This window comes from Pseudonocardia sp. N23, from assembly GCF_002583555.1.
Lineage (GTDB): Bacteria > Actinomycetota > Actinomycetes > Mycobacteriales > Pseudonocardiaceae > Pseudonocardia.
The window spans coordinates 1-56,378 of record NZ_BEGX01000052.1; the positions used below are offsets into that span (position 1 = coordinate 1).

At 73.6% G+C, this 56,378-nt stretch carries 56 protein-coding genes, 1 tRNA gene and 2 pseudogenes (1 of these 59 running past the window's edge); 15 read left to right on the forward strand and 44 right to left on the reverse strand.

What is annotated here, in order from left to right; translation table 11 throughout:
* Positions 1-192 precede the first annotated feature (192 nt).
* Together TOK_RS13385 and TOK_RS13390 are read right to left on the reverse strand one after the other, a co-directional pair.
* The gene (locus TOK_RS13385) at positions 193-2,376 is read right to left on the reverse strand and encodes a cytochrome c oxidase assembly protein (RefSeq protein ID WP_098958188.1); all 2,184 of its coding nucleotides are present in this window, start codon (positions 2,374-2,376) and stop codon (positions 193-195) included.
* A gap of 34 nt (positions 2,377-2,410) precedes the next feature.
* Complete coding sequence (locus tag TOK_RS13390) at positions 2,411-3,220, reverse strand: PP2C family serine/threonine-protein phosphatase (protein WP_098958189.1); 810 nt, start codon at positions 3,218-3,220, stop codon at positions 2,411-2,413.
* Between the two features lie 66 nt (positions 3,221-3,286).
* Between TOK_RS13390 and TOK_RS13395 the strand changes: the two genes are divergently transcribed.
* The 3 genes from TOK_RS13395 (at position 3,287) to TOK_RS35355 (ending at position 6,450) form a co-directional block, all read left to right on the forward strand.
* Entirely contained in the window at positions 3,287-5,029 is a 1,743-nt protein-coding gene (locus tag TOK_RS13395; protein WP_098958190.1) for an N-6 DNA methylase, read from the forward strand.
* Positions 5,020-5,093: transfer RNA gene (locus TOK_RS13400), tRNA-Arg, on the forward strand. The genes TOK_RS13395 and TOK_RS13400 overlap by 10 nt, the downstream gene beginning before the upstream one ends.
* A gap of 409 nt (positions 5,094-5,502) precedes the next feature.
* Positions 5,503-6,450 carry a cold-shock protein gene (locus TOK_RS35355; RefSeq protein ID WP_098958191.1) on the forward strand — a complete coding sequence of 316 codons (948 nt, stop codon included), beginning with the start codon at positions 5,503-5,505 and terminating at the stop codon, positions 6,448-6,450.
* Positions 6,451-6,790: 340 nt separating this feature from the next.
* Here the strand turns inward: TOK_RS35355 and TOK_RS13410 are convergent, their stop codons facing one another.
* Together TOK_RS13410 and TOK_RS13415 are read right to left on the reverse strand one after the other, a co-directional pair.
* Complete coding sequence (locus TOK_RS13410; protein WP_098958192.1) at positions 6,791-7,231, reverse strand: response regulator; 441 nt, start codon at positions 7,229-7,231, stop codon at positions 6,791-6,793.
* 288 nt (positions 7,232-7,519) lie between these two features.
* Entirely contained in the window at positions 7,520-7,780 is a 261-nt protein-coding gene (locus TOK_RS13415) for a hypothetical protein (RefSeq protein ID WP_098958193.1), read from the reverse strand.
* 1,026 nt (positions 7,781-8,806) lie between these two features.
* Here TOK_RS13415 and TOK_RS13425 point away from each other — a divergent pair.
* Positions 8,807-10,015 carry a PLP-dependent aspartate aminotransferase family protein gene (locus TOK_RS13425; RefSeq protein ID WP_098958673.1) on the forward strand — a complete coding sequence of 403 codons (1,209 nt, stop codon included), beginning with the start codon at positions 8,807-8,809 and terminating at the stop codon, positions 10,013-10,015.
* A 228-nt stretch (positions 10,016-10,243) separates the two neighbouring features.
* A complete protein-coding gene (locus tag TOK_RS13430; protein WP_098958195.1) occupies positions 10,244-11,005 on the forward strand; it encodes an SDR family NAD(P)-dependent oxidoreductase in 762 nt (253 codons plus the stop codon).
* Between the two features lie 61 nt (positions 11,006-11,066).
* Here TOK_RS13430 and TOK_RS32600 read toward each other — a convergent pair whose 3' ends face one another.
* The 13 genes and pseudogenes from TOK_RS32600 to TOK_RS13490 form a co-directional block, all read right to left on the reverse strand.
* Complete coding sequence (locus TOK_RS32600) at positions 11,067-11,321, reverse strand: hypothetical protein (protein WP_172457560.1); 255 nt, start codon at positions 11,319-11,321, stop codon at positions 11,067-11,069.
* A gap of 129 nt (positions 11,322-11,450) precedes the next feature.
* Positions 11,451-14,258 carry an FAD-binding and (Fe-S)-binding domain-containing protein gene (locus tag TOK_RS13440; RefSeq protein ID WP_253258368.1) on the reverse strand — a complete coding sequence of 936 codons (2,808 nt, stop codon included), beginning with the start codon at positions 14,256-14,258 and terminating at the stop codon, positions 11,451-11,453.
* Positions 14,259-14,421: 163 nt separating this feature from the next.
* Positions 14,422-15,453, reverse strand: coding sequence for an iron-containing redox enzyme family protein (locus tag TOK_RS13445; protein ID WP_098958196.1), 1,032 nt, complete (start codon positions 15,451-15,453; stop codon positions 14,422-14,424).
* A complete protein-coding gene (locus TOK_RS13450) occupies positions 15,450-15,653 on the reverse strand; it encodes a CDGSH iron-sulfur domain-containing protein (RefSeq protein ID WP_098958197.1) in 204 nt (67 codons plus the stop codon). The genes TOK_RS13445 and TOK_RS13450 overlap by 4 nt, the downstream gene beginning before the upstream one ends.
* Positions 15,646-16,293, reverse strand: a complete 648-nt coding sequence (locus TOK_RS13455) for a HemK2/MTQ2 family protein methyltransferase (RefSeq protein WP_098958198.1) — start codon at positions 16,291-16,293, stop codon at positions 15,646-15,648. Before TOK_RS13455 ends, TOK_RS13450 begins: the two co-directional genes overlap by 8 nt.
* 31 nt (positions 16,294-16,324) lie before the next feature.
* Positions 16,325-16,456: a hypothetical protein gene (locus tag TOK_RS34700; RefSeq protein WP_256387973.1), complete on the reverse strand. Its 132-nt coding sequence runs from the start codon at positions 16,454-16,456 to the stop codon at positions 16,325-16,327.
* 349 nt (positions 16,457-16,805) lie between these two features.
* Positions 16,806-17,735: pseudogene (locus tag TOK_RS13460) on the reverse strand (2-hydroxy-3-oxopropionate reductase); the annotation flags it as partial.
* Between the two features lie 515 nt (positions 17,736-18,250).
* Positions 18,251-20,209: an AarF/ABC1/UbiB kinase family protein gene (locus TOK_RS13465; RefSeq protein WP_098958675.1), complete on the reverse strand. Its 1,959-nt coding sequence runs from the start codon at positions 20,207-20,209 to the stop codon at positions 18,251-18,253.
* A 255-nt stretch (positions 20,210-20,464) separates the two neighbouring features.
* Positions 20,465-21,652, reverse strand: a complete 1,188-nt coding sequence (locus TOK_RS13470; protein WP_253258369.1) for an alpha/beta fold hydrolase — start codon at positions 21,650-21,652, stop codon at positions 20,465-20,467.
* Between the two features lie 56 nt (positions 21,653-21,708).
* Positions 21,709-21,909, reverse strand: a complete 201-nt coding sequence (locus TOK_RS34065) for a hypothetical protein (protein ID WP_141566385.1) — start codon at positions 21,907-21,909, stop codon at positions 21,709-21,711.
* Entirely contained in the window at positions 21,872-22,003 is a 132-nt protein-coding gene (locus tag TOK_RS34070) for a hypothetical protein (protein WP_253258370.1), read from the reverse strand. The genes TOK_RS34065 and TOK_RS34070 overlap by 38 nt, the downstream gene beginning before the upstream one ends.
* A 177-nt stretch (positions 22,004-22,180) precedes the next feature.
* A complete protein-coding gene (locus TOK_RS13485) occupies positions 22,181-23,005 on the reverse strand; it encodes a class I SAM-dependent methyltransferase (protein WP_098958202.1) in 825 nt (274 codons plus the stop codon).
* Between the two features lie 89 nt (positions 23,006-23,094).
* Positions 23,095-23,361: a hypothetical protein gene (locus TOK_RS13490; protein WP_098958203.1), complete on the reverse strand. Its 267-nt coding sequence runs from the start codon at positions 23,359-23,361 to the stop codon at positions 23,095-23,097.
* Positions 23,362-23,574: 213 nt separating this feature from the next.
* On the opposite strand from TOK_RS13490, the gene TOK_RS32605 reads away from it, so the two are divergent.
* Positions 23,575-23,751 (forward strand): hypothetical protein, encoded by a 177-nt coding sequence (locus tag TOK_RS32605; RefSeq protein WP_172457561.1) that lies wholly within the window; start codon positions 23,575-23,577, stop codon positions 23,749-23,751.
* A gap of 37 nt (positions 23,752-23,788) precedes the next feature.
* Here TOK_RS32605 and TOK_RS13495 read toward each other — a convergent pair whose 3' ends face one another.
* From TOK_RS13495 to TOK_RS13515, 5 genes are all read right to left on the reverse strand, one after another.
* Entirely contained in the window at positions 23,789-24,322 is a 534-nt protein-coding gene (locus TOK_RS13495; RefSeq protein WP_098958204.1) for a VOC family protein, read from the reverse strand.
* A gap of 10 nt (positions 24,323-24,332) precedes the next feature.
* The gene (locus TOK_RS13500; protein WP_098958205.1) at positions 24,333-24,578 is read right to left on the reverse strand and encodes a lipoyl domain-containing protein; all 246 of its coding nucleotides are present in this window, start codon (positions 24,576-24,578) and stop codon (positions 24,333-24,335) included.
* Positions 24,575-25,555, reverse strand: coding sequence for an alpha-ketoacid dehydrogenase subunit beta (locus TOK_RS13505; protein WP_098958206.1), 981 nt, complete (start codon positions 25,553-25,555; stop codon positions 24,575-24,577). Before TOK_RS13505 ends, TOK_RS13500 begins: the two co-directional genes overlap by 4 nt.
* A gap of 9 nt (positions 25,556-25,564) precedes the next feature.
* Positions 25,565-26,572, reverse strand: coding sequence for a thiamine pyrophosphate-dependent dehydrogenase E1 component subunit alpha (locus tag TOK_RS13510; protein WP_098958207.1), 1,008 nt, complete (start codon positions 26,570-26,572; stop codon positions 25,565-25,567).
* Positions 26,573-26,749: 177 nt separating this feature from the next.
* The gene (locus TOK_RS13515) at positions 26,750-27,229 is read right to left on the reverse strand and encodes an Rrf2 family transcriptional regulator (protein WP_098958208.1); all 480 of its coding nucleotides are present in this window, start codon (positions 27,227-27,229) and stop codon (positions 26,750-26,752) included.
* Between the two features lie 73 nt (positions 27,230-27,302).
* Here TOK_RS13515 and TOK_RS13520 point away from each other — a divergent pair, with 73 nt between their 5' ends.
* Positions 27,303-28,052 (forward strand): SDR family oxidoreductase, encoded by a 750-nt coding sequence (locus tag TOK_RS13520; protein ID WP_253258371.1) that lies wholly within the window; start codon positions 27,303-27,305, stop codon positions 28,050-28,052.
* Between the two features lie 79 nt (positions 28,053-28,131).
* Here TOK_RS13520 and TOK_RS13525 read toward each other — a convergent pair whose 3' ends face one another.
* Positions 28,132-28,650: a DoxX family protein gene (locus TOK_RS13525; protein WP_098958210.1), complete on the reverse strand. Its 519-nt coding sequence runs from the start codon at positions 28,648-28,650 to the stop codon at positions 28,132-28,134.
* A 198-nt stretch (positions 28,651-28,848) separates the two neighbouring features.
* Complete coding sequence (locus TOK_RS13530) at positions 28,849-29,616, reverse strand: enoyl-CoA hydratase/isomerase family protein (RefSeq protein WP_098958211.1); 768 nt, start codon at positions 29,614-29,616, stop codon at positions 28,849-28,851.
* A 63-nt stretch (positions 29,617-29,679) separates the two neighbouring features.
* Here TOK_RS13530 and TOK_RS13535 point away from each other — a divergent pair, with 63 nt between their 5' ends.
* Positions 29,680-30,075, forward strand: a complete 396-nt coding sequence (locus tag TOK_RS13535) for a molybdopterin-binding protein (protein WP_098958212.1) — start codon at positions 29,680-29,682, stop codon at positions 30,073-30,075.
* Here the strand turns inward: TOK_RS13535 and TOK_RS13540 are convergent.
* The 3 genes from TOK_RS13540 to TOK_RS13550 form a co-directional block, all read right to left on the reverse strand.
* Positions 30,053-31,063 (reverse strand): amidohydrolase family protein, encoded by a 1,011-nt coding sequence (locus tag TOK_RS13540; protein WP_098958213.1) that lies wholly within the window; start codon positions 31,061-31,063, stop codon positions 30,053-30,055. The genes TOK_RS13535 and TOK_RS13540 overlap by 23 nt on opposite strands.
* Positions 31,064-31,232: 169 nt before the next feature.
* Positions 31,233-32,276 (reverse strand): L-glyceraldehyde 3-phosphate reductase, encoded by a 1,044-nt coding sequence (gene mgrA, locus TOK_RS13545; protein ID WP_098958214.1) that lies wholly within the window; start codon positions 32,274-32,276, stop codon positions 31,233-31,235.
* A gap of 56 nt (positions 32,277-32,332) precedes the next feature.
* Positions 32,333-32,629 (reverse strand): hypothetical protein, encoded by a 297-nt coding sequence (locus TOK_RS13550; RefSeq protein ID WP_098958215.1) that lies wholly within the window; start codon positions 32,627-32,629, stop codon positions 32,333-32,335.
* A gap of 186 nt (positions 32,630-32,815) precedes the next feature.
* On the opposite strand from TOK_RS13550, the gene TOK_RS13555 reads away from it, so the two are divergent.
* On the forward strand, positions 32,816-33,259 hold the full coding sequence (locus TOK_RS13555; protein ID WP_098958216.1) for a nuclear transport factor 2 family protein: 444 nt from the start codon (positions 32,816-32,818) through the stop codon (positions 33,257-33,259).
* On the opposite strand, the gene ligD is transcribed toward TOK_RS13555, so the two are convergent.
* The 4 genes from ligD to TOK_RS13575 all read right to left on the reverse strand — a co-directional run bounded on the left by ligD (position 33,256) and on the right by TOK_RS13575 (position 37,957).
* The gene (gene ligD, locus TOK_RS13560) at positions 33,256-35,313 is read right to left on the reverse strand and encodes a DNA ligase D (RefSeq protein ID WP_098958217.1); all 2,058 of its coding nucleotides are present in this window, start codon (positions 35,311-35,313) and stop codon (positions 33,256-33,258) included. The two genes, TOK_RS13555 and ligD, sit on opposite strands and share 4 nt — an antisense overlap.
* 81 nt (positions 35,314-35,394) lie before the next feature.
* A complete protein-coding gene (locus TOK_RS13565; protein ID WP_098958218.1) occupies positions 35,395-35,778 on the reverse strand; it encodes an ATP-binding protein in 384 nt (127 codons plus the stop codon).
* Positions 35,779-35,939: 161 nt separating this feature from the next.
* Positions 35,940-37,052, reverse strand: coding sequence for an AI-2E family transporter (locus TOK_RS13570; protein WP_098958219.1), 1,113 nt, complete (start codon positions 37,050-37,052; stop codon positions 35,940-35,942).
* Positions 37,049-37,957 (reverse strand): YhjD/YihY/BrkB family envelope integrity protein, encoded by a 909-nt coding sequence (locus TOK_RS13575; RefSeq protein ID WP_141566386.1) that lies wholly within the window; start codon positions 37,955-37,957, stop codon positions 37,049-37,051. Before TOK_RS13575 ends, TOK_RS13570 begins: the two co-directional genes overlap by 4 nt.
* A 224-nt stretch (positions 37,958-38,181) precedes the next feature.
* On the opposite strand from TOK_RS13575, the gene TOK_RS13580 reads away from it, so the two are divergent.
* Positions 38,182-38,583, forward strand: a complete 402-nt coding sequence (locus tag TOK_RS13580) for a hypothetical protein (RefSeq protein WP_098958221.1) — start codon at positions 38,182-38,184, stop codon at positions 38,581-38,583.
* A 66-nt stretch (positions 38,584-38,649) separates the two neighbouring features.
* Here TOK_RS13580 and TOK_RS13585 read toward each other — a convergent pair whose 3' ends face one another.
* From TOK_RS13585 to TOK_RS31710, 3 genes are all read right to left on the reverse strand, one after another.
* Positions 38,650-38,835 carry a hypothetical protein gene (locus TOK_RS13585; protein ID WP_098958222.1) on the reverse strand — a complete coding sequence of 62 codons (186 nt, stop codon included), beginning with the start codon at positions 38,833-38,835 and terminating at the stop codon, positions 38,650-38,652.
* A gap of 46 nt (positions 38,836-38,881) precedes the next feature.
* The gene (locus tag TOK_RS33380) at positions 38,882-39,472 is read right to left on the reverse strand and encodes a LuxR C-terminal-related transcriptional regulator (protein WP_253258372.1); all 591 of its coding nucleotides are present in this window, start codon (positions 39,470-39,472) and stop codon (positions 38,882-38,884) included.
* 177 nt (positions 39,473-39,649) lie between these two features.
* On the reverse strand, positions 39,650-39,955 hold the full coding sequence (locus TOK_RS31710; protein ID WP_141566387.1) for a hypothetical protein: 306 nt from the start codon (positions 39,953-39,955) through the stop codon (positions 39,650-39,652).
* A 323-nt stretch (positions 39,956-40,278) separates the two neighbouring features.
* On the opposite strand from TOK_RS31710, the gene TOK_RS13600 reads away from it, so the two are divergent.
* Positions 40,279-40,674 carry a hypothetical protein gene (locus TOK_RS13600; RefSeq protein ID WP_141566388.1) on the forward strand — a complete coding sequence of 132 codons (396 nt, stop codon included), beginning with the start codon at positions 40,279-40,281 and terminating at the stop codon, positions 40,672-40,674.
* A 159-nt stretch (positions 40,675-40,833) separates the two neighbouring features.
* On the forward strand, positions 40,834-43,617 hold the full coding sequence (locus TOK_RS13605; protein ID WP_098958226.1) for an AAA family ATPase: 2,784 nt from the start codon (positions 40,834-40,836) through the stop codon (positions 43,615-43,617).
* 29 nt (positions 43,618-43,646) lie between these two features.
* Here the strand turns inward: TOK_RS13605 and TOK_RS13610 are convergent, their stop codons facing one another.
* The 4 genes from TOK_RS13610 to TOK_RS13625 form a co-directional block, all read right to left on the reverse strand.
* Positions 43,647-44,270, reverse strand: a complete 624-nt coding sequence (locus TOK_RS13610) for an RNA polymerase sigma factor (protein WP_098958227.1) — start codon at positions 44,268-44,270, stop codon at positions 43,647-43,649.
* 35 nt (positions 44,271-44,305) lie between these two features.
* Entirely contained in the window at positions 44,306-46,336 is a 2,031-nt protein-coding gene (locus TOK_RS13615) for a patatin-like phospholipase family protein (protein ID WP_098958228.1), read from the reverse strand.
* Positions 46,336-48,003, reverse strand: a complete 1,668-nt coding sequence (locus tag TOK_RS13620) for an FAD-dependent oxidoreductase (RefSeq protein WP_098958229.1) — start codon at positions 48,001-48,003, stop codon at positions 46,336-46,338. Before TOK_RS13620 ends, TOK_RS13615 begins: the two co-directional genes overlap by 1 nt.
* Before the next feature lie 153 nt (positions 48,004-48,156).
* Positions 48,157-49,899, reverse strand: a complete 1,743-nt coding sequence (locus TOK_RS13625) for a SulP family inorganic anion transporter (protein ID WP_172457562.1) — start codon at positions 49,897-49,899, stop codon at positions 48,157-48,159.
* A gap of 113 nt (positions 49,900-50,012) precedes the next feature.
* Between TOK_RS13625 and TOK_RS13630 the strand changes: the two genes are divergently transcribed.
* Positions 50,013-50,459 carry an aldehyde dehydrogenase family protein gene (locus tag TOK_RS13630; protein WP_098958231.1) on the forward strand — a complete coding sequence of 149 codons (447 nt, stop codon included), beginning with the start codon at positions 50,013-50,015 and terminating at the stop codon, positions 50,457-50,459.
* On the opposite strand, the gene TOK_RS13635 is transcribed toward TOK_RS13630, so the two are convergent.
* Positions 50,396-51,220, reverse strand: coding sequence for an SDR family oxidoreductase (locus TOK_RS13635; protein WP_098958232.1), 825 nt, complete (start codon positions 51,218-51,220; stop codon positions 50,396-50,398). The genes TOK_RS13630 and TOK_RS13635 overlap by 64 nt on opposite strands.
* Positions 51,221-51,298: 78 nt before the next feature.
* Here TOK_RS13635 and TOK_RS13640 point away from each other — a divergent pair, with 78 nt between their 5' ends.
* Complete coding sequence (locus TOK_RS13640; RefSeq protein WP_098958233.1) at positions 51,299-51,610, forward strand: TfoX/Sxy family protein; 312 nt, start codon at positions 51,299-51,301, stop codon at positions 51,608-51,610.
* Here the strand turns inward: TOK_RS13640 and TOK_RS13645 are convergent.
* The 5 genes from TOK_RS13645 to TOK_RS13665 form a co-directional block, all read right to left on the reverse strand.
* The gene (locus TOK_RS13645; protein WP_098958234.1) at positions 51,607-52,536 is read right to left on the reverse strand and encodes a LysR family transcriptional regulator; all 930 of its coding nucleotides are present in this window, start codon (positions 52,534-52,536) and stop codon (positions 51,607-51,609) included. The genes TOK_RS13640 and TOK_RS13645 overlap by 4 nt on opposite strands.
* Before the next feature lie 109 nt (positions 52,537-52,645).
* Positions 52,646-52,966 carry a putative quinol monooxygenase gene (locus TOK_RS13650; RefSeq protein ID WP_098958235.1) on the reverse strand — a complete coding sequence of 107 codons (321 nt, stop codon included), beginning with the start codon at positions 52,964-52,966 and terminating at the stop codon, positions 52,646-52,648.
* Between the two features lie 154 nt (positions 52,967-53,120).
* Positions 53,121-53,816 (reverse strand): hypothetical protein, encoded by a 696-nt coding sequence (locus TOK_RS13655; RefSeq protein WP_098958236.1) that lies wholly within the window; start codon positions 53,814-53,816, stop codon positions 53,121-53,123.
* Between the two features lie 66 nt (positions 53,817-53,882).
* Positions 53,883-55,022, reverse strand: a complete 1,140-nt coding sequence (locus tag TOK_RS13660; protein ID WP_098958237.1) for an alpha/beta hydrolase — start codon at positions 55,020-55,022, stop codon at positions 53,883-53,885.
* A gap of 34 nt (positions 55,023-55,056) precedes the next feature.
* Positions 55,057-56,070, reverse strand: coding sequence for a GTP-binding protein (locus tag TOK_RS13665; RefSeq protein WP_098958238.1), 1,014 nt, complete (start codon positions 56,068-56,070; stop codon positions 55,057-55,059).
* A gap of 161 nt (positions 56,071-56,231) precedes the next feature.
* Between TOK_RS13665 and TOK_RS13670 the strand changes: the two are divergent.
* Positions 56,232-56,378, forward strand: a pseudogene (locus TOK_RS13670) (SRPBCC family protein) (its annotated part continues 288 nt past the right edge of the window); the annotation flags it as partial.

Genomic DNA, 56,378 nt, shown 5'->3' on the forward strand with positions numbered 1-56,378 from the left:
CGGGCCTGGTGACCGTTCCCCGTGGGGCCCGTTCTGTCCGGCGTCTCGCTGACAGGAAGAAAGTTACGCCCCCCTCCCGAGGGGCGTCAAATCGCCCCCCTCTTACAGGGGCTGACCTGCGGAAACAAGCATTTTTGGGTTACCAGCACGTGACGTGCCCGCGACGAACGGTCGATCGCCCCGGGCCGGCCGTCAGCGTGGACCCGTCGCACCTTGGTCGTCCTGACCTGCAATGACATCCGTCCGCGAGGTCCCGGTGCGTGCGTCGGACGGCTCGGAGCGCTGACGTTCGTCGCTCACAGTGACGGCCGCCACCTTGGCGAAATCATCGTCCTCCGCGGTGGGCGTAGGGGTTCCCGTCGCCAGGCGGTTCAGCATCGCGTTGTACGCCTTCAGGTCCGCGTCGTCGTCCGCATCCGCACGGCGATCATCGCGCCGGGCCGACCGTTCGTCGTGGCGTGACCACTGGACGAGCAGCACGATGATGACCAGTAGCAGGGGGATTTCGCCGGAAGCCCAGGTCAGGCCACCGCCGAGCTGCTGGTCGCGCATCAGGTCGGGCACCCACGGCAGGCCCAGGCCCCGGTAGAACGTCCCGCCGATGATCTCGTTCGAGCTCATCAGCGCGACGCCGAAGAACGCGTGGAACGGCACCGACGCGAAGACCACCCCCAGCCGGGCGACCGGTGGCAACCGGCGTGGTGCCGGGTCCACCCCGATGAGAGGCCAGAAGAACAGCCAGCCCACCAGCAGGAAGTGGGCGTTCATGGCCAGGTGCGCCCAGTGCTGGTTGAGCGATGCCTCGAACAGGTTCGAGAAGTACAGGGCGTAGTAGCTCCCGACGAACAGCGGCAGCGTGATCAGCGGATGCGTCAGCCAGCGCGCCACCGGGGAGTGGACGGCGGCGAGGATCCACTCGCGGGGCCCGTCGGGACGGTCACGACCTGCAGGAGGCAAGGCGCGCAACGCGAGCGTGACGGGCGCCCCGAGCACCAGCAGGATCGGCGCGAGCATCGACAGCATCATGTGCTGACCCATGTGCACGCTGAACATCGACGGCGCGTAGCGGCCCACGCCCGAGCTGGTGGCCAGCAGCAGCACCGCACACCCGCAGAACCAGGCGATGGAGCGGCCGACCGGCCACGCGTCGCCCCGCCGTCGCAACTTCCTGATCCCGACCACGTACAGGGCCACCATCAGCAGCGCCAGCGAGCCGTAGATCAGGCTGAAGCGCCAGTCGAGGAGCAGGCGTACGAGGGTCGGCGGACCGTCGAGGTCGTACCCGATGACGGCCTCGGTGATGCTCGGCGGCGCGGCCCCGGTGTCGGGCGGGGCGCTGCGCCCCAACGCGACCGCGAGGCCGATCGTCCCCAGCATCAACAGGATCTCGACGCCGCCCAGCGCGACGAGGGCCTTCGTGCGGCCGACGGCGGCAGCGGCGACGGTTCGCCTGCGGTGCAACGCACCCAGGACGCCGAGCAGGATCAGTGCCACCGTCTTCGCGACGACGAGCGCGCCGTACTCCGACGTGAACAGAGCCGACAACGGCACCCGCACGAGGGCGTTGACCACTCCTGTGACGGCCAGGACCACCCAGCAGACGAGCGCCAGCGCCGAGAAGCGGGGCACGGCCGTCGACAAGGCGGTGGCGCGGTCGCGGTTGGCCCGGCTGCTCGCGAGGACCAGTACTGCGGCGAGCCCACCGACCCACAACGACGCGCCCAGGATGTGCAGGACCAGGCTGTCGGTGGCGACGTCGTGCGATCCGCCCGCCGCCGAGTGCCCGGTGAGCGACACCGGCAGCGGGCCGGCCATTGCGAGGCCGAACGCCACGACCGTCCAGCCCCAGCTCAGCACCAGCCGCGTCGCGACGAGCACCACCAGCGCGAACACGGCCGTCAGCGACCAGGCGGACGCCGCGGAGATCTTGGGGACCAGGTCGACGAGCAGCCCGGGACTCAGGACGTCGGACACCGGCCGGCCCATGGTGTCGGCGACGTTGAGCGGCACCAGGAGCACCGCGCAGACGAACCACGCTGACGCCGTCCACGAGGCGACCCGGACGGCGCGGTAGCCGGACACGTCGAGATAGCCGCCCTTCTGGGGCGGCACGAAGAACGCGGCGAGCAGCAGGAAGCCGATCGTCAGCACCATCGCGACCTCGGAGAGCGACCGAACGGCCGGCAACGCGACCGTCGTCAGCTCCCCGGGGTCGGGCAGACCCAGCAGGATCGCGGGGCGGGCGCCCGTGAGCACGGTCAGTCCTGCGGCGACGAGCATCGCGATGCCCGCCCCGAGCCCGATGAGACCGGCGGCCCCGGACGATGACGTCCCGGCCTTCCGTGTCGCGGGGGGCCCGGCGGTCGTCTGCGCCATGACCTCCAGGCTAGGCCTCGTGGAGGAGGCGCTGTCAGACGGCTTCCGAGGCCTCCGCCGCGGCACCCACGAGGACGGTCTCGACGGCAGCGTCGTCGGCCGCTCCGTCCTCGGTCTCGACGGCGTCGGCGACGATGCAGGTGATGTTGTCCGGGCCGCCGCCCTCGTTGGCCAGCGCGATCACGGCACCCACGACGTCGGCGGGCGTCCGGTCGCCGGTCAGCAGCTCGTGCAGGGCCGCGTCGTCGAGGACCGCGGTGGCCCCGTCGGAGCACAGCAGGTAGCGGTCGCCGGGCACCGCGGCGTCCTCCCAGACCTCGGGGTCCGGGTCGTTGCCGGCCTGCAGCGCGCGGAGCAGGACCGACCGCCGCGGGTGCATCGCCGCCTCCTCGGGCGTGATGCGACCTTCGTCGACGAGCGCCTGCACCACCGTGTGGTCGTGGGTGATGCGGGTGAGCTCACCGTCGCGCAGCCGGTAGATGCGGGAGTCGCCGATGTGCAGGACGCCGAACCGGGCGTCGTCGAACAACAGCGCCACGACCGTCGTCCCCATGCCGCGAGAACCCGGGTCGCGGCGGGCGCCGGCGTCGAGCCGGTTCGCCGCGTCCTCGACGCCCTCGACGAGCGCGCCCGTCAGGTCCGCCCCGCTCAGGTCGTCGGGCAGCGCCTCGTCCATCGACGCGAACGCCGCCACGGTCAGGGAGCTCGCGAGCTCGCCGTGCGCGTGCCCACCCATGCCGTCGGCGACGACGAGCAGCCGTCTGCCCGCGAGTGCGGAGTCCTGGTTACCGGACCTCCGGCGGCCCACGTCGGAGCCGATCGCGAACCGCAGCGCCACTGGCATGGCGCGAAGTATGGGGGCTGTGTAACCGCTTCACAACTCACGGCGTGGCGAATTATCGTTGCGCGCGTGAGCGAGGCCGCCACCGTGAGCGCGGGAGACATCGCCCGGTTGGGTGGCGTCAGCAGGGCCGCGGTCTCCAACTGGCGACGACGTCACGCCGACTTCCCGCGCCCCGTCGACGGAACCCCCGCCAGCCCCCGCTACGACCTCGCTGACGTCGAAGAATGGTTGCGGCGCAACGGTAAGGCCACCGAGACGCCGGCGCTGGAGCGAATGTGGCAACGCATGCGCGCCGAGGGTGGCGAGCTCGGGCTGGGCCACGTCGTCGCCCGCGCGGGCGCCCTGCTCGTGTGGTTGCGCGACGGTGACGACGAGCCCCTGCTTCCCGGCGTCGCCGAGCGCGCGGATGCCTCGTTCGTGGAGCTCACCGAGCACGTCGCCCACTCGTACGGGTACGCCGAGGCGTTCGAGCTGCTGCACGCCCGCTACATCGCGACCGACTCCCGACGTCTGCGGCCCACCCCACCCGACGTCGCCACCCGGATGCTCGACCTCGCCGGTCCCGCCGAGCTCCTCCTCGATCCCGCCTGCGGAACCGGCGGGCTCCTCGTCGCCTCCGGCGCGCCACGCGTCGCCGGGATGGACCGCGCCCCCGACCGCGCGCTCGTCGCCGCGGCCCGGCTCCGGCTCCACCGCCGCGACGCGACGCTGACCGGCGGGGACGCCTTCGACGACGAGTTCGTCGTCGCCGACGCCGTCGTCTGCGACCCGCCGTTCGGCGAACGTCTCGACGCCGACGGCCCCTGGCCCCACGGCACTCCCCCGCGCGGCGAACCCGAGCTCGCCTGGGTCCAGCGCTGCCTGCGGGCGGTACGGCCGGGTGGCCGCGTCGTCGTCCGGATGCCGGCGGCGGCCGCGTCGCGACGCGGGGGCCGACACGTCCGCGCCTCCCTGCTCCGGGGAGGCGAGCTGTGCGGCGTCGTCGGCACCGGGCCCGACACCGACCTGTGGATCCTGCGACGCCACGCCCCCGGCGACGCCCACCCGTCGACACTGTTCCTCTCCGCGGGCGACGTCGCCGGGCATCGCGTGCTCGTCGAGGACCTGCTGGACGACGCCGTCGACGTCGGGCCCCGCCACCCCGGACGGCTCGACCCCGACGGCTACCCCGCCCGGGCCCGCGTCCTCGGCGAGCTGCGGCTCCGGCCACCCGACCTGCACACCGCCACCCGCTCACTGCCGTCGGTCTCCCTGTCGGCGCTCGACCGCGACGGCGCCGTCCGGTACCTCCGGGCGACCTCGGGGCCGCGCCCGCTCACCACCCTCACCGCCGACGACGTCCACCGTCGCCGCCCCGCCTCCGGCCCCGTGGGCAGGCCCCGGTGCGTGCGCGTCGAGCCGGGAGACGTCGTCGTCACCGATGGTGGGGCATGGGCCGTCGACTCCCCCGCCGCGCTGGAGGCAGGACTCGTCGCCTACCGGCCCGACCCCGAGCGTGTCGACGCCGACCTCCTCGCCGGAGTCCTCGCGACCGTCGCCGGCGGCCGCGCTGCACACCGCCGGGCCGTGCTCCCCGACGTCCCGATCGACGAGCAACGACCCCTCGGCGACGCCCTGCGCCGCCTCGCCGAGACCCGCTCCGACCTGCTCGGTGCCACCGACGACGCCGCCGCACTGACGGCCCGGGCCGTCGAGGGGCTGGTGTCGGGCCGGCTCACCCCGACGGGGGTACCGGTCGAGGCGCCGGGCTCGGCGGACCCAGCTACCCTTGCCCCGCGACCCGGACGTTCAGGTCGTACGCCCTCGTAGCTCAGCTGGACAGAGCAAGAGCCTTCTAATCTCTGGGTCGCAGGTTCGAATCCTGCCGGGGGCACGAACACCGTCTGACCAGGGAATATCAGCCGGGGTTGCACAGACCCCGGCCGGATACCCCGATGGAGCAGGGGAATCGCGACCCACACACGGCGGAGCCTCCCCGTCCCTCGGGTCCGGCCACCCGCGTTCCTGCGGGCCGTTGGTCCCGGGCCGGTGTGAAGCGGGACGCCCGTCTCCGGTGTGGGAGCTGTTCGGACGTCACGCTCCGAGCCCTGTGGGGGGGTGTGGGACCTACGGGGTTCAGCCGCACCTCCCGAGACCTGGTCTCAAGACTCGGCGTGTCGCCAGGTGGACCAGTGGCCCGCCCCTGGCTCCGCACCGCCACCCTGTGGGCCCGGCCCGACGGACCGCGAGGTCTGTCAGAGAGACTGAGGGCCAGTGCCCGCCCTCTCGACCTGGAGTCTTTGATGCCGCAGGGGACCGTCCGTTGGTTCGACGCCGACCGGGGTTTCGGCTTCCTCGCGCCCGAGGACGGCTCGCCGGATGTTTTCGTGCACGCCTCCGAGATCGTCGGGGACGGCGGCGCGAAAGTGCTCCGCGAGGGTCAGGCCGTCGTGTTCGAGGTCGGTGAGAACGACCGCGGGCCCCAGGCACTGCGCGTTCGCGTCACCGCCGATGCGGCCACCGGCAGCGCCGTGGGCCTGCTCGGCACCGTCAACTGGTACGAGCCGGGCAAGGGGTACGGCTTCGCCTCGCCGGACGGCGGCGGCGCCGACGTCTTCGTGCACAGCTCCGCCATCGTGACCGGCGGCGTGGTCACCGAGGGGCAGCGAGTGGCCTTCCTGATCGTCGAAGGCGAGCGCGGCCCGCAGGCCGGGCACGTGATCCCGCTGGGAGCGGGGGCGGACCAACCCGCTGCGGCCGGCACCGCTGACGGTGCCGACGGCACGGTGGCCTGGTACGACGAGGACAAGGGCTTCGGCTTCATCAACCCCGACTCCGGCGACGGCGACGTCTTCGTTCACGCCCGGGCCCTGGCGGAGGGGCTGACGTGGCTCACGGAGGGCGACCGCGTCGCCTACGAGGTGGCTGGCGGAGACAAGGGCCCACAGGCCCGCGACGTGCACCTGGTCCGGGGCGCCGAGCCCCAGGCGGCGCCGCAGCGTCCGGCACCTGCCGCGGCCGCAGGGCCGGCGGCGCGGGACGTGCCCGTACGAGGCGGCGAGGGCGTCGTCGCGCGCTACGACGAGGACCGCGGCTTCGGCTTCATCACCCCGGACGCAGGCGGCGACGATCTCTTCGCCCACGTGTCCGTGATCAAGGGGTCGGAGCCGCTGCAGAAGGGTGACCGGGTCCGGTACGCGGTGCGTCAGAGCGACCGGGGCCCACAGGCAGACCGCATCGAGCGCCTCTGACGAGGCGGCCCCACCGATGGCTGATCACGTCCCGACGAGAGTGCTCGTTCATCCCCGTCGATGGTGCCGTCAGCAACGCGGCTGCAGCCTCCTCCAGGAGATCGATCTCCCTCGTGGTGACGGGACCCGTGCCGACCCGGCGGTCTGCTCCGTGCTCAGGCACTCACCAGTCACCCCACCCGACGACACAGAGCCACCGATGTATCCCGAACGAGTGAATGAATGCGTTGGACCTGGTCAGGGCTCGATCCTCATGAGCCGGCGGACGTTGATCACGGTGTAGGCCGGCATGAGTAGCGCAAACAGTTCGGCGCCGGCGACGAGGGGGATCGGTTCCGGGTCAGCTCGGACAGGGTGCGCCGGCTGCGAAGACGCAGACGAAGAGCCGGTCGATCTGCCGGACGGCGTCGGCGACCTGGGCGAAGTCGACCGGCTTGGTGATGTAGGCCTGTGCGCGGAGGCGGATGCTCCGGACGATGTCGGCCTCGACGCGCGACGAGGTCAGGATGACGACGGGGATGTCGCGCAGCTCGGGGTCGGACCTCATGTCGTCGAGCACGTCCCGGCCGTCCCGGCCCGGGAGGTTCAGGTCGAGCAGGACCAGGTCCGGTCGTGGTGCGTCCTGGTAGGGCGGCATCCGGCGGAGCCGGGCCAAGGCCTCGGTGCCGGTCGTCGCGACGTCGAGCCGGTTGCGGAGGTCCTCGGCGAACGCCTCACGGGTGATCATGACGTCGCCGGGGTCGTCCTCGACGAGAAGGACGTTGACCGGACGAAGTCTCATCGCGACCAACCTCCGTGTCCCGGCCGTCTCCGACGCGCACCGGCGCACAGTGTGGCACGCGCCGAGCCGGCCGGTGAGTGCCGAACCACTCGGTGGTCTGCGGGCCGCCGGGCGGGGCCGCGGTGGCGTCGGCCCCGCCCGCGCCCGGCACGCACGCAGCGGGTACAGCCGACCTCCGCCAGGCGGCCTGCCGCCACGTCGACCAGGGCGGCCGCCGCCCTGATCGCCCCGTGGCTCGACGAGCGGTTGCGACGGTGCAGGACCGGGCATCGGGAACGCCCGGCACCGTCACCGGGGATCCTGACGGGACCGGGCGGGAACGACGGTCAGCGACGGGGTGCGCTGCAGCGCCGCACGGGCCAGCTCCAGCTCGTGGGCGACCTCGGCGGCGATCAGCTCTGCGTGCAGGGCGCTGATGTCGGGCTCGACGAGCAGGGCACGGTGGCGGGTCAGCAACGCCTCGAGGCCGTCGAGGAGCCGGGCGGCGATGTCGGCGCGGCAGCGGACGCGCCCCGAGGGGACGGACTGGGTCGGGACTGCAGAGGTCATGGCAGGGCTCCGTGGGCGGGAGGGTCGGTGACGGTCGTCTGCGCGACCCGCACGCACCGCACCCCGGCGGCAGCCGGGCGACGGTGTCAGCGGCGGGACGCGCGCGGCGTCATCGACAGAGCGCGGCCCCGGTCCTGCCGTAGTCGACGTGACGGCGGCGCGACCAGGCCTGCGGCGCCGGGCCCGGCGACGACGTGCTGTGCACCCGGCGTCCCTCGCCGACCCGTTCCGGGCTCATCGCATCCTCCATCGCACCCGGCGGGAGCACCCGCACCCGCGCGAGGCGGGGGGTTGCTGCGGCGTCGTCGAACCGGGTCTCTCAGCCGCTCTGGATGGTGCCGGCGAGGTGGTCCCCGTCGTGGAACGACTGTAGGTTCCGGCACCCGCATCCTGTCAACACGGACAATCCGTCCCGCGATGTGGGATGTGCGGATGTGGGGCGTCCCGACGAGCAGGACCGCCAGCGAAGCCCGCGGGTCGGGGCCGTCGCCCGCCCGCGCGACGACCGCCATCAGGTCGGGCCCGGTGCCGTCCCATCCGGTGGCGTGCGAGACCCGCTGCTTGTGTCCGTCGACGATCCAGTGCCCGTCGCGGTGCCGGGCCGTCGTCCGCAGGCCGACGTCGTCGCCGGGTTCGCCGAAGTTGGCCGCCGCAGTGAGACGGCGCACCGGCGACGCGGGTACCGCGGGGTGCGCGGCCATCCCGACCTCCTCGTTCGGCGGCCCCGGTCGGGCCCGGCACGAGGACTGCAAGCGGCAGGACGCGCCCGTCGCCGCCGTTGCGCGCACCGGCGCCCGCCAGATCGCGTACAGCGCGGGACGCCGCGGGACGCTGGTGGGCCGCGCCGGCGGGGTGAGGGCCACACCTGCTGCCGTCGTGCACCAACCCACCGTCACCGGGCCGGTACCGCCAGCCTCACAGTCAGATCAGGAAGGCGGCGGCCCGCAACGAGGTCCAGGCGGTTGCGGTCGTCTGCCCGACATGGACGGACGCACCCTCGCACCTCGGATGGAGGAGGAGCTCGGGATGCCGGTCGTCGACAATGGCCGGGTGCACGACGAGACCCTGAGCGTCCACGCCGGCAACGCCGTCGACCCCGGCACCGGCGCGATCCGGCGCCCCCTGGTGATGGCCAACTCCTACGCGCTGCCCGACGACCCGTCGACGCTCGACTGGTCCGACTTCTCCACGCCGCTCTACACCCGCAACGGTGGTGCCAACCAGCGCTGGCTGGAGGACAAGCTCGTCGCGCTGGAGACGGCGGGCCACCCCGGCGACGTCGACGCCGTCGCGCTGGCCAGCGGGGTCGCGGCCATCCACGCCGTGCTCTTCACGTTCCTGCGCAGCGGCGACCACGTGGTGTGCTCCGACGTCACCTACGTTGCGACGCACCGGCTGCTCACCGAGCTGCTGCCCGACAAGTACGGCATCACCGCGACGCTGGTCGACTCCACCGATCCGGAGGCCGTCCGCGCCGCGATCCGGCCGACGACCCGGCTCCTGCACGTCGAGACCCCCGCCAACCCCACGACCCGGATCACCGACGTCGAGGCCGTCGCCGAGACCGCCCACGCCGCGGGGGCGCTGCTCAGCGTCGACGCCACCTTCGCGACGCCGATCCTGCAACGACCACTCGCCCTCGGCGCGGACCTCGTCGTCCACTCGCTGACGAAGTACGTCAACGGCCACGGCGACGCCATGGGCGGCGTCGTCATCGGCGACCGTGCGCTGACCGACCGCATCCGCGCCGACGCCCAGGTCGACGTCGGTGGGGTGATCAGCCCGTTCCACGCCTGGCTGATCATGCGCGGGGCGGTGACGCTGCCGCTGCGGATGCGGCAGCACTGCGCCTCGGCGCAGGTGGTCGCGGAGTGGCTGGCCGCCGACCCACGGGTCGCCTACGTCGCGTACCCGGGCCTGGCGGCGCACCCGCAGCACGCCCTCGCGGCGCGGACGATGACCGGCTTCGGCGGCATGCTCGCCTTCGCGGTCCGCGGCGACTCCGACACCCAGAACCGGTTCGTCGCGGCGTTGCGGGTGGTCACCTCGGCGGTCTCGCTGGGCCACGACGAGTCGCTGATCGTGCACGTCGCGGGCGACAGCGAGCGGGCCCGCGCCTGGCCGGAGGAGTTCCGGCGGTGGGGGCACCTGCGCTTCTCGGTCGGCCTGGAGCACCCCGACGACCTGGTCGCCGACCTCGACCAGGCCCTCACCGAGGTCATGGGCCCGCGCTGACCTGCGCGCCTGCCCGCCGGACGCCCATGTCCGTCGGACGTTCGCCGAGTTCGACCCCCAGGCTGCTTCCGGCCACGATCGATCGGGGCCCGATCATGATCGAAACAGTCCCAGGTCGAACTCGGTGGGGTCGAGGCCGGGTGGCCGCCGCCGCATTCGATGGCGGCCGTCGGTCCGGCTGTGACATGTTGCGACTCGACGCATCGGTGCGGCGACACGAGGAGAGCGATGACGGTACTCGGACGGTTCTCACTCGAGGGCAGGGTCGCGATCGTGACGGGCGCGTCGTCGGGGCTCGGGGTCGCATTCGCGAAGGCGCTCGCGGAGGCCGGGGCCGACGTCGTACTCGGGGCGCGGCGCGCCGACCGGCTCGACGACACCCGCAAGCTGGTGGAGAACCTCGGCCGCCGCGCGGTCGCGGTGGCCACCGACGTCGCGCTCCAGCCGGACTGCCAGAACCTCGTCGACACGGCGATGGCCGAGCTCGGCCGGGTCGACGTCCTGGTCAACAACGCCGGCATCGGCACCGCGGTCCCCGCGACCCGGGAGACCGTGGAGGAGTTCACCCGGGTCATCGACGTCAATCTCAACGGCTGCTACTGGATGGCTCAGGCCTGCGGGCGCGTCATGGAGGCGGGCAGCAGCATCGTCAACATCTCGAGTGTCCTCGGGCTGACGACGGCGAGCCTGCCCCAGGCCGCGTATGCGGCGAGCAAGGCCGGCCTGATCGGGCTGACCCGCGACCTCGCCCAGCAGTGGGGCGGGCGCAAGGGCATCCGCGTCAACGCCCTGGCGCCCGGCTTCTTCACCTCCGAGATGACCGCCCAGTACCGGCCCGGCTACCTGGACTCGATGATGGCGCGGGTGCCCTTGGGCCGCAAGGGAGATCCGGAGGAGCTGGCCGCCGCGCTGGTGTTCCTCGCGAGCGACGCCGGCGGCTACGTCACCGGCCAGACCCTGGCCGTCGACGGCGGTATGACCGTCACCTGAGCCCCGCACACGGGAACGCCCCGGGACCGTGGTCCCGGGGCGTTCCCGTCTGCGGGCCGGCTCAGTGGTGGCCGTAGCCGCCGCCCGAGTGGCTGTAGTCGTCGTTGCAGTGCTTGTAGTCCTGGTCGTGGCAGCTCTTGTCGTCGTAGGACTTGTCGTCCCAGCAGTGGTCGGTCTGCTTGTAATCCCAGCAGTGGCTGTACTTGTCGTCCCAGTCGTTGTGGGGCTTGTAGTCGTCGTTGCAGTGCTTGTAGTCGTCGTTGTTCCAGGACTTGTCGTCGTGGTGCTTGCTGGTGGAGCAGTGGGACTTGAACATGGCGGGCCTCTTCGGTGTGTGGGGGTTGCTGTGGGGGTGTTGCTCTGCTGAGGAGAACTCTGCCGCCCACGAGGCCTCGTTCCCATCGAGCACACCCCCGTTCCCGAGAGGGAGAACCCCACTCCTGCCTCAGCGCGGCACGCCGACGGGTCGCGCCCGATCGGCCAGGAGCTCCAGGACGTGGACGTAGTCGTGCCCGGTCGCGCGGCTCATCCCCAGCTCGCAGGTGCGGTTGCAGGACACGTACGCGTCGGCGTCGACCGCCGCGAGCTCCCTGGCCTGCGGGGCGGTCGCCGCGGCGGTCAGCTCGGGGTGCAGCAGCCCGCGGTCGCCCGCGAACCCGCAGCAGCCCCACGAGTCGGGGACGACGACCTCGGCCGCCACCGCCGCCGCGAGCCGGGTCAGCGGCTCGACCAGGCCGAGCTGGGTCGCCGAGCACGTCGGGTGCAACACGATGCGCGGCAACGGCTCCGCCACTGTCAACGTCGGCAGCAGGTGCTCGGCGGCGTAGCCGACGACGTCGACGACCTCGATGCCGCGGTACTCCTCGGGCCCGCCGGCGATCATGATCCTCAGGCCCTCGGTGCACGACGACGCGTCCGACACCACCGGGAGCCGCCCGCCCCGGGTGGCCGTCCACAGCGCCGGGAGCACCACCGCCGCCATCGCGGCCGCGCCGTCGAGCAGCCCCTTCGACTTCCACGGGGTGCCGCAGCACAGCTTCGGCAGGTCGGCCGGGGCACCGACGCGGATCCCGGCGCCGCGACAGAGCCGGACGAACGCGGCGGCCGCGCCCTCGCCGGTCGGCCCGAACATCGCCCCGGTGCACGACGGGAACAGCACCAGGTCGGGCTCCCCGGCCGTGAGGCCGTCGGGCGTGCGCCGTCCCCCACCGGGAAGGTCGCGCGACCACAGCGGAACGTCCCCGACCTTGCGCATCGCCGCCGACACCGGACCCGCCGCCGCGGGGACGGCCTTCGCGACCGACAGCGCCACCCCGAGCGTGCGGGTCGTCGCACCCCAGTGCTTCGCCGCGAACGCCCAGCCGCGCCCCGCCGCCGGCCCGGATCGCTCGGCCCGCAGCCTGCGGACCAGGTCACCGGTGTTGATCGCGACCGGGCACGCGGTGGCGCACATGCCGTCGACGGCGCAGGTGTCGACGCCGTCGTAGGCGTACTCGTCCTCCAGCTCCGCGACGAGCCCGGCGTCACCGTCGGCCCGCGCGCGTTCCAGCTCGCGGCGCAGGACGATGCGCTGGCGCGGGGTCGTCGTCAGGTCGCGGCTCGGGCACACAGGCTCGCAGAACCCGCACTCGACGCAGCGGTCGACCTCGATCTCGACACGCGGCGCCGACTTGAGGTCGCGCAGGTGGGCGGTCGGGTCGTCGTCCAGGACGACGCCGGGCGAGAGCAGCCCGCGAGGGTCGCACAGCCGCTTGATCTCGCGCATCACCTCGTACAGCTCGTCGCCGTACTGGCGGCGCACGAACGGCGTCATCATCCGGCCGGTGCCGTGCTCGGCCTTGAGCGTCCCGCCGTGCGCGAGGACGAGATCGACCATGTCGTCGGTGAAACGCCCGAACCGGTCGCGGCCGGCGCCGGCGCCGAGCTCCTCGGTGAGCATGAAGTGGACGTTGCCGTCCTTGGCGTGGCCGAAGATCACCGCGTGGTCGTAGCCGTGCTTGCCGAACAGCGCGATCAGGCCCTCGCACGTGGGCAGCAGGTCGGGGACGGGAACGGCGATGTCCTCGAGGAGCGCGGCCGTGCCGGGCGGCCGGGCGCCGGCGACCTTCGCGTAGAGGCCCTTGCGCAGCTTCCACAGCCCGGCCTTCGCGGTCGGGTCGCCCGACAGCTCGCCGGAACCGTGCAGCGGCAGCCGGGCCAGCAACGGGGCCGCGGCGGCGCTGCGTGAGTCGGCCTCGTCGGCGGTGTGGGCGCGGTACTCGACGAGCAGCGCGGCGTGCTGCTCGACGGTGAGCGCGCGCAGCCGCGGGTCGGCGTCGGCGTCGGACTGCCCGACCCGCAGCGACGTGGCGTCGAGCAGCTCCACCGTCGCCGGCCCGGAGGCGACCAGGTCGGGCAGGGCCCGGTTCGCGGCCGCGAGGCTGTCGAAGATCAGCAGGCCGGTGCGGGTGTGGGCGAGGACGGGCACGGTCCGCATCGTGATCGACGCGATGAACGCGAGGGTCCCCTCCGAGCCGACGACGAGGTGGGTGAGCACATCGACCGGGCGGTCGTGGTCGAGGAACGAGTTCAGGCCGTAGCCCATGGTGTTCTTGAGCGAGAACAACGTCTCGATCGTCGTGCGGGCGGCCGCGTCGCCGCGGAGCCGGTCGCGCAACCGGGAGAGCCCGGCCCACAGCTCGGGCTCGCGGGCCCGCAGCTCGTCGTCGGAACCGGGCAGGCCCGTGTCCAGCGTCGTCCCCGAGGGCAGGACCAGCTCGAGCGAGTCGATCAGGGCGTAGGAGTTCGCGACGGTCCCGCACGCCATCCCGGACGAGTTGTTCGCGACGACCCCGCCCAGTGTGCAGGCCACCTCGCTGGCCGGGTCGGGCCCCAGCATCCGGCCGTACCGGGCGAGGCGGGTGTTGACCGAGCGGACCGTGGCGCCGGGCCCGACCCGCACCCGGGCGCCGTCGTCGAGGATCTCGATGTCGCGGAAGTGCCGCCGGGTGTCGACGAGGATGCCGTCGGTGACCGCCTGTCCCGAGAGGCTGGTGCCCCCGGAGCGGAAGGTCAGCGCGACACCGGTGGCGGCCGCCGTCGTGAACAGGCGGGCGACGTCGCCCGCCGACGCCGCCGTGACCACAGCCTTCGGGGTGCGGGCGAAGTGCGAGGCGTCGTGGGCCATGCCCAGCCGGTCGATCGCCCGGGCCCGCACCGCGTCCGGCCCGACCGCCGCGCTCAGGGCATCGGCCAGGGCCGACTCGGTGTTCACATGGTCTCCCGTGGTGGGTGGGGGCGACCTCCCGTGCCGCGGGCGGCGATGCCGCTCCGGACTGTGGCATACCCGATCCCGCCGCCGTCGTGCCACCTCGTCTCAGCCTGAGACGGGGCGGCGACCACCGCAGCACCACCCGGAGGTCCGGCCCGCGCCTTCCTCAGCCGGCGGGCAGCGGCCTGAGCAGACTGGACTCGCCGCGCTCCCACGATCCGAGCAGGCGGTCCTGCATCCGGTCGCCGAGCAGCAGGCTCGCCCGGATCCCGAAGACCACGTCGGCGGCCAGGCCCGGTTCGGCGGCCAGCAACGGCGCGAGGACGTCGCGCCGGACGACCTGCTCGTGGACGGCGTCGGCCTCGACGTGCTCGTCGTAGAACCGGATCGCCGCGGGGCCGCAGCCCAGCCGGCGCATGCCGCGCACGAGACGCTCCGACCCGGGCGAGGACGTCAGCTCGACCATCGCGAACTGGCCGACCGACGCGCCGCGCAGGCTGCGGTGCAACCCGCACAACGACATCAGGTTGACCTCGGCGAGGGTCTCCCCCGGCACCCGGTCGACGTGGGCACCGTAGGCGTCCGACAGGCCGAGCTCGGTCATCATCTCCGCGAACAGCAGCGAGTGCATGCGCTCCGGGCGCCCGGAGCCGTACTCGTCGTGCTCGACGGTCACCAGCCCTGCCTTCGCCGCTCCGCCGATCCGCGGGATCACCCAGGCCTGTGGGTCGGCCTCCTTGAGGTGGTACACCGACCGGTGCGCGACGTACTCGCGCAGCTGCGCGAGCGTCCCCTCGCGCTGCAGGTGGTGGGACAGCCCGCGCACTCCTGGCCCGACGGGTTCGACGAGCAGCGCCTCGACCTCGGCGTCGACATCATCGGAGGGCTCGACGTCGGTGTGCAGGGCGGCGAGGAACGCGCGTTCGAGCGCGCCACGCAGCCGCAGGAGGTCGGGGTCCCACTCCAGCTCGTCGTCGGCTCCGTCGAAGCCGCGGTAGTGCAGCTCGTAGCAGCAGTGGAGCGCGAGCTGCAGGTCGTCGCCGTAGGGGTCGGCATGGTCGACATCGACCGCCCGGACCGGTCCGCCGCGCAGGGCGTCGACGACCGCGGCCGAGAGCGGTCCGCGAGGCTCCGGCAGCGGCGGGCCGGACCGGTCGGTCCGGGTGTCGAGGGTGCGGGTGTCGAGGGCGCGGGTCACGCGTCGGTTCCTTCCTGACGCGCCTTGCGCCGGTGGCTGGCGTCGCAGATCGGGTAGCGCCTGCTGCGCCGGCACAGGCACACGGCGGTGACGGCACGGTCGGAACGCACGCGCGACCCGTCGGGCAGCTCCACCTCGACGGGGCCGGTGACCAGCGCGGGTCCGTCGTCGGTGACGACGATGCGGGTGGGGTCAGCCACGGCGTGCCTCCACGACGACGAGCTCCTCCAGCCGCTCGCCCGGCGGGATCAGGCCGCGGCGTTCGAGCATCCCCGCCCGCGAGCGCATCACCGGCCCGAACGGGATGCAGGCCCGGTCGACGACGTCGGCGACGAGCCCCGCCGTCGCGAGCCGGTCGATCGTGACCTGCGGATCGCAGACCTCGGAGTGCACGAGCAACAGCACGCCGTCCGGCCGGAGATGGGCGGCGGCGGCGTCGCAGATGCGGTCGAGGACGGCGCGCCCGTCGGGTCCGCCGTCCCAGCTGCGGGCCACGGTGTGCCGGGGCAGCACCGCGCCCCGCGACGGCACGTAGGGCGGGTTCGCGACGATCACGTCGAACCTCTGGTCACGCACCGGTTCGAAGAGGTCTCCGCGGTGCACGCGGACCGAGCTGCGGTGCAGCAGGCCGTTGAACCGGGTCGCCGCGACGCAGCGCCGCGACAGGTCGACGGCGGTCACGGACGCGGCACCGGCGCGGGCGGCGGTCAACGCGAGCGCGCCCGTCCCGGTGCCGAGGTCGAGGACGTGGCGGCCGCCCGCGTGGTGGGCGAGGTGGCCCGCGAGCAGATCGGTGTCGGACTGGGCCCGGTAGACCCCGGGCGGGCAGAAGAGGATCACCGGCGCTGCTCCGCCCGGCGCTCTGGACCGGTCAACTCGAGGCCTCCGACGACTCCTCGTCGCCCGCCTCGGGGGCGTCGGCCGGTGCGGTCTCCTCGCCGAAGTGCGGCTCCTGGTCCGGCTCGCCCTCGCCGAAGTGCGGTTCCTGCTCGGGGGCGGTCATGGCGGCTCCTCGTCCGATGCGTCCCACGCGAAAGCGGTGGGACCGACGGATAGCCACGACGGGGCCCGTGAAACCCCGGCTCAGGGCATCGGCTGGTAGCCGTTGAGGAACGCCGTCGGGGTGCAGCCGAAGCGTCGGCGGAAGGCGCCGGTGAACGTGTCCGGGTCGGGAACCACCAAGTGGGACATCTCCGGCAACTGGATGACCGGCGGGCAGATCCCCGGCATCCGCATCCCGGCGCCCCGTTCATGGGCTCGCCCGGTGTGGCTCCGTCGACCTCGCTGCGCGAGACCCGCCTCCGTCGCAAGGCCGAGCTGCTCTTCCGCGGCGGCGCCGTGAACGGCCCGCCTCAGGTGCGCCGGCCGGACAGCTCCTCCACCAGCCGCAGCAGCCCCGAGTGGTCGAGCCCGCCGTCGCCGCGGGCGACCATCGACGCCACCAGCTGTGTGACCGCCGCCCCGAGGGGGATGACCACCCCGGCCTCGCGCGCCGCGTCGGCGACGATGCCGAGGTCCTTGTGGTGCAGGCTCAACCGGAACCCGGGCTCGAACTCGCGCGCCAGCATCGACGACGCCTTGCGGTCGATCACCGTGCTCCCCGCCAGCCCACCGGCCAGCACCTCGACCGCAGGCCCCGTCTCGACGCCGTGGGCCTCCAGGAAGACGATGGCCTCCGCCAGCAGCTGCAGGTTGCCCGCGACGATCAGCTGGTTCGCGGCCTTGACCGTCTGCCCCGCACCGGCCGGACCGACGTGTACCACCGTCTTCCCCATCGCCTCCAGCACCGGGCGGGCCCGCTCCACGTCGGCCGCGTCGCCGCCGACCATGATCGAGAGCGTTCCCTCCTCGGCGCCGGCCTCCCCACCGCTGACGGGCGCGTCGAGCATCGCGACGCCACGGGCGGCGGCCACCTCCGCGACCTCGCGGCTCACGTCGGGCCGGATCGTGCTCATGTCGACGAGCAGCAGCCCGTCCGGTGCGTGGTCGAGCACGCCGTCCTCGCCGTCGCCGCCGACCACGACGCCACGCACGTCGGCCGAGTCGGGCAGCACCGTGATCACGACCTCGGCGTCGCGCACGGCCTCCGCCACGCTCGACGCCCCGCGGCCGCCCTTCCCGACCAGCGCCTCGACCTTCGCCGGCGACCGGTTGTAGCCGACGACGTCGTGGCCCGCGGCGACCAGGTTGGCCGCCATGTGGCCGCCCATCACACCGAGACCGATGAAGCCGATCGTGGACATCCGTGCCTCCTCCGTGCCGTGATCACGACGGCCCGATCGTCGCCACCCGGCGCGCGCGGGGCAACCTCGGGTGGCGAGACGGACATTCCGACGGTGCCGGCACCGTCGTCAGGTCAGGGCGCGCAGGGCAGCCGCGGTCCGCGCCATCACCTCGCCGATGGGGGGCGGATCGTCCTCGGCGACCCACCGGGCGAACGCCAGGTGGAAGACCGTCACCGCGCTGTGTGCCGCGAGGCCGGCGGCGGGATCGGGGACGCCACGACGACGCAGGGCACGTTTCGGCAGGAGCGCGATGCATCACACGAACGGGTGGCGAGGACAACCGGACGCGCTGCGATGCGTTGACCCACTACGGGCGTCACCGGACCAGGGGGCCAACGGTGACGAAACCCGGTGAGTGAGTAGGCCCGGGCCGCGCATCGCCCTTCTCGCGCAGTTCCGGCGGGAGCGTTCCGGCCCGGGCCTCCTCGCTCACGGATCACCCCGCGTCGCGGGCGGTGACGACGGTCTGGTCGCCTGCGCGTCCCGGGGAACGGCGTTGTGGGACAACCCGCTCAGGAGCCAGGGTCCGCCTCGCGGCGCAGGATCTGGGCGACGACGCGCATCAGCATCGCCGAGGTCACGACGAGCCCGATGTAGCCGACGGCGGTCAGCGTCCCGGAGGCCCCCGTGTCCGGCGCGAGTGCGGCACCGACGAGCATCAGCGCCGATGCGAGCAGCCCGACCGCGGCGACCGCCGCGAACATCGTGCGGTCCACCCAGCGGGAGAATACTGTGGCGCCCGGGCCGGAGAAGGCGTCGACCTGCACGCGGGCCTGACCGGACCGCAGCTGCAGCGCGAGGTCCTCGACGAGCCCCGGCAGCGCGCGCAGTGACGGCAGGTTGCGCACCAGCTCCTTGCGGACGACGTCCTGGGTGCCCGCCGGGCTCAGGTCCAGTGTGGACGCGAGCTGCGACGCCGCTGCCGTCGCCAGGTCGACCTGCGGGTCGACGGTGCGCAGCGTGCCCTCCAGCGTGACGAGGGCGCGGCCGAGGAGGGTGAGCGTCGGCGGCACCGGGATGCCCTGGTGCTGCATGATCGCGATGACGTCCTGCATGCTGCGCGGGTCGAACCCGCCGGAGTGCATCTGGGCGGACAGCACCCGGCTGATCTCGGCCTCCAGCACCTGCGGCCGGATCGTGTCGCCCGCGGGGCCGGCCAGCGGCCGCAGGGCGCGGACGATCAGGCCGGGCTGGCCCGTCGCCAGGCCCGCGGCCATGAGCTGCAACGACTCCATGGTGACGGGGTCGATGATCCCGACGGCGCCGAAGTCGATCAGCCAGAGCGTGCCCTCGGCGTCGATGAGGACGTTGCCGGGGTGCGGGTCGGCGTGGAACACCCCGGCCGACATGACCTGCGTCAGGAAGGTCCCGAGCAGTCGTTGGGCGAGCTCGGCGCGGGGCACGCCGGTGGCGTCGACGGCGGCGGTGTCGGACACCGGCCTGCCCTCGACGCGCTGCAGGACGAGGACGGCGTCGGTGCTCAGGTCGGTGAGGACGTGCGGGATCCGCACGCCGGGCTCCGTCGTCGCGACGTCGAGCGCGCGGGCGCTGGTCGCCTCTGCGAGGTAGCTGAGCTCGCCGTCGATCGAGCGGATCAGCTCCTCGGCCAGCGGGGCCAGCCCCAGCGAGCGCACGGCCGCCGACCGCCGTGCCGCGGTCCGGCTGGCCCAGCGCAGCACCGCCGAGTCACGCGCGACGCCGACCTCGATCCCGGGCCGGCGCACCTTGACGACGACGGGCCGGCCCACGCCGTCCGCGGTCGTCGGGCGCAGCCGGGCCAGGTAGGTCTGCCCGATCGACGCGGCCGCCAGCGGCTCGTCGTCGAACTCGGCGAACACGTCGGCCACCGGGGCGGACAGCTCGTCCTCGAGACGTTCCAGGATCTGCGGGGTGGGGACGGCCTTCACGTTGGCCTGCAGGTCACCCAGGGCCTCGATGACCGGGGCCGGGAGCAGGTCGGACCGGGTCGAGGCGATCTGGCCGAACTTCACGAACATGCCGCCGCAGTCCTCCAGGAACCGCCGGATGCGCAGGCCGCCGTCGGCGCTGGACAGCGCGGCCCGCGACGCGAGCCGCGGCCCGGCGAGACCGTGCCGGCGCGCGATCCGCGCGACCTCCCACAACCGGCCGCCGACGGTGAGGAACGACCGCACCCGCGTCCGCAGCGACGCCCGCCGCCCCGTGCGCGAGGGCCGCAGCACGGCCTCCAGCGTGACGCTGACGATCATCGTCGCGAGCACGGCGAAGCCGAACGCGACGATCAGGACGTCCTCGCCGGTCGCGGTGGTGTCACCGCGCAGCAGCGTGGCCGCGACCGCGAGCCCGGCCAGGGTGCCGACGATCCCCGAGGCCGTGGACCGCCAGAAGCCGCGCCGTACGCCGAGCACCCGTCCCGCACCGAAGCTGACGACGATCACGAACACGACGAGCAGGACCGTGTCCCAGAACGAGAGATCGAGGATCAGCGTCACGGCGACAGCATCCACCCGGAACCGATCACGGGGAACCCGTCGACGACGATCTCCGGCCGCGGACGCGATGCCCCTCGTGAGGGCGATGGTCGCTCCGGAAGCTGCTGCCACCCACGAGCGGCCCCGACAGCCGACAGTGGTTCCGCCTGTTCATCCCGACGGCCGAGATCGACGTTGCGCTCCGGCGTCCCCGAGGAGAACCTCATGTTCTGCGGCTACTGGCGCACGGGGAAGCAGAGCGGATGAGCCCCTGTGTCAGCAGGTGGACGCGCTGACCGTTCCCGCCTCGGCGTTCTTCAGCCACGGGACCACAGTCGGGAGTGCGTCGAAGGCGATCCCGCCGTGGTCGACCCCCGGCAGCGTCACCGACGTCACGCGCGTGCCCAGCGAGCACTCCTTCGCGACGAAGGCGGCCGTCACCTGCGGGCGGACCAGTGTGTCGGCCTCGCCCTGCGCGACGTAGAGCGGCACCGGCAGCCGGGCCGCGCCCGGGGTGTTGGCCGCCAGCAGGCCGGCCCACGGCTGCGTGCGCGTCGGGTCGGCGGCGAGGTAGCGCCCGACGAGCGGGCCGGCGATGTCGTGGAGCTGTGCGTTCTGCCCGAGCAGGCACAGCGCAGCCATCTTCGGGGTCGCGGTCACGCCGTCGGGGGTCAGGATCGTGTCGAGGGGGGCGTTGTAGGCCGTCGCGTAGGCCTGGAACGCGTACGAGCCGATCGTCACGCCGGAGACGTCGACGATGTCGGCGGTGAGCAGGTCGCCGAGGTCGGTCGCGGGTGCGGCGACGGCGACGCCCGCCAGTGTCAGCTCCGGCGCGTACGTCGCGGCGAGCTGCCCGGCGAACAGCGCGGCGTGCCCGCCCTGGGAGTGCCCCCACAGCAGGAGCCGTTGCGACGCCCCGGCTTCCGGGATCGTCCGGGCCGCGCGGGCGGCGTCGAGGACGGCGTTCCCCGTCGTCACCCCGATGAGGTACGACGGCGGACCGGCCGCACCCATACCGGGGTAGTCGGCCGCGGCGACGACGTACCCGGCCGCCAGCAGGTCGGACAGGCCTTCCATGAGGTCGAACGGGTCGGCGCCGACCGACGGCGCGCAGCGTGGCGCCGTGCCGGTGGTGGGGTGCGCCCAGGAGACGACGGTCCGCCCGCCCGCGGGGGCGGGTCCGCTCGGAGCGACGACGACACCCGAGGTGAGCAGGTCGGCGTCGTTCACGTCGCGTGAGTGGTAGAGCACCCGCCAGGCGGTGGCCCCGTCGGGCGCGCTGCCCAGGCGCTCGGTGCGCACGACCGCACCGGGGGCGCCGGCCGCGACCGGGTTCGGCAGCTCGTAGAAGGGACCGCCGGTCCACGAGTCGACCAGCCCGTCGACGGCACGCCGTTCCACGCTGCTGCCGCACCCCGCGAGCACCAGACAGCCGAGCACCAGCAGCACCGTCGCCCTGCGCACGTCCCACCCTCCTCCGGCGGGGGGCCGACGACCACCGCCGGAGGATTGTGTCGTGATCAGGGGTCAGTCGTCAGCACCCCGCGGATGTTCTTGCCGGCGAGCATGTCGTCGCAGCCCTCGTCGAGCGCCTCCAGCTGGTACCGGCCGGTGATCAGCTCGTCGAGCCTCAGCGCGCCGCTCGGGACCTCCGACGTCCCACCGTCGGGCGTCGGCCCCGGCTCACGGCACTCGAACGCCACGACGAGCTGCTCCTTCACCGAACACGACGTCGCTGTCGAGGTACTCCGCGCCCTCGCGGAACAGGTGGGTGATCAGCGGCTCGTCGCCGTCGACGGCGATGAGGAAATGCACGTGCGCCGGCCGGGAACGGCTGATGGCGGTGCGATGGAGTCCTCGGTGACGAGCTCCATGCCCGTGCTCCCTTCGGGGAACGACGACCCTGTCGTGGTGGATCGGCAGCCGGGCCTCACCCGCGATGGTGTGCCGTCGGGAGCGGTCACGGCAACGTGTGCGTTCCGGACCGGGCCGTCACATCCGTTCGAACTCCCACACCACGACGGCGGGAAGCCCCACGTAGGCGGCGGCGTTGGCGGCGGGGACGACCGTGGCGGTGGGGGTCGCGGCCGCCTCGGCGGTGAGCAGCGGCTCCTCGATCCCGCGCACCGCGAACCCGGCGGCCAGGGCCGCGCCCGCGTAGTCGGACATCAGGTGCGCGTGCAGGCGGATGTAGGCACGGCCGTCGTCGCCGGGGAACTGCGCCTGCCAGCCCAGCGTCACGAGGAACGGGTGCACGTCGCTGACGACGACCCGCCCGCCCGGCCGCACCACCCGCGCGAGCTCGGCGAACACCGGCCGCAGGTCGGGGACGTGCACCATCGCGAGCGCGCAGACCGCTGCGTCGACGGACGCGTCGTCCAGCGGGAGCGCGTCGAGCCGGCCCTCGTCGAATCGGCCGCCGGGGACCTTGGTCCGGGCGAGGTCGAGCATCGCCGGTGACCTGTCGACGCCGACGACGGTGTGACCCCGACCCGCGAGGTACTCCGACCAGCGGCCGGTGCCGCACGCGGCGTCCAGCACGGTGCCGGGCGGCCGGTCCTCGAGCAGGGGCCGCACCGCCGCGCTCTCGACGGCGAAGAGCCGCAGCGGGCCGTCGTAGGACCGCGACCACTGGACGTAGCCGGCGTCGACGTCGACCTCGCTGCCGAGCGGGGAGCCGAGATCGGCCCGGCCGAGGACGTCACGGATCTCGGTCAGGCGTTCGGCACGAGCTCCGGAGTCGCCGGAGTGGAGCGTCCGCAGCAGCGCGAGCCCCTCCACCCCGACGGTCAGCTCGCCCAGCGTCGGGTCGGTCACGCACCCACGCTACGAGCAACCGCGGCCGCCGGGTACACGCGGATCGGCCCGGCACCCCGGGATCGGGGTGCCGGGCCGGGATGTCGGGCTCAGCTGTAGCTGTGGTCCCACTTGTTCTCGTGGCAGCCGTACTTGTCGTAGTCGCCCTTGTCGTAGTCTTCGCACTTGCCGTACTTGTCGTCCCAGCAGTCGTCGTACTTCGAGTACTTGTCGTCGCAGTCGTCGTACTTGTTGTACTTGTCGTCGCAGTCGTTCCACTTGTCGTTCTTGCCACCCCACTTGTCGTCACAGTCGTTCCACTTGTCGTTCTTCTCGCCGTAGCCGCCGGACTTGGTGGGGCAGATGCTCTTGAACATTTGGGGGCTCCTTCTCAGATGTTTTCTTTGTGCGGAGCGGGCGCTCCGTCCGATGAGAGGAACTCTGCCCGTTTGGCGACCAATGCGGGATCGGCTGGTCCCCACTCCTGCGGGGACCCCGCCCCCGGGTCCGGGCGGGGGAGAACCCCCTGGTCGCGGGCGGGCCGGTCCGGCACGGTCGACGTCGACACCCGACCCTCGTGAGGACGCGCCATGAACCCGACGACCCCGGCCACCGACGTTCCGCCGCCCTGGCAGCCGGGGCGCGCCCGCAGGATCGCCGCGGGCCTGGTGATGCTGCTCGTGCTCGCGTTCTCCGTGGGCGCGGTCGCGTCGATGCCCGAGGGCGGCGCGGTTGCCGGACCGGCAGCGGTCGTCGGCTCACCCTGACCCGGCGGCGGCCCAGGAGTCAGCGGCGGCCCGGGAGTCAGCGGCGGCGGAGCGGGTCGCGGCCGTCCCAGCCGACGGACTCCTCCCACATCGCGGTGAAGTTCGCGTCCATGCCGGGCGAGGCCTCGATCAGCTCGATCATCGCCGGGTCGGTGGGGCCGCGATCCATGTAGGCGACCTCTCCGCTGCCGACGCCCGCGCGGAAGGCGAGCGCGTAGCCGTCGGCCTCCATCCTGGCGATGTCGCCGTCGAGGTTCGCGCTGGCCACGCCGAAATGGTGCAGGCCGGGGCCGGTGCGGTCGAGGAGCTCCTTGTAGACGGACGGCGCGTCGTCGAGGGCCTGGATGAGCTCGATCTGCATGTGCCCGGCGAAGCCCATGGCGATCCGCACGACGGCGGTACTGGGTGCGCCGCGGTAGACGGGGTCGCCGCCGGACCAGTCGGGCAGCAGGAAGAACGGGCCTGCCCGCAGGTCGGAGGTCCACCAGGCGACGGCGTCGTCGACGTCGGCGACGACGAACGCGGTCTGGATGATCCCCCCGCGGGGCTGGCCGAATCCGAAGTCGGGCAACGTTTTCCCCTCAGCCGTTCTCGACGTCGACGACGCACACGGCCTGGCCGACCTCGGCGTCCTCGTCGACCGGGACGAGGATCTCCAGCAGGGTGCCGCCGGCGGTGGCCTCGACGTCGTGGGAGACCTTCTCGGTCTCGACGGTGTAGAGCACGTCACCCGCGACGAACCGGGCGCCCGGCCCGACGTGCCAGGCGACGATGGTGCCCTCGGTCATGGTCATCCCGACGCGGACGAGCTTCAGGGTCGTCTTCATGCGAGCTGTCGCTCCATCACGCTCCGGACGGCGGCCGCGATGCGTTCCGGGCCCGGGATGAGTACGGCCTCGGCGTTGCGGGCGTACGGCAGCGCGACGTCCGGGACGGTGACCCGGCGGACCGGGGCGCGCAGCGTGGCGAACCCGCGGTCGGCGACGACGGCGGCGATCTGACTGGCGGCACTGCACCGGTCGCGGGCCTCGTCGACGACGACGAGCCGCCCGGTCCGGGCGACCGAGGCGAGGACCGTGTCCTCGTCGAACGGGACGAGCGTGCGGGGGTCGATCACCTCCGCGGACACGCCCTCCCCGGCCAGCGCCGTGGCCGCCGTGAGCGTCGGCCGGACCATCGTGCCGATCGCGACGAGCGTGACGTCGGTGCCCGTACGCAGGACGTTCGCCTTCCCGAAGGGCACGAGGTGCTCGCCGTCGGGCACCTCCCCCATGTCGCCGCCGCGCCCGGCGGGCTCCAGGAAGAAGGTGGGTGTGCGGCCGCGGACGGCCGTCGTGAACAGGCCCTTCGCGTCGGCGGAGCTGGTGGGGACGGCGACCTGGATGCCGCCGAGGTTCATCAGCGCCGGGTAGGCGGTGTCGGAGTGCTGGGCGGCGTTCCCGTTGCCCCCGCCGTAGCCCGCGATCACGGTGATCGGCAGCTCCATCTGGCCGCCGGTCATGAGCCGCAGCTTGGCCATCTGGTTCCCGATGGCGTCCATGCCGGTGTAGATGAAGTTGTTGAACATCAGGTGCAGCACGACGCGGAACCCTGCGGAGGCGAGCCCGACGGCCATGCCGGTGAGGGTCTGCTCGCAGATCGGGCTGTTGCGGATGCGGTCGCGCCCGAAGCGTTCGACGAGCCCGCGGGTGTCGCCCATGATCGCGAGCTCGACGTCCTCACCGAACACGATCAGTGTCGGGTCGCGTTCCATCTCGGCGACGAGTGCCTCGTTGACGGCTGTGATCAACCGTGTGCGCGCCATCGGTTCTCCTCAGGCCGTCGGGCCGAACATGATCTGCGGGGCGAGATCGGGATCGGCGGGAGGGGACGCCTCGGCGTACGCGACGGCCGCCTCGACGCGCGCCCGGACCTCGGCGTCGATCCGATCGAGCGCGGCCCGCTCGCACGTGCCGTCGGCGAGCAGCCGGGCAGCGAGCCGGGGCAGCGGGTCCTTGTCGTCGGCCTGCCAGGCGGTGACGTCGTCCTCGCTGCGGTAGGTGCCGCCGCCGAGCATGTGCTGCTCGGCCTCGAGGTGACCGCGGATGCGGAACGTCGTGGCCTCGACGTAGGACGGGCCGCCTCCTGCCCGGGCCCGCTCGACCGCGGCACCGACGGCGTCGCGGACGGCGTGCACGTCGTTGCCGTCGACGACGGTGGCGGGCATGAACGCCCGCGCCCGGTCGACGAGCGTGCCGCCGGTGACGGTCGAGGTGACGGTGAACTCGGAGACGCCGTTGTTCTCGCAGACGAAGATCGTCGGCAGCTCCCAGGCGGCGCTGACGTTCATGCTCTCGGAGAACGAGCCCTGGTTGGCGGCGCCGTCACCGAAGAAGCAGGTGGCGACGCGGCCCTCGCCCGCCAGCTTCGCGCCCCAGGCGGCGCCGGTGGCGATCGCGAACCCGGCGCCGACGATGCCGTTCGCGCCGAGGATGCCCTTGGACACGTCGGCGACGTGCATCGATCCGCCCATGCCCTTGCAGATGCCGGTGGCCTTGCCCCAGATCTCGGCGAACATGGCGTCGATGTCGCCGCCCTTGGCCAGGAAGTGCCCGTGGCCGCGATGGGTGCTGGTGACGTAGTCGCGGTCGGTCATCACCGCGCAGGCGCCGACGGCGACGGCCTCCTCCCCGATGTAGAGGTGCACGCCACCGGGCAGGCTGCCGTCGGCGCAGGCGACGATCAGCCGTTCCTCGGCCCGCCGGATCAGCAGCATCCGCGTGTAGAGGTCCACGTCGGTCACGGTCACGTGCCCACGGACGTCGGTGTCCGGCGTCGCCATCGGCGGTCTCCCTCCGGCCGGGCCACCTCTGTGGCCGTCCCGCCAGGCTCGCCGACGACGGCTCCGCAGGTCTACGGCCCGCGGCGCAGCGAAAAGTGTCCCTGCGCGCGAACGGGCGATGAGTTCGGCGCCGCCCAGCGGCGGGGCGGCCGGGACCGTGCAGGACGAAGGCGCGCATCAGGCGCGCTGGGCGATCCACGCCTGGGCGCGCGGCAGCGTCCCCGGTCCGACGTCGCGCGCGACGGTGCCGGCCAGGTCGGCGATGCTGGTGGCGCGCAACGACTCCCGCCATGCCTTGTCGGCGTCGATCATGACGCGGGCGATCGGGCACGGGGTGCGGCACGCCTCCGGCGTGGCCGCGAAGGGGCCGCGTTGCCGGATCTCGGTGCACGTGAACGCGGCCTGGGCGCCGTCGACGGCCTCGACGACGTCGAGCACGCTGATCCGCTCCGGGGCCCGGGTGAGCACGTAGCCGCCTGCCTGCCCCTGCACCGAGCGGACCAGCCCGGCCCGCGAGAGGGCCTGCAGCTGTTTGGCGAGGTAGGTCGGCGAGACGTCGTGGAACTCGGCGAGCCGGGCCGCGGGGACAGGCTCGGTCATGCCGGTGAGCACGACGCAGCAGTGCAGCGCCCACTCCACGCCCCCGGACAGTTTCACCCCGGCAGCGTACTTGACTCGGATGCGGGTTGTCCGGGTATATTCTCGGACAGAAGTTATCCGAGTTCGAGAGATGGGGAACGTCATGCGGGTCGTGGTCGTCGGAGGCAGTGGTCGGATCGGGTCGGCGCTGGTGGAGCACCTGCGGGCTGCCGGGCACGAGGCGGTGCCCGCGTCACCGTCCACCGGGGTGGACACGCTCACCGGGGCCGGTGTGACCGAGGCGGTCGCGGGCGCGCAGGTGGTGGTCGACGTCAGCAACTCGCCGTCGTTCGCCGACGACGACGTACTCGCCTTCTTCACGACGTCGACGCGCACACTCCTCGACGCCGCCCGTGCCGCCGGCGTGGCGCACTACGTGGCACTGTCGATCGTCGGCACCGACACCCTGCCCGGCTCGGGCTACCTGCGCGCCAAGACCGCCCAGGAGGAGCTGATCACCGCGTCGGGCCTGCCGTTCACGATCGTCCGGGCGACGCAGTTCTTCGAGTTCATCGAGCCGATCGCCGACGGCTCCACGGTCGACGGCGTCGTCACCCTGCCCGCGGCGCAGTTCCAGCCCGTCGCCGCGGCCGACGTCTCCGCGCTGCTCGCCGAGGTCGTCGTCGGCGAGCCCGCCGGCACGTTCGACATCGCCGGCCCCGACCGGCGTCCCTTCGAGGAGTTCGTCCGCGAGACCCTGGCCGCGCGCGGCGACACCCGCACCGTCAGCAGCGCGCCCGACGCCGAGTACTTCGGCACGCGCCTGGAGCCGGGCTCACTCGTCCCCGCGGGCGAGGCGCGCCTCCTGCCGACGCGGTTCGAGGACTGGCTGAAGGGCTGACGCTGTCGAAGGCCGGCGCCTGGTCGGCCGCCCGCGACGGCTCGTGAGTGGCGATGGTCGCTGTGGCGACCATCGCCGCTCACGGGGTCGTCGTGTCCGGCGCCCGCCAGAACGTCGCCAGCTGCGCGGCGGCACCGGCCAGGCCGAGCCCGGCTGCGAGCGCTGCGGCGGAGGTGCCGCGGAGCCTGCGGTCGGCACCGATCGCGCGGTCGACACTGAACCGGCCCGGCCCCATCCCGGCCAGCGCTACCGACGCGGCGGCGAGGTTCAGGACGTACTCGTAGCCCTCGGCGGTGATGAAGAACCCGTTGGGCGCGTGGACCGACCGGGCCGCGACGGCCATCGTCCCGACCACTGCGGCGGCCGCGAACGGAGTACCCGCACCGGCCACCAGTGCGGCACCGGCCCCGATCTCGACGGCGGCACTCGTCCGCGCCTGCAGCTCGGGCTGCCGGAAGCCGATGGAGCCGAACCAGCGGGCGGTGCCGTCGAGGCTGCGCCCGTGGCGCACCCCGTGGGCGATCATCGTCCCACCGACCACCCCGCGCAGCAGCAGCCGCGCCACCTCGGTACCGGCCCTACCACGTCGACGCCCCATCGAGTCCCGTTCCTCCCGTTCGGCTGCCCGGACCCTATCCGCGTCACGGGCCGGACGGATCACCCGAGGCCGACGGGTAGGGTGAGGGTCGACACGTGGCCGGGACCGTGGAGGACCCACTGCCGTCGCGGCGCGCCGCGAGTGTGCTCCGCGTCCGGCTCCGGGCCACGGCCCTGTCGTCACCGCCCCGACCGGCGGTCATCCGCGGCCGGCCCCACCCAGCCCCGCCCGGTACGCCGCAAGCGCTCGAGCCGTAGCCGGATCGTCGAACATCCGTCCGAACTCGACGGTGCTCTCGTCGATCCCCTCGACCAGCGACGTGTTGAGCCATCTCTCGAAGAGCCTCTTCTGCGTCGCGGTGACGACGGGGGTGTGCCGCGACGTCCGTTCCAGCCAGCGGTCGAGCTCTGCGTCGAGCGCGTCGGCGTCGACGACGGCGTTGGCCAGCCGGAACGGCGCGAAGTCGGCGACGGGATAGGCGTCACCGGTCAGGATGATCTCCTTGGCGAACGCCAGCCCGACATGGTGGTGCAGCAGTGCGGCGTCGATCACCGACGGCACCCCGACCCTGATCTCGGGCAGCCCGAACGTCGTGCGCGGGGTGGCGATGCGCAGGTCGCAGGCCAGCGCGAGCTCGAACGCGATGCCGAGGCAGTAGCCGTCGACGACCGCGACCGTGACGACCGGAGCGGTGCGCACCGCCGCGAGCAGGTCGCGGCCGGTGCGGATGAACGCCTCCCCCGTCTCGGGGGTGAACGCCGCGAACGCACCCACGTTCATGCCCGCGGAGAACCCGCGCGTGCCGGCGCCTCGGAACACGACCGCCCGCACCCCGTCGAGGTCGGCGACCTCCTCGCGGGCACGGGCCAGGTCACCGGGGAGCAGGGTGTTGGCCTTGTCGGGGCGGTCGAAGGTCACGGTGAGCACGCCGTCGGCGCGGGTCACCGAGATCGCGGAGCCGGTCACGGGTGTCTCCTTCCGAGGGAGCGACGGGCGTCATGGGTGGGGACGGCCCTAGGATCACCGGCCATGGCGCGCTTCCGCATCTCCCAGGCCGCGGACCTGATCGGGGTCAGCGACGACACGGTCCGCCGCCACATCGACACCGGGCGGCTGCGGGCATCGCTCGACGAGTCCAACCGCAAGGTCATCGACGGCGTCGACCTCGTCGAGTTCATCCGCAACCACAACCCCGCCCCGGACAACCCTCTCGACGTCCGCTCGTCGGCGCGCAACCGGATGGTCGGGCTGGTCACCGCGGTCACGATGGACAAGGTCATGGCGCAGGTGGAGATGCAGTGCGGGGCCAACCGCGTCGTGTCACTCATGAGCTCGGAGGCGGCGCGCGACCTGGGCCTGGAGCCGGGGTCGCTGGCGGTGGCCGTCGTGAAGTCGACGAACGTCACCGTCGAGGTGCCGAACTGACCCGGGCCAGCGCCGTCAGCGCGTTCTCCCGGCCGATGGCCGCTGCCAGGCCGGGATCGACGTCGTCGAGGACGGCACCGGCGGGCGTCTCGCGGACCACGAACGGGTAGTCGGTCCCGCACATGACGTGGTCGGGGCCGAAGCGGCGCACCGACAGCGCGAGGCTGTCGGCGTCGTAGGTCAGGGAGTCGCACCACAGGTCGCGGGCCCGTTCGGTGGGCAGCGGCTCGCCGGGCCGGTCGAGCGAGGCGCCCCGGTCCAGCCGCGGCAGGATCTGCGGCAGCGCTCCCCCGCCGTGCGCCAGGCACACCGTGACGCCGGGCCGCCGCGGCGGGCGCGACACCAGCCCGGCCCCGGCGATCGCGGTCTCCGACGGCATGCCGAGCCCGAAACCCAGCCCGAGGCCGACGGCCCGCGGGTCGAGGGTCTGGTCGACGGGGTGGACGAGGACGAACGCGCCGAGGTCGGCGGCGGCGTCGAAGAACGGGTCGAGCACGGGGTGACCGAGCTCCGTGGTGCCGACGACCGTCCCGATCTCCACCCCCGCGAACCCGAGGTCGAGCACGCAGCGGCGCAGCTCGGCGACGGCCGCGACGACGTCCTGCAGCGGGACCGCGCCGAGTGCGCGCAGCCTGTCGGGGGCCTGCCCGCACAGGTCGGCGAGGAAGTCGTTCTGCTGCGTACACAGGGCGGCGGCGGGTGCGGCGGGCTTGTCGTGGGAGAGCGTCACCGGGATCGGGGAGACGAGCTGCACCGCGACGCCGTCGGCGTCCATGTCGGCGAGACGGCGCTGCGCCGACCAGCAGCGGTCGTCGACCTCCCGGTAGACCGACCCGCCGAGCATGATGCGGGCCCGGTCGGGGGCGGTGCGCTCGACGGTCGGCCAGCGACCGGGTGCCGGCGCGGCGAGCTGTGGGGCGATCGCGTGCGTGTGCACGTCGATCCGCCCGTCCGGGATGTCGCGTCCGTCCACATCGGGCGGTGCCACGGAGCCTCCTGACCTCGACGTCGGCCGGCCCGTCGACCGTAGCCGCCGCCGGCCCGGTCCGCCGATCCCGACCCTGTGGCCCTCACCGCCCGGGACGGCACGAACCGCCGCACAACCTCACGGTCGGCCCCGCGGTCCGGAGCAGCAGTGGGGTTGCGCGCGGACCGGGTCAGAGCTCGCCGCGGCGCGCGGCACCCCAGAGGTCGACGTCGGCGTCCGCGGCGAGCAGGTCGTCGATCCCGGCGAGCTCGTCGTCGGTGAGCGCGAGGTTCTCCACCGTCGCGACGTTCTGCTCCAGCTGCTCGACCCGCGACGCCCCGATCACCAGCGACGTGACCCGCTCGTCGCGCAGCGCCCAGGCGAGCGCGAGCTGCGCCAGCGTCTGCCCACGCTTCCCGGCGATCCCGTTGAGCGACCGCAGCCGGGCGACCATGTCGTCGGTCAGCCAGTCGGTCGAGAACGTCGACCCCCGGGACGCCCGCGAGTCCGACGGGATGCCGTCGAGGTAGCGCGAGGTGAGCAGGCCCTGGGCGAGCGCGGTGAAGCCGATGACGCCGAACCCCTCGTCGGCGGCCGCGTCGAGCAGCCCCTCGGTCTCGATCCAGCGGTTGAGCATCGAGTACGACGGCTGGTGGATCAGCAGCGGCGTGCCCAGGTCGCGCAGCAGCGCGGCCATCCGGCGCGAGTCGTCGGCGGTGTAGGAGGAGATGCCGACGTAGAGCGCCTTGCCCGCGCGGACGGCCGCGTCGAGGGCGCCTGCGGTCTCCTCGAGCGGCGTCGTCGGGTCGAAGCGGTGCGAGTAGAAGATGTCGACGTGATCGAGGTCGAGCCGGCTCAGCGACTGGTCCAGCGACGACAGCAGGTACTTGCGCGAGCCGCCGCCCTGGCCGTACGGACCGGGCCACATGTCCCAGCCCGCCTTGGTCGAGACGACGAGCTCGTCACGGTGCCCGGCCAGGTCCTCGCGGAGGATTCGACCGGCGTTGATCTCCGCCGAGCCGTAGGGCGGGCCGTAGTTGTTGGCCAGGTCGAAGTGCGTGATGCCGAGGTCGAAGGCACGCAACGCGATCGCCCGCTGCGTCTCGAACGGGCGGTCGTCGCCGAAGTTGTGCCAGAACCCGAGGGAGAGCATCGGCAGGTCGAGGCCGGAGCGGCCGCTGCGCCGGTAGCGCATCGTGCCGTCGTAGCGTGCCGGGTCGGGACTGTGGGACATCGTGGATGCGCTCCGCTCGGTGAGGGTCGGCCCCCACCGTGGCACATCCCGCCGGCTCAGCCGTGATCGGCCGAGACCACCGCCGGCATCCGGCGCAGCCGCTCCAGCAGGAGATCGGCCTGGGCGGAGGTGAGCGAGACAGTGGCGCTGATCCGGCTCTCGACGACGCCGTCGCGCACCTCGACGGTCAGGTCGTGCACGCGGTACATCCGGCCGCGCAGCATCGCGACGACACGCAGCGTGCCGTCGAGCCCACCGGAGACGTGGGCGGTGACGCCGCGCTGGGCGACGAGGTCGCGCTCGGCGGGCCGGGCGGGACGCCGGTCGGCGGGGGCCTCAAGAGTGGAGGTCATGACGGATCTGCTCCTCGAGAACTGGTCGGAGGGGATCCGGACCAGGTTCCGGCGAGGACGCACGGCGACTGCGCGCCGGCGACCTGGCTCAGCCGGCGCGCTCGGTAATGATCGACGAGGACCACGCGCGCATGTGTCGACGGTAACAGGTCCCCCGCCGGCCCGCGCGGAGCGCACACTGGGCCCGTGCCGAACGACGCGATCGCGGCCCTGATCCGCCGCTACTACGACGGCTGCACCGACGGCGACCTCGCCGAGCTGGAGGCGACGCTGCACCCCGACGTCGTCCACTGGTTCCTGGCACCCAACGTCGGTTCCGCACCCGTGCGCGGGCGCGACCATCTCGCGCGCTACTGGCGCAAGGTGACCCGGATGATCGAGGCCCGCTGGGTCGTCGACCACGTGTTGGCGAGCAAGGACGAGGCCGTCATCGAGTGGACGATGTTCTGGCGGCCGCAGGGCTCGGCCGAGCGGGTCGCGACCCGCGGTGCGGAGTGGTTCGTGCTGCGCGACGGGCTGATCGCCGAGATCCGGTCCTACTACCAGCAGCGCCCGGAGACGACTGAGCTCGACGGCTTCCCCTACGCCGACCGCGGCTACTCGGTGCCGGGACGCGAGACGCACGTCTAGAGCGGTGGCAGCACCTGGTCGCGCCCCACGAGCGGGAGCATCGGGTCGCCCACCGCGTCGAGCCGGTCGAGCGCCGTCGCGACGGTCCACCGGTCGGGGCGCAGGCCGGGGTCGTCGAGCTCCTCCCAGGTCAGCGTCATCGACACCGGCGCCCCCGCGGCCGGACGGGCGCTGAACGGGGCGACCAACGTCTTGTTGATGACGTTCTGCGTGTGGTCCAGCCGCATCCGCCCACCCCGGCGGTCGGTGTGCCACTCCCACGAGATCATCTCGGGGACCATGCGTCCCACGGCCTTCGACACCTTCTCGACCCAGCCGCGGGTCTCGGCGAACCCTGGACCCGGGGTGACGGGGACCCAGATCTGGACGCCGCGCTTGCCCGTCACCTTCGGGGCCGCCGTGACGCCGAGGTGCTCCAGCGCGGCGCGGTAGAGCCGGGCGACGGCGAGGACGTCGTCGAACGTGGTCCTCGGGCCGGGGTCGATGTCGATCAGCGCCCAGGTCGGCCGGTGCACGTCGGGCAGAGCGGAGGTCCACGGGTGCAGCTCGACCGCGGCGAGGTTGGCCAGCCACACCAGCGTCGCCGTGCTGTCGACGACGACGTAGTCCTGCACGTCGCCTGGATCGGCGTCGGGGTAGCGCCAGCGCGTCACCCAGTCCGGCGCGTGGACCGGGACCTCCTTCTGCCAGAAGCCCTGCCTGCCGACGCCGTCGGGGAACCGCTGCATGTTGACGGGCCGGCCCCGCAGGTACGGCAGCAGGTGGGGCGCGACCCGCGCGTGGTAGCGGACGAAGTCCCGTTTGGTGACGGACGGGCCGCCGTCGCGGCCGGGGAACAGCACCTTGTCGAGGTTGGTGAGCGCGAGCTCCTGACCCGCGACCTCCCAGATCCCCTTGCGCCGCATCGTGTCGAGCGCAGCGAGCTCGTCGGAGGTCGCTGCCCGGACCTCGGCGGCGCTCTCCTGCGAGGCCGTGTCCCGCGAGGCCGTGTCCCGCGAGGCCGTGTCCCGCGAGGCCGTGTCCCGCGACGACCTGTCCCGCGGGGCCGCGCGCACCCCGTACGACGCCAGCGGCGCCCGCGCGAACGCCCCGTCCAGCACGACCTCCCGCGGGTCCCGGTCGGGACGCAGCCCGCGCCACACCGAGTGACGCAGCCGCGCGTCGTGGGTCAGCGTCCGGTACTCCACCTCACCGACCAGCCGCGGCTCCACCCACCGCACCCCGCGGGCGTGCTCGCGCGGCACCCCGGAGACGAACGGGTCGTCGTCGCGCCGCAGCTCCTCCAGCCTGCCGCGCAACGTCCGCAGCGCCGCCTCGCTGAACCCGCTGCCCACGTTGCCCAGGTAGTGCAGGTCGCCCGCGGCGTCGTAGGCACCGAGCAGCAGCGAGCCCATCGCCCCGCGGCGTCCCTGTCCGGGCGTCCACCCCCCGAGCACGACCTCCCGCGTCGTGAACAGGGCCGTCTTGATCCAGGACGCCGCGCGCCGCCCCGGCTCGTAGCGCGACGTGCGCCGCTTGGCGACGATCCCCTCCAGCCCGTGCTCGCGTGCGACGTCGAGCATCTGGGCGGGCGGCACGTCGACCGTCGACGGTGGCACCGCGATCCGCGGCCGGTCGGCCAGCCCGAGCCCCAGCAGCACCTCGCGACGGTCGTCGTAGGTCTCGCGCACCAACGACCGCTCCCCGACGCGCAGCACGTCGAACACGTAGAGCTGCACCGGGACCTCCGCCCGCAGGGCCGCCGGCGGGTTGCGCACGTGCATCCGGTTCTGCAGCAGCCCGAAGTCGGGACGGCCGCCGGCGTCGAGCGCCACGATCTCGGCGTCGAGCACGAGCGGCTCCGCGATGGGCAGCCCGGGCACGAGGTCCGGGTAGCCGCCGGTGACGTCGTTGCCGTTGCGGCTGGTCAGGTGCACCTCGCCGGCGGTGTCGACGTCGACGATCGCCCGCACGCCGTCCCACTTGAACTCCACGGCCCAGCCTGGACCGGCGGGCGGGCGGCCGGGAGTGGCCAGCATCGGCCGCAGATCGGCGTCGGGCCGGCGGGCAGGCATGGCATCCAGAGTGCCCTGACCGGCCCGGATGCGCCGTCACCCGTCGGGTTCTTTCACCCGGCGAGGCTCACGGGCAGCGGGTCAGCGGCGGACCTCGGCCCAGACGGTCTTGCCGCGGTCGTGGGTCTCGATGCCCCAGCGCACACTCAGCCCCCGGACCATCTGCAGTCCCATCCGCGGCCGGCCGTCGGTGACCGTCTCGGGACCGCGGACCGACCAGGCCTCGTCGGTCACCCCGATGTGGACGACGTCGCGCCCCGTGTCGTCGCGGCGTGGCTCGACGACGATGCCGAACGGGGTGCGGGCGTGGGTGACGGCGTTGACGGCCAGCTCGTCGGCGATGATCACGACGGCGGAACCGGTCTCGCCCTCGGGGTCGACGTGCATGGCGCGCAACGCGTCGCGGACCTGCTCACGCACCCCGGCGAGTTCCTCGGTCTCGGGCTGGTGGGTCGTCTCGCGCACATCGCCTCCCGGGCCGCGCCCGCGGGTGGCGGAGCGCCGGCCGACCCGCAGCTTAGCCGCTGACCGCCCGGCCGCCGACCCGCAACGGACACCCGGCGGTGACTCGGCTGCAACACACCGTCGTCCACGACGGTGCCGCCGCACCCGGACGAGCGACGGGATCATCGTTCCTCGGCGGGTGTGCCCGGCTCGGGCGGGGGCTCGGGTACCCGGCTGCCCAGCAGCGCGTCGAGCCAGCGGGCCCGCGGGTCCGCGTCGACGAGCAGCACCTTGGCCAGCAACGTCAGTGGCACCGCGAGCACGGCGCCCAGCGGCCCGAGCAGCCACGCCCAGAACACGAGCCCGACCAGGGTCAACGACACCGAGATCCCGACCGCGTCGCCGACGAACTTCGGCTGCACCACCGAGGTCAGCACGAAGTTGACGACGAGGAACACCGCGACGACCACGAGCGCGCTACCCCAGCCGCCGGTCAGGATCGCGAGCAGCAGCGGCGGGACGAGCCCGATCCAGAAGCCGATGTAGGGGATGTAGTTGGTGATGAACACCAGCACGCCCCACAGCAGCGCCAGCGGGATCCCGAGCAGGCCGAGCACGACGGCGTCGACGACCCCGGTGACCAGCCCGACGACCGTGGTCACGACGAGGAACCGGCGGGTGCCGGTCGCGAACTCGCGCAACGCGTCCGCGATGTGCGGGCGCTCCGTCGCCACCGCCCTGATCCGCGGGCCGGCTCCGGCGGCCTCGATACCGAGGAAGAGCAGCAGCGACAGCAGGAAGATCAGGTTGCCGGCCAGCCCGGCGAGCCCGGCGAGCAGCCCGGTGACGAGCCCGACGAACCGTCCGTAGTCCAGCCCGGCGGCGATGCTGCGCAGCTGGTCGGGACCGACGCCGAACCTGCCGAGCAGCGCCAGCGTCGAGGTGACGACGTCGTTCAGCTCGGCGGCGTAGCCCGGCAGGACCGTCGCGAGCCGCGCGACGGAGTAGACGATCACCGCGGCCAGCACGACCAGGACGCCGTAGATCGCGAGGACGAGGGCCCCGGTGGCCAGCCAGCGTGGCGCACCGCGCCGGACCAGGGAGCCGTGCAGCGGATGCACCATGATCACCAGGACGAGGGCGAGGAAGACCGGCGCGACCAGCCACGCCGCCGCGGCCGCACCCGCGGCGACGACGACTGCCGCCGCGACGGTGAGCAGCACGGCCGTGGCGCGTGGCGTGCCCGGCTCCGGAGGCGGCACCGGGCCGCCGTGCGACACACTGCGATCGGTCATCGTGACTCCTCTTCGTTCACCGGCGGACGAGAACTCGGTGCGTCGGCGGCCGCGTCGGCGGTGGCCAGCCACGCGGCCAGCGAGAGCAGCACGCGTGCCGCGGCGAACAGGAACGCGAGCCCCGCGAGCAGGGACCCGAACACCGCGCCACCCACGGAGCCGGACGTCGCGCCGATGGTCAGGGTCGTCACCACGGTGATCGCCTCGACCAGCAGCGCGCCGGCCGCGGCGACCGGCGCGACCGTCCGCACCGGCAACCGGTGCCCGGGCAGCCGGCCGAGCAGCCACACCAGCACCGACCAGCCGATCCCCCACCCGAGGACCAGGCCGACGACGCCGACCAGCACCCCGGCGGTGGCCCGGTCGGCGAGTCCGAGGAGGTCGAGCACCGCGCCCAGACCGCCCGTCGCGCTGACGGTGAGCGCGACCGAGGCCGACAGGGCCACGAGCAGTACCAGCAGCGATCCGAGGTCGCGCAGGATCCGCCCGGGCGACGCGGGCGGGTGCGGCGCCAGCTCCCACATGGCCGAGACCGCCTCCCGGACGACCGCGATCCAGGTCTTCCCCGCCCACAGGGCCGCGACGAAGCCCACCGACGCGACCGGCACCCGGCCCGCGACCGCGGAGTGGACGAGCGGGACGAGGGTCTCGGCGATCGGGGCCGGGAACCCGCCGACGACGAACGTCTCGAGCTCGGCCACGAGGTCGGGCCGGGCCCACAGCAGGAACCCGGCGGCGGCGAACAGCACCATGAGCAACGGGACCGCCGCGAGGACGGTCGCGAACGCGACGGCCGAGGCCAGGTGGTTACCGCGCTGCGCGACGTAGCGGCGGCCGGTGCGGTGCAGGTGGTCCGCGAACGGGAGCCGGCGCCGGAGATCGGCGAGCCACCGTCGGGGGTCCACGTCGTCGGCTAGACCGTGATCCGGCCGGTGGCCGGACCACCGGCCTCGGCAGCGACCACGACGAGCACGGACAGCGCCGGTTCGACCACGATGGACACCCGCGCAGTCTGCTCGCGGTGGGCCCGGATGAACAGCAGCGTGCTCGGTGAGCGGACGACGCCGGCCGCAGGGCCCACCCACGGTGGCCGGGCACCGGGGGGCCGGCGGGTCCTAGGGTCTGTTCCATGTCGAAGCAGGCCGCGATCGTCGACGTGTTCGTCTACGTCGTCGTGCTCAACCTCTTCGTCGAGTACCTCCCGGGGGTGGTCAGCGAGACGTTCACCCTGTCCGTGCTCACCGCCGTCCTGCTCAAGGTCGTCCTCGAGGTCGTCGTCGCCGTGAAGGACCGGGTCAAGCAGCGGTTCCGCGACGCGACGGGTCCGGTCGGCAAGGCCGCGGCGGCGCTCGGACTCTGGCTCGTGCTGTTCCTGAGCAAGTTCGCGGTGCTGGAGGTCGTCGACCTGGTGTTCGGGTCTCGCGTGAGCCTGGGCGGCTTCGTCCCGGTGACCGCGCTGATCCTCGTCCTCATGCTGGCCCGGGCCCTGGTGCGCCGGCTCCTCGAGCCTGCGCCTGCCCCGCCAGGGTGACGGATCGGTCGCGGGCGGGCGGTCCCGTGTCGGGTTCGGTCGGAGGACCGGGTCGCCGAGCCCGGGTCACGCGCCGGCCAGCTCGCCCGACCTCACCAGCTCGGCGAGCTCGGCCCGCCACGCCGCGTGCTCCTCGACGTTGCGCAGGCGCATGTCCCCGATGCAGTCGGCGCAGCGGCCCGCCAGGTTGAGCAGCGCATCCCGGGAGCAGCGGATGCAGGGAACCGCGCCTGCGATGTCGTCGTCGGCCACGTCGGGATCGTCGCACACGCGCCCGCACGGATCGGAGAGGTCCCGCTCAGCCGGTCGCGCCCGCGGGCGGGTCGGCGGGGACCAGGCCGAGCTCGCGGGCCCGCAGCACCGCGGAGAGGCGGTCGGCGCAGCCGAGCTTGCCGTAGGCGTGCTCGAGGTGCTTGTGGACGGTCCGGCCGCTGATCCCGAGCCGCCGCCCGATCGCGTCGGCGGTGAGCCCGAGTGCCACCAGCCCGAGTACCTGGCCCTCGCGCCTGGTCAGCGTCTGTTCCGGGGGCCGGACCGTGCGGACCGCGCGGACCACCGGCTCCAGGGCCGGACCGGTGTCGGTCTCACCCGCGAGCAGCCGCAGCAGGCCCGGCGCCAGCAGCGCGGCGTGCTCGACCTCGTCGGGGCCGAAGCCGGGATCGTCGCGGGTGAGCAGCCAGGCATCGAGACGGCCCTCGCGCAGCCGCAGCGGGACGGCGAGGGCGCGGCCCGTCCCCGCCCAGCGCACGCAGGCGGCGGCGCCCCGCTCGAGGGCGGCGGTCAGGGTCGTCGTCACCCCCCGGTCGACGACGACCCTGACCAGTACCGGAGCCGCACCGCCCTCCCAGGTGCGGACGAGACAGCGCCCGGTCGCGGGCTGCACCGTCACCAGTGACACCACCCGGCTGGGCACCGCGCGGCGCAGCAGCCTCGCGGTCTCACCCCTGCGGTCGTGCGACCGTCCGGCGACGGCCCTCCCCCGCCCCGTTCCCTCGCGCCCCGACATGGCACCTCCCCCTTCTGCCTTCAGGTCGAGGTGCGGGGCGCGCGCGCCGATACGCCGCGTTCAGGTACCGATGCCGTGGTCGGCCAGCCAGCGCGCCCACGCGGCGTCGTCGCCGACGTCCGCGACGGGTTCGGGACCGGGCCCGGGGGCGGCGGGGCGGCGGCCGGGCGGGTGCAGCGTGATCCCGCCGTGCCGGCTGCCCGCGTGCGTGACCCGGGTGTCGCCCTCGACGAGCACGAGCTGCTCGAAATCGGGCTCCCAGCGGACCACGACGGTCCGCCCGCAGGTGGGACAGTGCCATTCCTCGGCGCCGGAGGGGCCTTCGCCCTCGTGCACCATGACGTGCTGATCGGGATGGTCCGTCACGGCGCCGCGCTCCTCTTCGACGATGCGTCCGGCCGTCCGTGATTGTCCGGGGCGAGCGCGGGCCGGGCCACCGCGAGCACGTCGGGCGGCGGACCACCCGCGGCCGGCGGCTCGGCCCCACCGGCGCCGTGCCTTGCCGCGGACGTCGCGGACGTCGCGGACGTCGCGGACGTCGGCGTCGATACACATTCTCCGCATTCCCGGTACGCAGACCTACGTACGGATCCGGGGCGCCGGGAAACCTATTGTTCTTTTCACGGGGACCAGCCGGAATCCTACACAGAATCGTCAACGACCCGCCGGGTCGAATCGGGGAGAACACGATGCCCAGTCAGAACGATGCCAGTGTGAAGCTGATCTACGCCGTGGACGAGAACCAGTTCTTCGCCGTCGACGACGTCGCCCTCGACGCACCGTTCGACGTGATCATGAACGTCGAGATCGGTGAGGAGCTCAACCGCCACGTCACGAGGTCGACGGCGCGGATCGGCATTCGCAACCTGACGCAGTCGACGACCGTCGCGACGCTGCAGCAGACCGACGTCCTCAGCCCCGCCGCCGCGCCGTTCCTGGCCGAGCTGCGTTTCGAGGTCGTCCCCGGATGGGGCGTGAACGCCACGGCCGGTGACGTACTGCAGGTCGTCGCGTCCTACAAGGTCGAGGCCGGGGTCGACAGCGACGTCTCGTACGCCGAGAGCCAGCGCTTCATCGTCTCCTGACCCGCACCACCGCCACACCCGACGTCCCGTCCCGGTTCTCCGGGCGGGACGTCGCGCATCCGCCGCTCCGTGTCGCCCCCTTCTCCACACCTCGCATTTCCCGGCAATGGGCACGGAGATCGGCACGCGCCGGGATATCTCCCCGGATAGACTCCCGGCATGCTCCTCGGCCGTTCCCGGGAGCTCGCACACATCGACGGATTGCTGCAGCGGGCCGCAACCGAGGGCGCGAGTGCCGCGGTGGTCGTCGTCGGCGAGGCGGGCATCGGCAAGTCCGCCCTCGGCGACGCCGCTGCCGACTCCGCGGCCGGACGCGGGACGACGATCCTGCGCACCTGCGGCATCGAGTCCGACTCCACGATCCCGTTCGCGGGCCTCGGCGACCTGCTGCGCCCCGTGCAGGACCTCGTCGCCGAGCTGCCCGGCCCGCAGTCGGCGGCGCTCGCAGGGGCCCTCGCACTGGGCCCGCCCGCATCGCAGGACCGGTTCGCCGTCGCGGCGGCGACGCTGTCGTTGCTGGCGGCGGCGTCGCAGGGCGGGTCGTTGCTGTGCCTGGTCGACGACGCGCACTGGCTCGACCCGTCGTCGGCGGAGGCGCTGGTGTTCGCGGCGCGCCGGATGCGGGCGGAGGCGTCGGTCATCGTGTTCACCGTCCGCGACGACGAGCCCGGTGCGACCCGGTTCCGCGCAATGGAGACGCTCCCCCTGACCGGTCTCGACGACGCCCCGGCCACCGAGCTCCTCGCACGGGGCGCGGGCCGCACGTTGCCGCCGGAGGTGTCGGCGCGGCTGCTCGCCGACACCTCCGGCAACCCGCTCGCCCTGCTGGAGGTGCCGGGACAGCTGTCGGAGGACCAGCTCAGCGGCCGGGTGCCGATCCTGGAGCCGCTGCCGGTCGGATCGTTGCTGATGGAGGGCTTCCTGCGGCGCGTGCGCGACCTGCCGGATGCCGCCCGCACCGCCCTGCTGCTCGCCGCGACCAGCGACATCGAGGCCGCCGACCTCGTCGACCGGGCGCTGCGCGACTCCGGCGGCACCCTCGACGACCTGCATCCCGCGGAGGCCGCCGGCCTGGTCACCCTCGACGGCGGCCGGCTGCGGTTCCGCCACCCCCTGGTCCGCTCGGCGGTCTACCACGCCGCCGAGCCCGCCCGGCGCCGCGACGCCCACCGCATGCTCGCCGCCGCCCTCGACGACGTGCCCGCCCCGCAGGCCCCCGATCGGCAGGCGTGGCACCTCGCGGCGGCGACGGTGACGTCGGACGAGGGGGTGGCCGCGAAGCTGGAGACGCTGGGGCACGACGCGCTGGGCCGGCACAGCCACGCCGTCGCCACGCGGGCGCTGGAGCGGGCGGCCGAGCTGAGCCCTCAGGCAGGCGACCGGGCGCGGCGCCTGCTGGCGGCGGCGTCGGCGGCGGTGCCCGCGGGCTACATCCAGGAGGCGGTGCGGCTGCTCGGGCAGGCCGAGGGCTGGACCGGCGACCCGGTCGCCGCGGCGGTCGCGGAGTGCGAGCGGCACCGGCTCGGGGTGTGGGCGGGTGACGCCGAGGCCAGCCGGGCGCGGCTGTTCGCGTTCGCGGAGAGCGTCGAGCAGCGGCTGCCGCCGGTCGCGGTCCGCGCCTACCTGGCGGCGGCGCAGGCCAGCCTGTTCGCCTACGACGTCGCGGGCATCGCCCGTAGCGCCGAGCGGGCCGCCGCGCTCGCCGGTGACGACGACGGCGTCGCCCTGCGCTGCGACGTGTTCGCCGCGTTCGCCGCCGCGCAGAGCGGCGACCGCCACCGGGCCGTGACCCTGCTCGCGCGCCGGCGGGCGCAGCTGGCCGTGTACGACACGTTCGAGATCGACCAGCTGGTGACGATGAGCGGGGTCTGCCACGTCGCCGTCGAGGACACTACGGGCGCGCGGCCGTTGCTGGCCCGGGCCGTCGAGGCCAGCCGGACGGCCAACGCCGCGGGCCTGCTCGCGGTGCAGCTGCCGTGGCTCGCCGCGCTGGACTGGGTGGACGGGGAGTGGACGTCGGCGCTGGCGCTCGCGCACGAGGCCGTGCTGCTCGCCCCCGAGACGGGGTGGCTCGCGCAGCTGCCCAACAGCCTGAGCACGCTGGCCCGCGTCGAGGCCGGGTTCGGGATGGCCGACGAGTGCCGTGCCCACGCCGAGCAGGCCGCGCGGGCGGCGGGCGGGCACGCGACGCGGGCCTACGCCCACGCGGCGGTCGGGCTGCTGGAGCTGGCGTCACCCGACCGGGCCGACGAGGCCGCGGAGGCGATGGAGCGGGCGTGGGCGGCGGCGACCGCACGTGACCGCGACCCGGCGCCGTTGCTGGCCGCGCAGCTGCTGCCCGACCTGGCCGAGGCCCGGCTGCGGGCCGGTCACCCGGCGGACGCCGCGGTGGCGCTGGCGCAGCTCGACGCGATCGCCGCCCACTCCGGCCGGCACCTGGCCCGTGCCTGCTCGGCGCGGCTGCACGGACTGTCGTCGCGCACCGGGTTCGCGGCGCACTTCGAGTCGGCGCTGCGCCATCACGACCGCGGCGGGCCGGTGTTCGAGCAGGCCCGAACCCACCTCGCCTACGGCGCCAGGCTGCGGCGATCCCGGGACCGGGCGGCGGCGCGGACGCACCTGCAGCGCGCGGTCGAGCTGTTCGAACGCCTGGGGGCGGCGCCGTGGGCGGCCCGGGCCCGCGGGGAGCTGGTCACGAGCGGCGGCTCCGCACCCGCCCCCAACGATCTCATCGAACTGACGCTGACCCCGCAGGAGCTGCAGGTATCTCTCGCGGTGCGCAAGGGGCTGACCAACGTCGAGGTCGCGTCGTCGCTGTTCCTGTCGGTGAAGACCGTCGAGTACCACCTGAGCAACGTGTACCGGAAGCTCGGTGTGCGCTCGCGCACCCAGCTGATCCGCGTGCTCGGTGAGGACCGGACGGCCCGCGCTCCTCTGGTGTGAGCACGAGCCGTCGGGCCTCCCCCGGGCTCTCAGGCGACTGCGGCGTCGATCTCGCAGGTGCGCATGGCGCCGCGCAGGTCGCGCAGGAGCCGGCCACGGGTGGGGCCGATGCTGCCGTGCGGGATGCCGCGGTCGCGGAGCGCCGCGTAGCCGTCGCCGGGCAGGTAGAACAGCGCGTCGACGACCTGGCGGCGCCGTCCCGACAGGTCCGCGACGACATCGGCGACGACACGGCGCACGTCGGCCAGGATGACCACGGCCTCGGGGCCGGGGACCAGCGCGGCGATCTCGTCGAGGCCGACGTCGGTGGGCAGCTCGCGACGGGTGCGGCGCAGCAGCGCGAGGCACTCGCGGCCTGCGGTGCGCACGAGCCAGCCGCGCAGCCGCTGCGGGTCGCGGATCGTGCAACCGCGCTCGATCAGCCGCACCCAGGTGTTCTGGACGGCGTCGCAGACGTCGGCCTCCTGCAGCCGGAAGGAGCGGACCGCTGCGCGGACGGCGACGCCGTGCCGGGCGACGATCTCCGCGGTGGCGGTGGAGTCGCCGGCGCGGGCGCGTTCGAGCAGCTCGCCGTCGCTCGCGGGCCGGTCGGTGCGGTCATCGGTGTGGTCGTCGGTGAGGTCGGTCGGGCGGTGCAGCAGCGGCGTCGACATCGTGTCCCCCTTGCGTTATGGCTTCGACGCCGACGCTATGGAGGTCCCGGCCCCCGGGGATCCGAGGAAACCCTTGGTGTCGCCCCTGGGGCCGCCGACGCCGCGACGAGCAGGCCGCGCAGCCACCGGTCGTGCCCGGCCGTCACCACGCGTCGCAGCAGCACCCGGGCCAGCCACGGCACAGGTCCCCGCTGGGTCTCGACGGTCCGGACGCGGCAGCCGTCGCGGTCGGGGGTCAACCACCAGACGTGATAGCCGCGCGAGAGCGGCCCGCGCCAGGTCCAGCCCAGCTCGACGCCGTACTCGCACCGCACGACGGTGCTCCGGACCGGGGTGCGGAATGTGGTCCAGCGGAACGTCGTACCCTCGGCGAGCGTCTTGTCGCCGCCGAGGTCGATGCGCCGGGCGTTGTCGTAGAAGCGCGGCCAGCCCGCCGCGTCGACGAGCAGCTCCCACGCCCGTTCCGGCGGCACCGGGAGGAGGACCCGGTTGTCGGTGACGACGCAGGCGCCCGTAGGCCCCTCGCCGGCCGGGAAGCCCGGGTCGTCGGCGAGCTCGCGGGGGCGGAGGTAGACCGCCGCCAGCCGCCGCAGGAACCATGACGCGAAACGCCACACCGCCGCTGTCCGGCGGCCGAGGCCGGGGGCGATGCCGCGCATCGTCGTCAGCAGGCGCAGGAACGACCACGCGCGCAGCCGCAGGGTCCCGTCGGCGACCGGATCGGTGGTGACGTCGTCGGGCTCTCCGCGCCGGCGGACCGTGACCACGAGCGTCGCGGTGTCGGGCCACAGGTCGAGGCGTCCGTCGTGCCGGACGGTCTTGACGCCGACGAGCGTCAGCGGATGCCCCACGCCGTCGGTGAAGTCGAGCCGGTACTCCATCGTGGACGGGCCGTCGCCGGGCAGCAGCGTCAGCTCGCCGGTCTCGACGGGCCGCCTGCCCCCGAACGCCGCGCCGTCGACGTGGCCGGACAGGGTCACCCGGCGGTCGCCCGCGCGCAGCGTGTCGACGTCGCGGACCGTCGCGGTCAGGACGACGGCGAGCGGCGTGGCCGGCGACGTGCTGGTCCGGACCCGGCCCGCCATCCGCTCCCGGAACCGGACCCCGTGGGGCGGCGGCGTGGGCGGGGCCGGTGGGCCGAGCCCGATCCGGCGGTCCGCGCACCAGCGGCGGGCGTCGCGGACACCCTGCTCGACGGCCTTCGCGATCGACCGGCGGGTGAACACGAGCAGGTAGTGGATCGGGACCTCCGCCACCAGGGGCACGACCCGCACCGGGTGCGGGTACGAGCCGTGGCCTCCTGCGGCCCACGCCGCGTTGCTGGCCGCGATGCGTTCCAGGTCGGCGTGCAGGCGGCCGTTCGCGGCGGCCTCGATGATCTGGAAGTACTGCGACACCGGCCCGTTCCCCCGGCTCCCGGCCATGCTGACCGTCCACGGGATCCACAGCTCGTTCGCGCCCGCGCCGATCGTCGCGGACAGGTTGGCATCGGTGACGTAGACCGCGTCGATGTAGCGACGGCCGCCGGTCACCACCGGCGGGTACCAGCCCGGGAGCGACGTGGCCGCGACGAGCAGGTCCTCGCTCATCGCCGCGGGCGGCAGCGCCCGCGACCGCTGGGCGTCGACGTCGAAGACGTTGAACGTGGCCGGCGCACCCCGCGCCCGGATCGTCGGCCAGTCGAGACCCCAGACGCCCTGCAGGACGTTCGTCCGGAACCGGCGCATCGAGAACAGCGCCGTGCCCGTGAGGCTCGGGGCGGCGCCACGGGTGAGCGGGGCGAACCGGCGCCAGTTGTCGGCGATGGCCCGCCCGCTCATGCCCTGGCACCACATCGCGAGGTTGAACACGCCGCCGCTGGCCCCGTCGACGTGCACGAACTCCACCGGCGCGCCGTCGATCCGGGCTTCGTCGAGCCACACCTGCAGGACACCGGCCTGATGGGCGACCTTGAGGCCGCCACCGGCCATGACCAGGCCGCGACGCGCGTCGGCACCGAGGTCGGGCGCGAGGATCCCGCCCGGCTCGCAGTCGGCGAACCCCACGTCGCGCATCGCGTCGACCACTACCGCACCTCCACGATGCGGCGGGCGCAGCGCTCGGCGAGCGCTGCGATCGTCATCGACGGGTTCGCCCCGACCGACGTCGGCATCACGGACCCGTCCGCGACGAACAGCCCCGGATGTCCGAAGGCCCGCCCGTAGCCGTCGACGACCCCGTCGGCCGGGCCGGTCCCCATCGGGCAGCCGCCGAGGGGGTGCGCGGTGATCCCCCTGCTGAGCAGCCGCGACGGGCCGTGGCGGAAGCCCGCGCCCGCACCCTCCGCGACGCCGCGCATCGCCACGAGCACCCGCTCGAAGTAGGCCGAGGTCCCGGGCCGGCGGGGTGACCACCGCAGGTCGAGCCACGTCCCGTCCCCGGCCAGGCGCATGGTGCCGTGGCCCGGGTCCATGCCCATCCCGAGCAGCGGAGCCGTCGTCCGCGAGACGCCCATGGGGCCGAGCACGCGGGAGACTCCCCCGCTGATGTCGCTGCGTTCCCGGTGCAGGAGTCGCTGCCCGAACCGTTGCGCCAGCAGCAGCAGTCCGCGGCGGTACAGCCCGGGCTGGAACGACTCGCCGACCCAGCCCAGCACGCTCGGGTAGCCGCCGTCCTCCACGAGGAACATGCCGGCGTCGTCGCGGAGGACCCGGGTGATGACCGGGCCCCGCTGCGAGTCCACCTCCCGCGTGCCGCCGGTGGTGAAGCCGATGGCGTCGCCGTTGCCGGAGAAGCGGGTGCCGAGCGCCGGGCTCAGTCGCGGCAGCCCGGCCACCCTGTTGGCCAGCAGCAGCCGCGTCGTCCCGAACACCCCGGCTGCCATGACGACGGTCCGGGCCCGGACCGTCGTCGTCGGCGGGACGACGCCGCGTGCGCGCGGCCTGCGTTGCCCACCCGGCGGCGGCCGGGTGTGCGTGCGGTAGCGCACGACGTAGGTCTCGTCGTCGCCGGCCGGGACCGCACCGATCCCGACGACCTCCCGCAGCGTCCGGATGTGCGCCCCCTCCTCGGCCGCGCGCGAGAGATAGGTGAGGTCGAGGGTGTTCTTGGCACCCTCGTTGCAGCCGAAGTCGCACTTGCCGCACAGCGTGCAGCTGTGGCGCTGGACGCCGTGCATGTTGTCCGTGCGGCTGCCGGCCGGGTTGCCCGGACCGAGCCACGACGGCGCGAACGTCACGGCCACCGGTGCCGGCTCGGTAGGACTCCCGAACGCCGCCGCCGCGGCGTCGAAGGCCGCCGACTTGGGCATCCGCGCCGACAGGTGCTCCGGCACGCGGCGCACACCCAGCATCTCCCGGACGGCCTGGTAGTGCTCCTCGATGTCACGGTGGTCGATGGGCCACTGATCGGCCACCTCGTCGAACCATTCCTTCGGCATCTCCATGGTGACGTTGGCGTAGATCAGCGACCCGCCACCCAGCCCGCTCGCGACGATCGCGTCGAGGCTGCGGAAGGACCACAGGTCGAACAGGCCGAAGAGGTTCCGGCTCGGGTCCCAGAAGTTCGTCGACATCTCCGACGGGCTGCGCGGGAACGACCCGGGCGCGTAGGCGTCGCCACGTTCGAGAACCAGTACCGACCGCCCCGCCTGCGCCAGCCGGCACGCCGTGACGGCACCACCGAACCCGGACCCGACGACGACCACGTCGTACTCGTCGGCGATCTCCCCGTCCAGGTCGTGCTCCGCGTCCACGGCCCCGCCTCCCCACCTCGGTCGAGAACAGGAGCGCGCAGGGCAACGCTGCGATACGTCCCGCCACGCCCCGCGTCCCCAGCGTGGGTCATCCGGACCGGCGCGGCATCCACCCGACGGCGGTGCGCTGCTGCTCCGGACGGCGGCAGGTCGTCACGCCGTGTCGCGCTGGAACGCCTCCAGCACCTCGCCGGAGGTGTCGAAGCAGCCGGTCTCCCCGATCCGCGCCGTGACGCCGTAGCGGTCGAGCTGGCCGCGGACCGGGTCCACCAGGTTGGACACGACCATCCGGACTCCCGCGGCCCGCAGGGCGTCGTCGACCGCGAGCAGGACCGTCCCCGCGCTGTAGTCGACGTCGCCGATCGCCGCCGCATCCAGGCAGTACCAGCGCACCGGCGGGCCCGTCGCCGTCAGGAGCCGGACGTCCTCGGCGAACCGGGAGGCGTTCGCGAAGTACAGCCCGCTGCCGAACCGGTGGACCACCAGCCCGTCGACGGTCCGCGCCCCCGCCGCCACCGGCAGCGACCGCCAGTGCCCCTCGGGCGACTTCACCAGCACACTGCTGCGCGGGGCGTAGCTGTGCCGCAGGTGGTCGGCGATCGACGCGGCCACCGCGACGACGATGCCCGTCTCCACCCCGAGCACCACCACGGCGACAGCGGTGAGCAGGGCGACGACGAACTCGCCACGGCGCAGCGTCCAGATGCGGCGCATGCCCGCGACGTCGACGAGCTCCACCCCGATGAGCAGCACCACCGCGGCGAGTGCCGCGAGCGGCAGCATCGACAGGAAGGGGGTGAGCAGCAGGATCACGACGACCGTGACCGCCGCCGCGGTCAGGTGTGCCAGCTGGCTGCGCCCGCCCGCGCCGTCGACCATCTGCGTCTTCGTCGGGCTGCCGTTGACGACGAACGCGCCCGTGAACGCGGCCGCCACGTTGGCCCCGGCGAGGCCGACGACGTCGCGGTCGGTATCGGGGGTCTCGCCGTGGCGGGCCGCGTAGGCGCGCGAGGTGGCGGCGCTCTGGGCGAGGATCACCACGAGCATCGACAGCGCGATGGGCAGCACGGCGCGCAGGTCGTCGAGGGCGAGCGACGGCAGCGCCGGCTCCGGCAGCCCGGCGGGGACGGCCCCGAGGACCAGCAGCCCGAGCCGGTCGAGCCCGGCGACGGCGGTGACGACGATCGCGGCGACCACGGCCACCAGCGCCGCCGGGATGCGTCGTGAGATCCGGCGCGCGACCAGGACGATCACGACGACTCCCGCAGCCGTGGCGACGGCGACCGGGGTGGCGTCGCCGAGGTGCTCGACGATCCCGACGACCTTCTCCGGGACCTGCCCCGGAACCGGTTGCAGGCCCAGGGCCTCGGGGAGCTGCCCGATCGCGACCTGGACGCCCACACCGGTCAGGAACCCGACGAGCACGGTGCGGGACAGGAAGTTCGCCAGCGCGCCGAGCCGCACGACCCGCGCCACGATCAGCAGCACACCGACGACCAGCGCCGTCGTCCCGGCCAGCCGCACGTACTCCGGCGACGCCGCCGGGACCGCCAGGGCGCCCAGGCCGGCGGCGAGCATCGCGGCGGTCGCGGAGTCGGCGCCGACGACGAGCCGGCGCGACGCCCCCAGCAGCGCGAACACGATCATCGGCAGGACCATCGTGTAGAGGCCGGACTCGACCGGCATGCCCGCGATCCGGGCATAGCCCAGCACCTCGGGGATCGCCAGCGCCGCCAGCGTCAGCCCGGCGAGCACATCGGGGAGCAGCCCGCCGCGGCGCAGGTCGACGGCGGGCGCGAGCCATCCGGGGCGGCGCCACCGCGTCGTCCCCGCCACCGCCACCTCCGCCGCCGTGCCGTGGTGGTCGACCCACCGGGTGGCCGCAGCCTGACACATGATCACCGCTGCCGGCACGGGTGCTGCGGCGCGCACCCCGGTGGTGGACGGCGTGCCGAGTCGCCGACCGCGGCAGGCTGGGAAAAGCGCCTGCATCACATCCGCATCTGCGGATGTGCACGGCCGTTTCACTCCGTCCACCAGCGGCGCCGGGCATCATCGTCAGCCGGCACCGCCACGACGAGCTGGTCGAGGCCCTGGCGCCGACGTTCTTGCAGTTCCGGGTGGGCGGTCCCTTCGACAAGGCCACCCAGATGGGGCCGCTCGCCATGTCATGTCAACGCGACCAGGTGCTCGGCTACATCGAGAAGGGCACGGCCGAGGGCGCGACGCCGGCCACCGGCGGTGGCCGCCCCGCGCACCTGGAGAAGGGCTGGTTCGTCGAGCCGACGGTGGTCGGCAACGTCGACAACTCCTCGACGATCGCCCAGGAGGAGGTCCTCGGCCCGGTGCTTCATGGACGCGGTCCCGACGGGCTACGACACCGTGTGACCCGTCAGCCCTGGGCCTCGACCGACACGGGCTGCCACTCGCGCCACGTCGCGAGCCGGGACTCGTAGTCCTTCTCCGCGATGCCCAGCGGGGCCGCGCCGAGGAAGATCCGCAGCGGCGGCTGCTCCGCGTCGACGACCTTGAGGACCGCGGCGGCGCTCGCCGTCGGGTCGCCGGGCGTCCCGACGCGGGCCTTGCGCGCCTCCTGGACCTCCGCGTGGAACTTCTCGTAGGCCGGGTGGACCTCGGAGTGCCGCGCCGAGGCGCCCGCCCAGTCGGTGGAGAAGCCGCCCGGCTCGATCAGCGTCACGTGGATGCCGAACTGCGCGACCTCCTGGGCCAGCGACTGGCTGATGCCCTCCAGCGCCCACTTCGACGCGTGGTAGATGCCGACCAGCGGGAACGCGCTGATCCCACCGATCGACGACACCTGCAGGATGTGCCCGGACCCCTGCTCCCGCAGGAACGGCAGCGCCGCCTGGGTGACCCAGAGGGCCCCGAACAGGTTGGTCTCGAGCTGGTCGCGCGCCTCGGCCTCGGTGAGCTCCTCCACGAGTCCGAAGTGGCCGTAGCCGGCGTTGTTGACGACGACGTCGAGCCGCCCGAAGTGCTCGTGCGCGGCGGCGACGGCGGCGAAGTCCGCCTCGCGGTCGGTGACGTCGAGCCGGATCGGCAGGAGCAGGTCGCCGTACTCGGCGGCGAGGTCGTCGAGCGTCGAGGTGTCGCGGGCGGTGGCCGCGACCGAGTCGCCCCGCTCCAGTGCGGCGATCGCCCACTCGCGGCCGAAACCGCGGGACGCGCCGGTGATGAACCAGACCTTCGCGGTCATGTCGTTCCTCTCGTTGTCCTGCCTGGTTCAGCGACGCGGCGACGGCGTGTTGTTCCGCGATGTGGTGAGCTGCTCGTCGTGGACGACCCGCTGCTCACCCGGCTCCGCGCGCTGTTCGACGGACGTGCCGACGTCGTCGAGAAGCGGATGGTCGGCGGACGCTCGTTCATGGTCGACGGCCGGATGTGCTGCGGGGTCACCGCGGGCGGGCTGATGGTCCGCGTCGGGGCGGAGGGTCGCGACGCGGCGCTCGCCGAGGCCGGTGTGCAGCCGCTGCGGATGGGGACGAAGGTCGTCGAGGCGTTCGTCGTCGTCGCGCCGGAGGCGGTCACCGGTGACGACGAGCTGGCCGGCTGGGTGCGGCGCGCGGAGGCGTTCCTCGGGCGTTAGGCCTGCGGCAGGGCCTCCTCGAGACGGCGTCCGATGTCGGCGCCGGTCACGACGTCGACGAGCGCCTCGGCCAGGATCGACGCGGGCTCGCCCGCCGGCACGATCAGCCCGACGACCGGCCGCGGCCGCACCTCCAGCAGCGGCCGAGCGCACATCCCGGCGGGGACGCCGAACGCGTGCAGCCACGTGTGCGCGACGATGCACGCCAGCCGGCGCGTGGCGACGTGGGCGTAGAGCCCGTCGACACTGTCGGCCTCGACGACCGGGTCGAGACGCTCCCCCACCCCGGCCATCGTGGCGTCGAGGATGCGCCGGTTGCGCATCGACGTCGTCAACGCGCACAGGGGCAGCCGGGCGGCGACCTCCCACTCGACGACGTCGTTCGCCGCCTGCGGGTCGTCGTCACGCAGCAGGAGCAGGTAGCGCTCCCGGTAGAGCTCGACCCGGCGTGTGCCGGGCGGGGTCTCGTCGTCGAGGTAGGTGACGCCGGCGTCGAGCTCGAACTCGGTGAGCCGCCTGCTGATCTCCCGCGACGGCAGGGCCTCGATCCGCACCCGGGCGAGCGGGTTGCGCCTGCCGAACAGCTCGGTGATCAGCGGCGTCGCCGGGATCGCCGTCGGGATGGCGCCGATGCGGGCGGTGGCGGTGAGCCCGCCGCGCATCCGGTCGAGGTCGGAGTAGAGGGCGTCGCGTTCGGACAGGATGCGGTGCGCCCAGCCCAGGACCCGCTCGCCCTCGTCGGTGAGCCCTTCGAACCGCCGACCGCGCAGCACGATCACAGCGCCGAGCTCGGACTCGAGCTTGCGGATCGCGGCCGACAGCGTCGGCTGGCTGACGTGGCACGCCGCCGCGGCCCGCCCGAAGTGCCGTTCGCGGCCGAGCGCGACGAGGTACTCGAGCTGGCGGATCAGCACGTCGCCGGGCACGCGACGATCATAGACGCGGCCTATTACCCTGACCCGCCCTTGATCGAGGGGGCCTGGGTGGCGACCGCCACCCGGGCCCCGCCGCGACGGGACCCGGGTGCGGACGGGCTCACTCGGCCGGGGTGACCTCGGCCATGTCGTTCCATCCGTCGAGCTCCTGGTAGATGATCTTCGGACGCTCGGAGACCATGAACGGCATCCACTCGAAGAACTTCTTCACGTGGTCCATCGCGACGTGCGCGGACCCGGCGTCCGAGTCGACGAAGGCCTCGAGGATCGCGAACTCGTTCGGGTGCTCGGTGGACTCGAAGTACTCGAAGGAGATGTTGCCGGGCTCGGCGTTGACGTCGGCGGTGTACTGCTTGATGCCGGCGAGCCACTCGTCCCGCTTCTCGGGTCGGATCTTCGCCTTGAGCGCGATGAAGATCATCGGATGAGGCTCCCTTGCCGTTCGGAGGTCGCCGGCGCGCGCCGGCCGTCCGCCCGACCGTAGCGTCCCCCCGTGGCCCCCGGGAGGGCCGAAATTCTTCCCCAGTGATGATCAGCGGCGTTCGCGCACGGATGTCCCCGGCCGGTCGGGGAGGTCAGGCGCAGCGCAGCAGCCGGTCGCGCAGGGCGTCGGCGCGGGCCCGCAGCACCACGACCCGGTCGAGGGTGCCGTCGGCGGCACCGGCCCCGCCGGGCACGGTGCGCAGGGCCGGCACGGGGCCCGTCGCGTCCAGCTCGGTGGCGACCTCGGCGAGCTCGGTCAGCGTGTCGCGCACCGCCCGGTCGCGCTCGCTGCCGGGTCCCTCGGACAGCCCGGACCACAGCAGCGGGCCGAGCAGCCGGTCGGGGTCGATGAGCCCGCTGCGCCACGCCCGGCTCTCCGCGACCCGGGAGCCGAGCACGCACAGCCGCCACGTCGACGGGTCGGTCGTGTCGGTGACGCTGCGGCTGAACCGCCGCGATCCCGTCAGCTTCCGGTAGCGACGTTCCGGGCTGTCGACGAGGTGCACGACCCCCAGCAGCAGTGCCGCCAGCACCGCGCCGGCGAGCAGCCCGACACCGAGCCACGCCAGCCGCCACCAGCCGTCGCCGACGAACGTCGCACCGGCCACGCCCGCCGCGACGACGACACCGAGGGTCGCGCCCGCGGGCACCCGGTCGTGGACGAGCGTGCCGTGGTCGTCGATCGAGTAGTGGGTGCCGTCGACGATCCGCGGATCGAACACGACGAAGCCACGTCGGGTGCGGACCAGCGTCTGCAGGGGGTGCCGCCCGGCGGCGGGTCGATCCATCGTGCTCGTCCGTTCACGTGCGAAGGCCGACTGCTACACACGGGTATCGGCGAACCCGTCGCGGTGTTAGCCCGCCGCGCGGGTGATCCGCTCCATACTCCCCGCGGACATCCTGCCGGCGGCGACCCGGTCACGGCCGCGCACCGCGAGCGACAGCCCGGCGCGCACGGCACTGGCGGCGTCGAGCGTGGCGTCGCGGGCGGCCGCGCTGATCGCGGTGAAGCTGGCGTAGCCGTGGACGAGGCCGCTGAACCGGCGCGCCAGCACGGGGACGCCGGCCTCGCGCAGCCGGACGGCGAGCTCCTCGCCCTCGTCACGCAGCGGGTCGAACCCCGCCGTCGACAGGTAGACCGGCGGCATCCCGGACAGGTCGTCGGCGCGCAGGATGGCGCCGCGGGCGTCGTCGACGGGGATGCCGTCGGGCAGGTAGGCACGTTCCAGCTCGGCGAGGTACTCGGCGGTGAGCCCGAATCCGCTGCCGAACAGGTCGCGCGATCCGCCGGCGGCGCGCTCGGCGTCGGTGGCCGGGTAGAGGGCCAGGACGAATGCGGGCGCCGGGTAGGCATCGCCCGCCTGGTGGGCCACGACGAGCGCGAGGTTCGCGCCGGCACTGTCGCCCCCGGTCGCGAGCAGGTCGGGGTCGGCGCCGAACTCGTCGGCATGCGTGGCGACGTGGGCGAACGCGGCGATGGCGTCGTCGAGCGCGGCCGGGTAGGGGTGCTCGGGCGCGAGCCGGTAGTCGACCGACAGCACCCGCAGCTGCGACTGGGCGGCCAGCAGCCGGCACAGCGGGTCGGTCGAGCCGAGGCTGCCGAGCACGAACCCGCCGCCGTGGAAGTAGACGATCATCCCGGAGCTCGCGGGCATCGCGGGGGGCACGTAGAGCCGCGCGGCGAGCGCGCCGGTCGCGCCGGGGACGGTGAGGTCGAGGGTCTCGATGTCGTCGGGGGCGCCGACGGAGACGATCTCGGCGGCGAAGTCGGCCTGGCGGCGCTGCTCGGCGAGGGCGGCCTCGCCGAGGCGGTCCTCGTTCTCCGACGACAGCACGTCGCCGACGCGGTTGAGCAGCTGCAGGTCGAGGTCCAGCTGCTGGTCGTCGATGCACACGGGCGGGCCCGCGACCAGGCGTTTCAGCGGACGGGGCAGTCCGAAGACGACTCGCAACGCCACCCGCCACGCCCGCAGCCGGGCCCATTCACGGACCATGGGCGCAGGTTACTCCCGGGTATCCCGCACCCGCTCACTTCTCGAACGTGTACCGCAGCACAGCGAGCATGTCGTCCGGATCCGCGGGTCCGGCTCGCTCGCAGGCACGCAGCGCCGACCGCAGCGCGTCGCCGTCCACCCCCGATCCGATGAACTCCAGGCCCGTCCGCCGCGGCTCCCCGCGGGGCCACGGCGTCCGGTCGAACCGCAGGTAGCGGCCGACGGCGTGCAGCCCGAACCGTTGCCGGTACCCCGCGACCCCGAAGTCGACGAAGCCCTTCACGCGGTACGTGCCGGCAGGCCTGCGGTCGAGCAGCTCGACGAGGCGGCGGGGGTCGATCGGGCGCTCGGTGACGAACTCCACCGCCTCGTAGGCGGTGTGCAGGTGCCCGCCGTGGTCAACGTGGTCGCCGCCGTGGTCGGCGGCCAGCATCAGCTGCCGCCCCGGGACGACACGGATGTCGAACAGCAGTGCGGGATCGACGACGCCGTGGCTCGTCGGGACGATCGGCGCCCGGCCGTTGGCCTCCCGGCACGTCCGGCGTACCCGCCACAGCGTCGCCGGATCGACGCGGTCGGCCTTGTTGAGCACGATCAGGTCGGCGAGCCCGACATGCGCGTCGAGCTGCGGGTGCTGCGTGCGGGACGCCTCGTACTCGGCGGCATCGACGACCTGCACCAGCCCGCCGAACGTGGTGCGCGCGGCGCCCGCGCCGAGCACCTGCTGTACCAGCGCCCCCGGCTCCGCGATGCCGCTCGCCTCGATGATGATCACGTCGACCTCCGACGACGGACCCGCCAGCTTCTCCAGCAGCGGGCCGATGCCCTCCTCGCCGACCTCGCAGCACAGGCAACCGTTGCCGAGCGCGACGACGCCGTCGGCCTGGCCGCCGACGAGCATCGCGTCGATCCCGATGCTGCCGAAGTCGTTGACGATCACCCCGATCCGCACGTCGGCGCTGTGCGCGAGCAGGTGGTTGAGCAGCGTCGTCTTGCCCGCGCCCAGGAATCCGGCGAGGACGAGCACCGGGATCCGACGGCCGCGCATCCGGCAATGCCTATCACGCCGGGTGGCCGGTCCTGCCCGCGGAGCGACAGGCGACCGGCGGCGCTGGGCGACAGGCGACCGGCGGCGCTGGGCGACAGGACCGGCGACGCTGGGCGACGCCGCTGTCGTGGGCCGACGACACGCCCGGCAGGATGGTGGGCATGGCCGACGTCACCGCCACCGCAACGCGCACCATCTCCGCCCCCGCATTCCGCGTCCGGCGCATGCTCGCCGACTACGAGACGGTCCGACCCCGCATCCTCACCGACCACTATCGCGACTACGTGCTGCACAGCGGCACGGTCGGC

Bases quoted from the DNA above. Each gene is read 5' to 3' on its own strand.
- TOK_RS13665 (WP_098958238.1), bottom strand. From the start codon at position 56,070: ATGCGCGGCCGTCGGATCCCGGTGCTCGTCCTCGCCGGATTCCTGGGC.
- TOK_RS13600 (WP_141566388.1), top strand. From the start codon at position 40,279: ATGCCCAGTCAGAACGATGCCAGTGTGAAGCTGATCTACGCCGTGGAC.
- TOK_RS13385 (WP_098958188.1), bottom strand. From the start codon at position 2,376: ATGGCGCAGACGACCGCCGGGCCCCCCGCGACACGGAAGGCCGGGACG.
- TOK_RS13610 (WP_098958227.1), bottom strand. From the start codon at position 44,270: ATGTCGACGCCGCTGCTGCACCGCCCGACCGACCTCACCGACGACCAC.
- TOK_RS35355 (WP_098958191.1), top strand. From the start codon at position 5,503: ATGCCGCAGGGGACCGTCCGTTGGTTCGACGCCGACCGGGGTTTCGGC.
- TOK_RS13500 (WP_098958205.1), bottom strand. From the start codon at position 24,578: ATGAAGACGACCCTGAAGCTCGTCCGCGTCGGGATGACCATGACCGAG.
- TOK_RS32605 (WP_172457561.1), top strand. From the start codon at position 23,575: ATGAACCCGACGACCCCGGCCACCGACGTTCCGCCGCCCTGGCAGCCG.
- TOK_RS34700 (WP_256387973.1), bottom strand. From the start codon at position 16,456: ATGACCGCCCCCGAGCAGGAACCGCACTTCGGCGAGGGCGAGCCGGAC.
- TOK_RS13630 (WP_098958231.1), top strand. From the start codon at position 50,013: ATGTGCACGGCCGTTTCACTCCGTCCACCAGCGGCGCCGGGCATCATC.
- TOK_RS13390 (WP_098958189.1), bottom strand. From the start codon at position 3,220: ATGCCAGTGGCGCTGCGGTTCGCGATCGGCTCCGACGTGGGCCGCCGG.
- TOK_RS13525 (WP_098958210.1), bottom strand. From the start codon at position 28,650: ATGGGGCGTCGACGTGGTAGGGCCGGTACCGAGGTGGCGCGGCTGCTG.
- TOK_RS13505 (WP_098958206.1), bottom strand. From the start codon at position 25,555: ATGGCGCGCACACGGTTGATCACAGCCGTCAACGAGGCACTCGTCGCC.
- TOK_RS13655 (WP_098958236.1), bottom strand. From the start codon at position 53,816: ATGGATCGACCCGCCGCCGGGCGGCACCCCCTGCAGACGCTGGTCCGC.
- TOK_RS13605 (WP_098958226.1), top strand. From the start codon at position 40,834: ATGCTCCTCGGCCGTTCCCGGGAGCTCGCACACATCGACGGATTGCTG.
- TOK_RS13660 (WP_098958237.1), bottom strand. From the start codon at position 55,022: ATGGTCCGTGAATGGGCCCGGCTGCGGGCGTGGCGGGTGGCGTTGCGA.
- ligD (WP_098958217.1), bottom strand. From the start codon at position 35,313: ATGCCTGCCCGCCGGCCCGACGCCGATCTGCGGCCGATGCTGGCCACT.
- TOK_RS13650 (WP_098958235.1), bottom strand. From the start codon at position 52,966: ATGATCTTCATCGCGCTCAAGGCGAAGATCCGACCCGAGAAGCGGGAC.
- TOK_RS13520 (WP_253258371.1), top strand. From the start codon at position 27,303: ATGGGGAACGTCATGCGGGTCGTGGTCGTCGGAGGCAGTGGTCGGATC.
- TOK_RS32600 (WP_172457560.1), bottom strand. From the start codon at position 11,321: ATGTTCAAGTCCCACTGCTCCACCAGCAAGCACCACGACGACAAGTCC.
- TOK_RS13415 (WP_098958193.1), bottom strand. From the start codon at position 7,780: ATGACCTCTGCAGTCCCGACCCAGTCCGTCCCCTCGGGGCGCGTCCGC.
- TOK_RS13430 (WP_098958195.1), top strand. From the start codon at position 10,244: ATGACGGTACTCGGACGGTTCTCACTCGAGGGCAGGGTCGCGATCGTG.
- TOK_RS13510 (WP_098958207.1), bottom strand. From the start codon at position 26,572: ATGGCGACGCCGGACACCGACGTCCGTGGGCACGTGACCGTGACCGAC.
- TOK_RS13635 (WP_098958232.1), bottom strand. From the start codon at position 51,220: ATGACCGCGAAGGTCTGGTTCATCACCGGCGCGTCCCGCGGTTTCGGC.
- TOK_RS13580 (WP_098958221.1), top strand. From the start codon at position 38,182: ATGTCGAAGCAGGCCGCGATCGTCGACGTGTTCGTCTACGTCGTCGTG.
- mgrA (WP_098958214.1), bottom strand. From the start codon at position 32,276: ATGTCCCACAGTCCCGACCCGGCACGCTACGACGGCACGATGCGCTAC.
- TOK_RS13570 (WP_098958219.1), bottom strand. From the start codon at position 37,052: ATGACCGATCGCAGTGTGTCGCACGGCGGCCCGGTGCCGCCTCCGGAG.
- TOK_RS13550 (WP_098958215.1), bottom strand. From the start codon at position 32,629: ATGACCTCCACTCTTGAGGCCCCCGCCGACCGGCGTCCCGCCCGGCCC.
- TOK_RS13490 (WP_098958203.1), bottom strand. From the start codon at position 23,361: ATGTTCAAGAGCATCTGCCCCACCAAGTCCGGCGGCTACGGCGAGAAG.
- TOK_RS13625 (WP_172457562.1), bottom strand. From the start codon at position 49,899: ATGTGTCAGGCTGCGGCCACCCGGTGGGTCGACCACCACGGCACGGCG.
- TOK_RS13535 (WP_098958212.1), top strand. From the start codon at position 29,680: ATGGCGCGCTTCCGCATCTCCCAGGCCGCGGACCTGATCGGGGTCAGC.
- TOK_RS13410 (WP_098958192.1), bottom strand. From the start codon at position 7,231: ATGAGACTTCGTCCGGTCAACGTCCTTCTCGTCGAGGACGACCCCGGC.
- TOK_RS13425 (WP_098958673.1), top strand. From the start codon at position 8,807: ATGCCGGTCGTCGACAATGGCCGGGTGCACGACGAGACCCTGAGCGTC.